50 protein-coding genes (1 of these 50 cut by a window edge) are annotated in these 54,592 nt (G+C 59.7%); 24 read left to right on the top strand and 26 right to left on the bottom strand.

The genetic code is table 11. From position 1 onward, the window contains the following. Nucleotides 1–136: 136 nt before the first annotated feature. Nucleotides 137–787, bottom strand: coding sequence for a DUF480 domain-containing protein (locus HBO23_RS15200; protein ID WP_017134565.1), 651 nt, complete (start codon nt 785–787; stop codon nt 137–139). A gap of 117 nt (nt 788–904) precedes the next feature. On the opposite strand from HBO23_RS15200, the gene HBO23_RS15195 reads away from it, so the two are divergent. Beyond that, nucleotides 905–1,414: a DUF1993 domain-containing protein gene (locus HBO23_RS15195; protein WP_017134564.1), complete on the top strand. Its 510-nt coding sequence runs from the start codon at nt 905–907 to the stop codon at nt 1,412–1,414. 68 nt (nt 1,415–1,482) lie between these two features. On the opposite strand, the gene sstT is transcribed toward HBO23_RS15195, so the two are convergent. After that, entirely contained in the window at nt 1,483–2,703 is a 1,221-nt protein-coding gene (gene sstT, locus HBO23_RS15190; protein ID WP_017134563.1) for a serine/threonine transporter SstT, read from the bottom strand. Between the two features lie 242 nt (nt 2,704–2,945). Between sstT and HBO23_RS15185 the strand changes: the two genes are divergently transcribed. After that, nucleotides 2,946–4,103 (top strand): MFS transporter, encoded by a 1,158-nt coding sequence (locus HBO23_RS15185; RefSeq protein ID WP_017134562.1) that lies wholly within the window; start codon nt 2,946–2,948, stop codon nt 4,101–4,103. A gap of 126 nt (nt 4,104–4,229) precedes the next feature. Here HBO23_RS15185 and nhaR read toward each other — a convergent pair whose 3' ends face one another. Beyond that, the gene (gene nhaR / locus HBO23_RS15180; protein WP_017134561.1) at nt 4,230–5,132 is read right to left on the bottom strand and encodes a transcriptional activator NhaR; all 903 of its coding nucleotides are present in this window, start codon (nt 5,130–5,132) and stop codon (nt 4,230–4,232) included. A 134-nt stretch (nt 5,133–5,266) separates the two neighbouring features. Between nhaR and HBO23_RS15175 the strand changes: the two genes are divergently transcribed. The 4 genes from HBO23_RS15175 to mnmH all read left to right on the top strand — a co-directional run bounded on the left by HBO23_RS15175 (nt 5,267) and on the right by mnmH (nt 8,527). Then, entirely contained in the window at nt 5,267–5,518 is a 252-nt protein-coding gene (locus HBO23_RS15175) for a hypothetical protein (protein WP_017134560.1), read from the top strand. A gap of 28 nt (nt 5,519–5,546) precedes the next feature. After that, entirely contained in the window at nt 5,547–6,296 is a 750-nt protein-coding gene (locus HBO23_RS15170; RefSeq protein ID WP_017134559.1) for a TerC family protein, read from the top strand. Between the two features lie 93 nt (nt 6,297–6,389). Beyond that, nucleotides 6,390–7,424 carry a selenide, water dikinase SelD gene (gene selD / locus HBO23_RS15165; RefSeq protein WP_170038759.1) on the top strand — a complete coding sequence of 345 codons (1,035 nt, stop codon included), beginning with the start codon at nt 6,390–6,392 and terminating at the stop codon, nt 7,422–7,424. Next, complete coding sequence (gene mnmH / locus HBO23_RS15160) at nt 7,424–8,527, top strand: tRNA 2-selenouridine(34) synthase MnmH (protein ID WP_099550056.1); 1,104 nt, start codon at nt 7,424–7,426, stop codon at nt 8,525–8,527. The genes selD and mnmH overlap by 1 nt, the downstream gene beginning before the upstream one ends. 118 nt (nt 8,528–8,645) lie before the next feature. On the opposite strand, the gene HBO23_RS15155 is transcribed toward mnmH, so the two are convergent. Then, nucleotides 8,646–9,701 (bottom strand): permease, encoded by a 1,056-nt coding sequence (locus HBO23_RS15155; protein ID WP_170038757.1) that lies wholly within the window; start codon nt 9,699–9,701, stop codon nt 8,646–8,648. 199 nt (nt 9,702–9,900) lie between these two features. After that, the gene (locus HBO23_RS15150) at nt 9,901–10,602 is read right to left on the bottom strand and encodes a histidine phosphatase family protein (RefSeq protein WP_170038755.1); all 702 of its coding nucleotides are present in this window, start codon (nt 10,600–10,602) and stop codon (nt 9,901–9,903) included. Nucleotides 10,603–10,854: 252 nt separating this feature from the next. On the opposite strand from HBO23_RS15150, the gene HBO23_RS15145 reads away from it, so the two are divergent. From HBO23_RS15145 to hemB, 3 genes are all read left to right on the top strand, one after another. Next, on the top strand, nt 10,855–11,553 hold the full coding sequence (locus HBO23_RS15145) for a glutathione S-transferase N-terminal domain-containing protein (protein WP_017137779.1): 699 nt from the start codon (nt 10,855–10,857) through the stop codon (nt 11,551–11,553). Between the two features lie 3 nt (nt 11,554–11,556). Further along, nucleotides 11,557–12,399 carry a PhzF family phenazine biosynthesis protein gene (locus HBO23_RS15140; protein WP_099550053.1) on the top strand — a complete coding sequence of 281 codons (843 nt, stop codon included), beginning with the start codon at nt 11,557–11,559 and terminating at the stop codon, nt 12,397–12,399. 115 nt (nt 12,400–12,514) lie between these two features. Further along, nucleotides 12,515–13,489, top strand: a complete 975-nt coding sequence (hemB, locus tag HBO23_RS15135; protein WP_069786976.1) for a porphobilinogen synthase — start codon at nt 12,515–12,517, stop codon at nt 13,487–13,489. Between the two features lie 75 nt (nt 13,490–13,564). Here hemB and HBO23_RS15130 read toward each other — a convergent pair whose 3' ends face one another. The 3 genes from HBO23_RS15130 to HBO23_RS15120 all read right to left on the bottom strand — a co-directional run bounded on the left by HBO23_RS15130 (nt 13,565) and on the right by HBO23_RS15120 (nt 19,518). Beyond that, the gene (locus tag HBO23_RS15130) at nt 13,565–13,978 is read right to left on the bottom strand and encodes a hypothetical protein (RefSeq protein ID WP_170038753.1); all 414 of its coding nucleotides are present in this window, start codon (nt 13,976–13,978) and stop codon (nt 13,565–13,567) included. Between the two features lies 1 nt (nt 13,979). After that, nucleotides 13,980–18,719 (bottom strand): RHS repeat-associated core domain-containing protein, encoded by a 4,740-nt coding sequence (locus tag HBO23_RS15125; RefSeq protein ID WP_170038779.1) that lies wholly within the window; start codon nt 18,717–18,719, stop codon nt 13,980–13,982. Nucleotides 18,720–18,903: 184 nt separating this feature from the next. Further along, nucleotides 18,904–19,518: a LysE family translocator gene (locus HBO23_RS15120; RefSeq protein WP_017134642.1), complete on the bottom strand. Its 615-nt coding sequence runs from the start codon at nt 19,516–19,518 to the stop codon at nt 18,904–18,906. 145 nt (nt 19,519–19,663) lie between these two features. Here HBO23_RS15120 and HBO23_RS15115 point away from each other — a divergent pair, with 145 nt between their 5' ends. Together HBO23_RS15115 and HBO23_RS15110 are read left to right on the top strand one after the other, a co-directional pair. After that, entirely contained in the window at nt 19,664–20,749 is a 1,086-nt protein-coding gene (locus HBO23_RS15115; protein ID WP_017134643.1) for a DUF1615 domain-containing protein, read from the top strand. A 90-nt stretch (nt 20,750–20,839) separates the two neighbouring features. Then, nucleotides 20,840–21,265 carry a PaaI family thioesterase gene (locus HBO23_RS15110; protein ID WP_099547658.1) on the top strand — a complete coding sequence of 142 codons (426 nt, stop codon included), beginning with the start codon at nt 20,840–20,842 and terminating at the stop codon, nt 21,263–21,265. A 244-nt stretch (nt 21,266–21,509) separates the two neighbouring features. Here HBO23_RS15110 and HBO23_RS15105 read toward each other — a convergent pair whose 3' ends face one another. From HBO23_RS15105 to HBO23_RS15095, 3 genes are read right to left on the bottom strand one after another with little or no spacing between them, the layout of a single operon-like run. Next, nucleotides 21,510–22,691 (bottom strand): acetyl-CoA C-acetyltransferase, encoded by a 1,182-nt coding sequence (locus HBO23_RS15105; RefSeq protein WP_017135010.1) that lies wholly within the window; start codon nt 22,689–22,691, stop codon nt 21,510–21,512. A gap of 11 nt (nt 22,692–22,702) precedes the next feature. After that, the gene (locus HBO23_RS15100) at nt 22,703–23,362 is read right to left on the bottom strand and encodes a CoA transferase subunit B (protein ID WP_017135011.1); all 660 of its coding nucleotides are present in this window, start codon (nt 23,360–23,362) and stop codon (nt 22,703–22,705) included. A 31-nt stretch (nt 23,363–23,393) separates the two neighbouring features. Next, nucleotides 23,394–24,092, bottom strand: coding sequence for a CoA transferase subunit A (locus HBO23_RS15095; RefSeq protein ID WP_170038751.1), 699 nt, complete (start codon nt 24,090–24,092; stop codon nt 23,394–23,396). A 133-nt stretch (nt 24,093–24,225) separates the two neighbouring features. Here HBO23_RS15095 and HBO23_RS15090 point away from each other — a divergent pair, with 133 nt between their 5' ends. Next, on the top strand, nt 24,226–25,128 hold the full coding sequence (locus HBO23_RS15090; RefSeq protein WP_017135013.1) for a LysR family transcriptional regulator: 903 nt from the start codon (nt 24,226–24,228) through the stop codon (nt 25,126–25,128). Nucleotides 25,129–25,250: 122 nt separating this feature from the next. Here HBO23_RS15090 and HBO23_RS15085 read toward each other — a convergent pair whose 3' ends face one another. The 6 genes from HBO23_RS15085 to HBO23_RS15060 all read right to left on the bottom strand — a co-directional run bounded on the left by HBO23_RS15085 (nt 25,251) and on the right by HBO23_RS15060 (nt 33,118). Then, a complete protein-coding gene (locus HBO23_RS15085; RefSeq protein WP_017135014.1) occupies nt 25,251–25,580 on the bottom strand; it encodes a hypothetical protein in 330 nt (109 codons plus the stop codon). A 605-nt stretch (nt 25,581–26,185) separates the two neighbouring features. Then, entirely contained in the window at nt 26,186–27,031 is an 846-nt protein-coding gene (locus HBO23_RS15080; protein WP_170038749.1) for an NAD-dependent protein deacetylase, read from the bottom strand. Nucleotides 27,032–27,039: 8 nt separating this feature from the next. Continuing rightward, nucleotides 27,040–27,480, bottom strand: a complete 441-nt coding sequence (locus HBO23_RS15075) for a CBS domain-containing protein (RefSeq protein WP_017135016.1) — start codon at nt 27,478–27,480, stop codon at nt 27,040–27,042. 132 nt (nt 27,481–27,612) lie between these two features. Continuing rightward, nucleotides 27,613–29,562: a DNA topoisomerase III gene (locus HBO23_RS15070; protein ID WP_170038747.1), complete on the bottom strand. Its 1,950-nt coding sequence runs from the start codon at nt 29,560–29,562 to the stop codon at nt 27,613–27,615. A 221-nt stretch (nt 29,563–29,783) separates the two neighbouring features. Further along, on the bottom strand, nt 29,784–31,406 hold the full coding sequence (locus HBO23_RS15065) for an MFS transporter (RefSeq protein WP_017135018.1): 1,623 nt from the start codon (nt 31,404–31,406) through the stop codon (nt 29,784–29,786). A gap of 65 nt (nt 31,407–31,471) precedes the next feature. Beyond that, nucleotides 31,472–33,118 (bottom strand): GMC family oxidoreductase N-terminal domain-containing protein, encoded by a 1,647-nt coding sequence (locus HBO23_RS15060; RefSeq protein WP_170038745.1) that lies wholly within the window; start codon nt 33,116–33,118, stop codon nt 31,472–31,474. A gap of 215 nt (nt 33,119–33,333) precedes the next feature. Here HBO23_RS15060 and HBO23_RS15055 point away from each other — a divergent pair, with 215 nt between their 5' ends. Beyond that, entirely contained in the window at nt 33,334–34,227 is an 894-nt protein-coding gene (locus HBO23_RS15055; RefSeq protein ID WP_017135020.1) for a LysR family transcriptional regulator, read from the top strand. A gap of 134 nt (nt 34,228–34,361) precedes the next feature. Here the strand turns inward: HBO23_RS15055 and HBO23_RS15050 are convergent, their stop codons facing one another. The 4 genes from HBO23_RS15050 to HBO23_RS15035 form a co-directional block, all read right to left on the bottom strand. After that, the gene (locus HBO23_RS15050) at nt 34,362–36,221 is read right to left on the bottom strand and encodes a DUF3857 domain-containing transglutaminase family protein (RefSeq protein WP_170038777.1); all 1,860 of its coding nucleotides are present in this window, start codon (nt 36,219–36,221) and stop codon (nt 34,362–34,364) included. Between the two features lie 174 nt (nt 36,222–36,395). After that, a complete protein-coding gene (locus HBO23_RS15045; protein WP_170038743.1) occupies nt 36,396–37,496 on the bottom strand; it encodes a DNA alkylation repair protein in 1,101 nt (366 codons plus the stop codon). Between the two features lie 14 nt (nt 37,497–37,510). Continuing rightward, a complete protein-coding gene (locus HBO23_RS15040) occupies nt 37,511–38,857 on the bottom strand; it encodes a glutamine synthetase family protein (RefSeq protein WP_170038741.1) in 1,347 nt (448 codons plus the stop codon). Nucleotides 38,858–38,868: 11 nt separating this feature from the next. Further along, the gene (locus HBO23_RS15035; protein ID WP_017135024.1) at nt 38,869–39,426 is read right to left on the bottom strand and encodes an XRE family transcriptional regulator; all 558 of its coding nucleotides are present in this window, start codon (nt 39,424–39,426) and stop codon (nt 38,869–38,871) included. A gap of 636 nt (nt 39,427–40,062) precedes the next feature. On the opposite strand from HBO23_RS15035, the gene HBO23_RS15030 reads away from it, so the two are divergent. Continuing rightward, a complete protein-coding gene (locus tag HBO23_RS15030; protein WP_099547842.1) occupies nt 40,063–40,521 on the top strand; it encodes a transposase in 459 nt (152 codons plus the stop codon). A gap of 119 nt (nt 40,522–40,640) precedes the next feature. Further along, entirely contained in the window at nt 40,641–40,949 is a 309-nt protein-coding gene (locus HBO23_RS15025; RefSeq protein WP_017138987.1) for an RcnB family protein, read from the top strand. 119 nt (nt 40,950–41,068) lie between these two features. Here the strand turns inward: HBO23_RS15025 and HBO23_RS15020 are convergent, their stop codons facing one another. The 3 genes from HBO23_RS15020 to HBO23_RS15010 form a co-directional block, all read right to left on the bottom strand. Next, complete coding sequence (locus tag HBO23_RS15020) at nt 41,069–41,341, bottom strand: DUF1652 domain-containing protein (RefSeq protein WP_017138988.1); 273 nt, start codon at nt 41,339–41,341, stop codon at nt 41,069–41,071. Nucleotides 41,342–41,355: 14 nt separating this feature from the next. Continuing rightward, nucleotides 41,356–41,607 carry a CsbD family protein gene (locus tag HBO23_RS15015; protein WP_064451786.1) on the bottom strand — a complete coding sequence of 84 codons (252 nt, stop codon included), beginning with the start codon at nt 41,605–41,607 and terminating at the stop codon, nt 41,356–41,358. A gap of 132 nt (nt 41,608–41,739) precedes the next feature. After that, nucleotides 41,740–43,236 (bottom strand): helix-turn-helix transcriptional regulator, encoded by a 1,497-nt coding sequence (locus HBO23_RS15010; RefSeq protein WP_017138990.1) that lies wholly within the window; start codon nt 43,234–43,236, stop codon nt 41,740–41,742. A 171-nt stretch (nt 43,237–43,407) separates the two neighbouring features. Between HBO23_RS15010 and HBO23_RS15005 the strand changes: the two genes are divergently transcribed. Next, a complete protein-coding gene (locus tag HBO23_RS15005; RefSeq protein WP_017138991.1) occupies nt 43,408–44,376 on the top strand; it encodes a hypothetical protein in 969 nt (322 codons plus the stop codon). A gap of 123 nt (nt 44,377–44,499) precedes the next feature. Beyond that, nucleotides 44,500–45,120 carry a hypothetical protein gene (locus HBO23_RS15000; RefSeq protein ID WP_017138992.1) on the top strand — a complete coding sequence of 207 codons (621 nt, stop codon included), beginning with the start codon at nt 44,500–44,502 and terminating at the stop codon, nt 45,118–45,120. A 173-nt stretch (nt 45,121–45,293) separates the two neighbouring features. Here HBO23_RS15000 and HBO23_RS14995 read toward each other — a convergent pair whose 3' ends face one another. Continuing rightward, nucleotides 45,294–45,539 (bottom strand): DUF3077 domain-containing protein, encoded by a 246-nt coding sequence (locus HBO23_RS14995; RefSeq protein WP_017138993.1) that lies wholly within the window; start codon nt 45,537–45,539, stop codon nt 45,294–45,296. Nucleotides 45,540–46,090: 551 nt separating this feature from the next. On the opposite strand from HBO23_RS14995, the gene HBO23_RS14990 reads away from it, so the two are divergent. The 6 genes from HBO23_RS14990 to HBO23_RS14965 all read left to right on the top strand — a co-directional run bounded on the left by HBO23_RS14990 (nt 46,091) and on the right by HBO23_RS14965 (nt 53,417). Further along, nucleotides 46,091–46,435 (top strand): FKBP-type peptidyl-prolyl cis-trans isomerase, encoded by a 345-nt coding sequence (locus tag HBO23_RS14990; protein ID WP_170038739.1) that lies wholly within the window; start codon nt 46,091–46,093, stop codon nt 46,433–46,435. A 13-nt stretch (nt 46,436–46,448) separates the two neighbouring features. Further along, nucleotides 46,449–47,030, top strand: coding sequence for a GNAT family N-acetyltransferase (locus tag HBO23_RS14985; RefSeq protein ID WP_017138995.1), 582 nt, complete (start codon nt 46,449–46,451; stop codon nt 47,028–47,030). Nucleotides 47,031–47,603: 573 nt separating this feature from the next. Beyond that, complete coding sequence (locus HBO23_RS14980) at nt 47,604–48,320, top strand: MgtC/SapB family protein (RefSeq protein WP_099547668.1); 717 nt, start codon at nt 47,604–47,606, stop codon at nt 48,318–48,320. A 262-nt stretch (nt 48,321–48,582) separates the two neighbouring features. Continuing rightward, a complete protein-coding gene (locus tag HBO23_RS14975; protein WP_026013841.1) occupies nt 48,583–49,227 on the top strand; it encodes a response regulator transcription factor in 645 nt (214 codons plus the stop codon). 6 nt (nt 49,228–49,233) lie between these two features. Beyond that, nucleotides 49,234–52,860: a transporter substrate-binding domain-containing protein gene (locus tag HBO23_RS14970; RefSeq protein ID WP_169987079.1), complete on the top strand. Its 3,627-nt coding sequence runs from the start codon at nt 49,234–49,236 to the stop codon at nt 52,858–52,860. Nucleotides 52,861–52,994: 134 nt separating this feature from the next. After that, on the top strand, nt 52,995–53,417 hold the full coding sequence (locus HBO23_RS14965; protein ID WP_017138999.1) for a hypothetical protein: 423 nt from the start codon (nt 52,995–52,997) through the stop codon (nt 53,415–53,417). Here the strand turns inward: HBO23_RS14965 and dkgB are convergent. Continuing rightward, nucleotides 53,414–54,232, bottom strand: coding sequence for a 2,5-didehydrogluconate reductase DkgB (gene dkgB / locus HBO23_RS14960; RefSeq protein ID WP_017139000.1), 819 nt, complete (start codon nt 54,230–54,232; stop codon nt 53,414–53,416). The genes HBO23_RS14965 and dkgB overlap by 4 nt on opposite strands. A 275-nt stretch (nt 54,233–54,507) precedes the next feature. Here dkgB and HBO23_RS14955 point away from each other — a divergent pair, with 275 nt between their 5' ends. Continuing rightward, nucleotides 54,508–54,592, top strand: partial view of a carboxymuconolactone decarboxylase family protein gene (locus HBO23_RS14955; protein WP_058420656.1) — the 5' end (the start) only. 311 nt of this gene lie beyond the right edge of the window; 85 of the gene's 396 nt are visible here — the first part of the coding sequence; the start codon lies at nt 54,508–54,510; its stop codon lies off the right edge, out of view.

Raw genomic sequence — 54,592 nt, 5'->3', positions numbered from 1 at the left:
GGCAAGAGCGCGAAAGTCGCGCTCATCGCCTGCATGCGGATACTGCTGATCAGACTAAATGCCATGCTGCGAGACGGTACAGAATGGCGCTGACGGACGGTGGGTTAAGACAGTTGCTCCCACATTTTTAATCGAGTTAAGCCTGTTCCAGTTGGGCCAAACGCTCTTCCAGCGCTGCAATCCTGGCTTCAAGTTCTTCGATTCGCTCCACCGAAACCCCACCCGCCGAGCGCTCCACCGGGCTCCCGCGTGCCGCGATGATCGCCTCAATATCCGCCGGATCCCCCAACGCATGGGTATAACGATCTTCCCGTTGCCCTGCCTGGCGCGGCACCAATACTGCCAGCCCGCGCGCAATCAGGCGTTCAAGCTGGTGCACGACCTGTTCGGCATCTTCAAAGTCATGCATGCGCCCGCTGCGGGTCAGCAGTTCGTTGACGGTCTGCGGCCCGCGCAGAAACAGCAGCCCGATCAGGATTACCTGGGCCGGCACCAGCTCCAGTGCCTTGTCCACCCGATGCTCCCAGCGGTCGGCGCGGCTGCCCATCACCAGGCGGGTAAAGCCTTGGCCCTCGAGCACCCGCAGGCTCTGGCCGACCTGGCCCTGGCTCAAGTTGGTCACCGGTTCCCGGCTGGTCTTCTGGTTGCAGGCCAACACCAGCGCATTGAGTGTGAGCGGGTAGGTCTCCGGGTTGGTCGCCTGTTTTTCGATCAGGCAGCCCAGGATGCGGATTTCCGTGCTGTTCAGGCGCGGCTCAGGGGTGTCGGTGTCGTGCTCGGCGGTCATCGCGCTTTCCCTATGCAGTGAAGCTCACTAGCCTAATCCTGAAAAAATAAAAGACAAGCCGCAGGCATGGCTATAATCGCCGCTGGTTCCAAACCCTGCCATCACCGTGAGACTGTCATGACTATTTCCCTGTACGCCGCCTCCATCCCGGTCTTCAAGCAAATGCTCAACGCGCTGAGCGACGTGCTGAACAAAGCCGAAGCCCACGCCACCGCCAAGAACATCGAACCCAATGCCTTGCTGCAAGCGCGTCTGTTCCCGGACATGTTCCCGCTGGTGCGCCAGGTGCAGATCGCCGTCGACTTCGCCAAGGGCGTTTCCGCGCGCCTGGCCGAGATCGAAGTGCCGAAGTACGAAGACAGCGAAGTGACCTTCGCCGATCTGCAAGCACTGATCGCCAAGGTGCTGGCATTTGTCGACACCATCAAGCCTGAGCAAATCGACGGCAAGGAAGGCATCGAGATCATCACCCGTCCAGGCACACCGAAAGAGAAGCGCTTCAGCGGTCAGTCTTACCTACTGACCTATGGCCTGCCGCAGTTCTTCTTCCACGTCACCACCGCTTACGCTTTGCTGCGTCACAACGGTGTGGAAGTGGGCAAGCGCGATTACATGGGCGCTTTCTAAGCATCCAGATACAAAAAAGCCCGGGATCGTTGCTGTCGAACGCCCCGGGCTTTTTTACGCCTGGATAGTTAAGCCGTTTGCTCTTCCTTGCCCAGGCAGGCGGCTGCCGTGAACAGCACATCGGTGGACGAGTTGAGCGCGGTTTCCGCCGAGTCCTGCAGCACACCGATGATGAAGCCTACGGCCACCACCTGCATGGCGATCTCGCTGGGAATGCCGAACAGGCTGCACGCCAGGGGAATCAGCAGCAACGAGCCACCGGCCACACCCGACGCGCCGCAGGCACATACCGCCGCGACCACGCTGAGCAGCACGGCGGTTGGCAGGTCCACGGCAATACCGAGCGTGTGCACGGCGGCCAGGGTCAACACGGTGATGGTAATCGCCGCGCCGGCCATATTGATGGTGGCGCCCAGCGGGATCGACACCGAGTAAGTGTCTTCATGCAGGCCCAGGCGTTTGCTCAGCGCCAGGTTCACCGGAATATTCGCCGCCGAACTGCGCGTGAAGAACGCGGTGATGCCGCTTTCGCGCAAGCACATCAGCACCAGCGGATAAGGGTTGCGGCGCAGTTTCCAGAACACGATGGCGGGGTTGATCACCAGCGCGACAAACAGCATGCAGCCGATCAGCACCACCAGCAGGTGGGCATAGCCGAGCAGGGCGCCGAAACCGGAGGTGGCCAGGGTCGAGGCCACCAGGCCGAAGATACCCAGCGGCGCAAAGCGGATGACGACGCGCACGATCAGGGTGACGCCATTGGACAGGTCATCGAGCACCGTGCGAGTGGTAACACCTGCATGGCGAATCGCGATGCCCATGCCGATGGCCCAGGCCAGGATGCCGATAAAGTTGGCATTCATCAGCGCGCTCACCGGGTTATCCACCACGCTCAGCAGCAGGCTTTGCAGCACTTCGCCGATACCGCCGGGGGCGCTGACGGTGGCGTCATGGGTAGCCAGCACCAAAGGCGACGGGAACAGCATGCTGGCAACCACTGCGACGACGGCAGCGGCAAAGGTGCCGAGCAGGTACAGGAACAGGATTGGCTTGATATGGGTTTCCTGGCCATGTTTATGGTTGGCGATAGACGCCATGACCAAGACAAACACCAGAATCGGCGCAACGGCCTTCAGCGCGGTGACAAACACCTTACCGATAAAACCAGTGGCTCGCGCAGCCTCGGGCAACAGCAAGGCCAGTAAGATACCGGCCACCAGGCCGATGACAATTTGGGTGACCAGGCTGACGCGCATCAGTCGTTGCAGCAGGGAAGGGGCAGCAGTCATAAACAGTTGTCTCTAGTTTTTTTAGTAGGACGCAGCATTGCAGGCACATAGCGACGTAGGAAGCAGGCCCAAAGTCTAACATGCTGTAGGAAGCGTCCCGTTTCGGTGCGGCATTCCGTCACCCTCAACTGTAGGGTTTGGCCAGGCCAAGGCCTATTCTGTTAAGATTGCGGCCTCTCATCTTTCCTCTCCCTCAGCGAGCCCTTCGGGCTGTCGTTGATGTCGTCGTTTCTGGAGTTTTCATGTTGTTCCCTATCCTGCTGCTGTCGGCCGCCGGTTTTACCGTGCTGACCACAGAATTCATCATTGTCGGGCTGCTGCCGTCGATCGCCCGCGACCTGAACGTCAGCGTGTCCCAGGCCGGGCTGCTGGTGACGTTGTTCGCGTTTACCGTGGCGGCATTCGGGCCGTTCCTGACCGCATACTTCGCGCGGTTCCAGCGCAAGCGCCTGTTTATCTGCATCCTGATCATGTTTGCGCTGGCTAATACCGTGGCGGCATTGGCGCCGAACATCTGGGTCATGGCCTTGGCGCGCTTGATTCCGGCGTTGGGGTTGCCAGTGTTTTGGGCCTTGGCGAGTGAAACAGCGGTGGATATCGTCGGGCCGGAGTTTGCCGGCCGGGCCATTGAAAAGATCGGTTTCGGGATTGTCTGCGCCACGGTGTTCGGCATTCCGGTTGGCACCTTGATCTCCGATATGTTCGGCTGGCGCACAGCGTTTGCGATTCTCGCCGTGGTGGCGTTGGCCAAGGCCTTGCTGCTGTTTATCTACCTGCCGGTGACCACACCCAAGAACGATCAGGTGAGCCTGCGCTCGCAGTTCAAGCTCCTGCGCAACCCGTTGATGCAGGGCCATATCCTGCTGTCGATCCTGGTCTTCAGCGGCATGTTTACCGCTTACACCTACCTGGCAGACATCCTTGAGCGCCTGGCCGGCTTCGACGGCACGCTGGTGGGCTGGTGCCTGATGGGTTTTGGCGCAGTGGGCCTGATCGGCAACGCCCTCGGCGGGCGTGCGGTGGATCGTCACCCGCTGATTGCGTCCATGGTGTTTTGCGGGTTCATGATCGCCGGCATGGTCGCGGTGGTCCCGGCGATTCACTCCACCCTCGGCCTGGCAGCGGCGATGGCAGTGTGGGGCGTGACCCAAGCGGCGATGTTTCTGGTCAGCCATGTGCGCCTGATGAAAGCCGCGCCCCACGCCCCGGCGTTTGCGGCGTCGCTGAATATCGCTGGCGCCAACTTGGGTATTGGCCTGGGGGCAATGGTGGGTGGGCATGTGATCGACACCCTTGGCCTTGCCAGCCTGGGGTTTGCGGCGTCCGGATTTATCCTCGTATCGATCCTGCTGGCGCTGTGGTTGATGACCGCCGAGCAGCCGATGGCGTCCAGCGCCTGAGTCAGCCTGGCTGGGACGGGATCAGGCTTATGTGGGAGCCGGGCTTGCCCGCGATGCAGGCACCTCGGTGTATCAGTAAGACCGAGGTGATGCTATCGCAGGCAAGCCAGCTCCCACACCTTGCCGTCAGGGCAGGGCGGTAAACAGCTCGCGCCGCGCCCCTTCGGTAATCGCCACGATGCCGGGGTGCTTGATCTTGCGTTCCACCGAGATCGCGTAGAACGACTCGGTGACCGCATCGGTCTGGCCGATCAGCGCCACGCCATATTGGCGCACCACCTCATCGGCGATCACGCTGGGGGCGATAAATATCCCGCTGCCCGACTGCCCAAACGCCTGCATCAACGCGCTGTCGTCGAACTCGCCGATGATCTTCGGCTGGATCTGCTGCTCGGCAAACCAGCGCTGCAAGCGGCTGCGCACCACCGTCTCCGCACCCGGAATCAATAACGGCGCGCCCTGCAGGCAGTGTGGGAAATCGCCGCCGTATTGGTCCGCCAATGCCTGGGTGGCGAAAAAGCTGATGCCGCACTCCCCGAGTTTCTGACTGTAGCCTTTGATGTCCAGATGCGTGGGCATAGGGCTGTCGGAGATCACCAGGTCCAGGCGCTGGATCGCCAGGTCGGCCAATAACCGTTCGAGTTTGTCTTCGCGGCAGGTGATGCGCATCGGCTCGCTCAACTCCATGGTCGGCGCGATCAGCCGATAAACGATGGATTTTGGCACCACATCCGCGACCCCGACCCGAAACAGGATCTGCTGTTCGTCGGGTGCTGCGCGCAACATGGCTTCCAGCTCGTTACCGGTCTGGAACATCTGCTCGGCATAGGGCAAGGCCCGTCGCCCGGCTTCGGTGAGTTCCAATTGGCGACCGACACGCTGAAACAGGGCGATACCAAAGGTCTGCTCCAGCAGGCTGATCTGGCCGCTGATGGTCTGCGGCGTGAGGTTCAGTTGCTCACAGGCGCGCACAATGCTGCCGGTCTTGGCCACCACCCAGAAGTAATGCAATTGTCGATAATTGAGCATGGCGGTCTACACTTCGTAAAAACCGAAGTATACGTGAGAAAAATACGAATTTTACTGAACTGTTCAGCTGCATAGAATGCCTCGCTATCGAGGGGCCACTATTTGGACCCAATGGTTCTAACGAGGAAAACATGATGAAACTCAATTCCCTGGGCGCGGCGTCCGTCCTTGCGCTTTCATTGGTGATGATCAGCGGCTGTGATCAAGTCGAAAAGAGCGCGCAGCAGGTGCTGGGCAAAGCCACCGAATCGGCCAAACAAGCCATCGATGACACCCACAAGGCCGCCGAGCAGGCATTGAGTGAAGCGACCCAAGGTTTGATCAAACCTGAAAAAGACGCTGAGCAGGCCGAAAAAGAATCTGAAACCCAGCGTAAAGAAGCTTAATTTCCCAGCACAACGTCAGGACTGACCTATGGACTACCTTTTACAACTGGCCGCCAGCCCGACCGCCTGGGTTGCACTGGCCACCTTGATCGTCATGGAAATCGTGCTGGGCATCGACAACCTGATATTCATCTCGATCCTCACCAACAAGCTGCCCGAAAAACACCGGGCCAAAGCGCGGCGTATCGGCATCAGCATGGCGTTGATCCTGCGTCTGGGTCTGTTGAGTACCATCGCGTTTATCGTGCAGCTGACCGCGCCGGTGTTTGAAATCTTCGGCCAGGCGTTTTCCTGGAAGGACATGATCCTGATCGCCGGCGGCCTGTTCCTGGTGTGGAAGGCCACCACCGAGATCCATCACAGCATGGACCCGGAGCCCGAGGAGAAAGCCAGCGTCAGCAACACCGTGGCCATCGGCTTTGCCGCCGCGATTGGGCAGATCCTGTTGCTCGACCTGGTGTTCTCCATCGACAGCATCATTACCGCCGTGGGCATGACCGAGCACTTGCCGATCATGATCATCGCCGTGGTGGTCTCGGTGATCGTGATGCTGGTGGCGGCCGAGCCGTTGGCCAAGTTCATCAACGACAACCCGACCGTGGTGATGCTGGCCCTGGGCTTCTTGATCATGATCGGCATGACGCTGATCGCCGAAGGTTTCGGCGCCCATGTGCCAAAAGGCTATGTGTATGCGGCCATGGCGTTCTCGGCGGTGATCGAATGCCTGAACATTGCCCGGCGTAACCGTCACAAACGCTTGCTCGCAGCCCGCCCGTAAGCGCTGAAGCAAAAAGCCGGCTGTGCTCACAAGAGCCCAGCCGGCTTTTTGCTGTCTGTTAGAATCGGCCCACTTGATACCTTGAGGTCCACCATGAACGAGCCGATTCGCCTCACCCAGTACAGCCACGGCGCGGGTTGCGGCTGCAAGATTTCGCCCCAGGTGCTGGAAGTGATCCTCGCCGGCAGCGGCGCACAGAACCTCGACCCCAACCTGTGGGTGGGCAACGCCTCGCGTGACGATGCGGCGGTGTACGCCATCGACGACGAACGCGGCGTGGTCTCCACCACCGACTTTTTCATGCCGATTGTCGATGATCCGTTCGACTTCGGCCGTATTGCCGCCACCAACGCGATCAGCGATATCTACGCCATGGGCGGCGACCCGCTGATGGCCATTGCGATTCTGGGCTGGCCAGTAAATGTGCTGGCGCCGGAAGTAGCCCGCGAAGTGATCCGTGGCGGCCGCTCGGTGTGCGACACCGCCGGTATTCCGCTGGCCGGCGGGCACTCTATCGACGCGCCGGAGCCGATCTTCGGCCTGGCCGTGACCGGCATCGTGCAAAAGCGCCATATGAAGCGCAACGACACCGCCACCGCGGGTTGCAAGCTGTACCTGACCAAACCGCTGGGCATCGGCATCCTTACCACCGCCGAGAAGAAGGGCAAATTGCGCGAGGCGGACATCGGCCTGGCCCGTGACTGGATGTGCACGCTCAACAAGCCTGGCAGCCGTTTTGGCAAGTTGGCCGGCGTAACGGCCATGACCGATGTCACCGGTTTCGGCCTGTTGGGTCATCTGGTGGAAATGGCCGACGGCAGTGGTCTCACCGCCCGAATCGAATATGCCAAAGTCCCACGCCTGGCCGGAATCGAGGACTACTTGGACCAAGGCTGCATGCCCGGTGGCACCTTGCGTAATTTCGACAGCTATTCAAGCAAGCTGGGGCGTCTGCAGGAACTGCACAAGCGCGTGCTGTGCGACCCACAGACCAGCGGCGGCCTGCTGATCGCCGTTACCCCGGAGGGCGACGCCGAGTTTCACTCTGTGGCCGCAGAACTGGGCCTGAGCCTTGAGCCAATCGGCGCACTGGTTGAGCGACAGACCCACGCGGTAGAGGTGTTTTGATGGCAACTGACATCACCAACTACCGCGACATCTTCCTCAACGACCGGCCGATGATGGATACCCGCGCGCCGATCGAGTTCACCAAGGGGGCGTTTCCCGGCGTGGTCAACCTGCCGCTGATGACCGACGACGAACGCCAGCGGGTCGGCACCTGCTACAAACAGCAGGGCCAGCAAGCGGCCATCGTGCTGGGGCATGAGTTGGTGTCCGGGGCAATCAAGGCCGAGCGCATCGAGCATTGGGCGCAATTCGCCCAGGCCAACCCCGACGGCTACCTGTACTGCTTTCGCGGCGGGCTGCGGTCGCAGATCGTGCAGCAATGGTTGAAGACCGAAGCGGGTATCGAGTATCCCCGCGTCGGCGGTGGTTACAAGGCCATGCGCACCTTTCTGCTGGAAACCCTGGAGCAAGCGACGGCCGAGTGTGATTTCGTCTTGCTCGGCGGCATGACCGGGACCGGCAAGACCGAGGTGTTGAGCCAGTTGCGCAATGCCTTGGACCTTGAAGGGCACGCCAACCATCGCGGCTCCAGCTTCGGCAAGCGCGCCACGGCGCAACCGTCCAACATCGACTTTGAGAACCGCCTGGCGGTGGACCTGCTGAAGAAACGCACGGGCGGTATCGAACAGTTTGTGGTCGAGGACGAAAGCCGCATGATCGGCAGCTGTGCACTGCCGTTGCCGTTGCATAAGGGCATGCAGACCTTCCCGATGGTGTGGCTGCAAGACAGTGTTGAAGGCCGCGTCGAACGGATTCTGCGCGATTACGTGGTTGATCTTTGCGCCGAATTTATCGCGGTGTTTGGCGAAAGCGGGCAGGCGTTGTTTGCCGAGCGCTTGACCCAGAGCCTGGCCAACATCCACAAGCGCCTGGGTGGCGAACGCTTCCAGCGCTTGCAGGCCATTTTGCAAGATGCCCTGGCAGAGCAGGCGCGCAGCGGTGCTGTGGATTTACACCGGGTGTGGATCGAAGGCCTGTTGCGCGAGTATTACGACCCGATGTATGCGTTCCAGCGTGAAAGCAAAGGCGCGCGAATCGAGTTTGCAGGGGAGCAGGGCGCGGTGGTGGCGTACTTGCGCGAGCGGGGTGCCAGGCGGGGGTGATGCGGTGGGTTTGAGGACCTCATCGCAGGCAAGCCAGCTCCCACATTTGACTGCATTCACAGATCAACATGTGGGAGCTGGCTTGCCTGCGATTAGGCCCTAAGCCCCACAACAAAGCCTAAAGAATCACCGCCCCGATCAGCCCACACACCACCCCCACCAGCATGGTCAGCCCGGCCACCGTCACCAGCACCCGCGCGTCGAAGTCCTTGCGCAGCATCAACAGCGACGGCAGGCTCACGCTGGGCAAGGTCATCAGCAACGCCACGGCCGGGCCGGTGCCCATGCCCAATGTCATCATGGTTTGTACGATAGGAATCTCGGCTGCCGTAGGAATGACGAACAGCGTGCCGACGATGGCCAGCGGTACCAGCCACACCAGGCTATTGGCCATGGCCCCGTCGACATGGGGAAACAGCCACACCCGCGCGGCGCCCAGAATCAGCACGGCGACGATATAGATCGGGATCGTGCTCCAGAACAGCTGCCACAGGGTCCGCAGCCACCGGCTCAAAAATGGCTGCGACTCGGTCTGACTCGCGTCAGCCACTGCGTCCAGTGCCGCTTCCGGCACATGGTCGGGACGGGCAATGCGTTGTGCGACCAGCGACACGCCCACCACCAGCACAATCCCCGCCACCAGGCGTAACGCGGTAAAGCCCCAACCCAGCACAAAGCCCATGAACACTAAGGTTGCCGGGTTCAGCACCGGGTTGGCGATCCAGAAGGCCAGCGCCGCGCCCACCGACACCTGCTGACGGCGCATGCCCGCTGCCACCGGGGCCGCGCAGCAACTGCACATCATCCCCGGCAAGGCGAACAGCCCGCCACGCAGGGTCGAACCCAGCCCGGCGCGGCCAAACAGGCGCAATAGCCAGTCGCGGGGGATCAACACTTGCAGCAGTGACCCCAGAATCACCGCCAATACGGCAGCTTTCCAGATCGCCAGGAAATACACCTGAGCATAGGCCAGTGCCGCGGCCAAGGGTGAGCTTTGCTGATCGTTGAGAATCGAGGCGCCGATGCTGTGGTTATCCGCAGCGACAAAGGCCTTGAGGTAGTAGGGCGACCACTTCACGTAATAGAGGCCGATGCAGGCCACCAATATGAACAGCGCTGGTTTCCACCAGAACGACCAGCCCCGGTTGGGCTGGGTGGAGATGAGGTTGGGCATGGTGCAGGTCCGCAGATGATTCAATAGCGGGGCATCATACGCGCCTACTACCGATCGTTCCCACGCTCCTGCGTGGGAATGCAGGCTGAGACGCTCTGCGTCGCGACGCTGGCCCCAGCACCTGAACCTCGCCCAGGGTGAAAGTTGAGCGTTACGGAGTGAATTCCTACGCGGGAGCGTGGGCTCTATCTGCAGGGCTTCAGATATCCGCGCTCACTTGGGTTGCATCCGGGCATGTCTGCTGGCCGTTATCCAGGCCTTGCTTGTAGTTGCGGCTCAGCAGCGAAGCCTTGCCGTTGTGCCAGGTCAGTGTCAGTACATAGAGCGTGTCGTAATCGCCGCCCGACCAATCGTCCGTGATGGTGTGTTTTTCACCCGAGGCTTCACTGGCCACCCGGTTGATCAGCTCCGGCAAATAACCGTGTGACCAGGCGGTGTAGATGATGGAATTGTGGTACTTGTCTTCCACCAGCTCATCGGCGAGGTCGTGGGTGTCATTGGCGGAGAACTTGATGTTCACCGGCAGGCCAAGCTTGATGGCGCTGGGGCTGATGGTCATCAGGGGCCGAATGTAGCTGTAGGAATTATCGTGCTCGCCTTCCTCGACATTGCGCGTCGGGTCGGGCGCAAACACGTAGTTGGCCTTGCCGAATTTTTCCGGCAGCACGGTGGCCAGGTTCATCGCGCGGTTCAAACCCTGGCAATTGAGCTGGCCGAGGCCGCCGACGGGTTTTTCGCCGTGGCGCAGGAACACCAGGGTTTGCACACCGTCCACCGGCGCGGCGCGGCTGATTCGCGACTCCAGGGTCAGGCCGATGGCGCCGCCCACCAGCAATAGCGGCAACATGATGTAGGCATAACGTTTAAGACGTTGCGCAAGGCACAGAGGCTTGATTGTCATTGTAGGTTCGAGTCTTCAGTGCAGCGATTAAGGCGGGCAAGCCTGGCCCCAGCGACGCATCCAGCGTGCTGCGGTTTAACCTGTGATTGTTACGGGGTGTCTTCCTTTCACCGTCATGGCGCAGTTAAGAGTATGAATCGGCTCTTTGGTTCGCCTGCGCGCACCATAGCGCGGCTATGTTGCGCAATGATGACCCATGCAGGACGGCGTGCAGGTGGCTATCATGGGGACTTTGAGCCTGGGGACTTCCCGATGAACGCACTTGCCGCTTTCCCGATCAACAGCAAATGGCCCGCCCAGCACCCGGAGCGCTTGCAGCTGTATTCGCTGCCCACGCCCAATGGGGTCAAAGTGTCGATCATGCTGGAGGAACTGGGCCTGCCTTATGAAGCGCATAAGGTCAGTTTCGAGACCCAGGACCAGTTGTCACCGGAGTTCATGTCCCTGAACCCCAACAATAAAATCCCGGCGATCATCGACCCCAATGGCCCGAGCGGTCAGCCGCTGGCGTTGTTCGAGTCCGGGGCGATCCTGATTTACCTGGCGGAAAAAACCAGCCAGTTGCTCTCCGAAGACCCGGCCACCCGTTACGAAACCCTGCAGTGGCTGATGTTCCAGATGGCCGGTATCGGCCCGATGTTTGGTCAGGTCGGGTTCTTCAACAAGTTTGCCGGCAAAGCATACGAAGACAAACGCCCACGTGATCGCTACGCCGCCGAATCTCGGCGTTTGCTCGGCGTGCTGGAAAAACACTTGCTGGGCCGCACCTGGATCATGGGTGATGAATACAGCATCGCCGACATTGCCACCTTCCCATGGATCCGCAACTTGATCGGTTTCTACGAGTCCGGCGACTTGGTTGGCATCGCTGATTTCCCTAATGTGTTGCGTGCACTGGACGGTTTTGTCGCCCGCCCGGCGGTGATTCGTGGCCTGAGTATTCCGAGCTAAGACATGCCGACTTTCGATTTCAAGCAACTGGATGTGTTCAGCCGGGTTTCGCTCAAGGGCAACCCCTTGGCGGTCGTGCTCGGCGCCGATAGCCTCACGGACCAGCAAATGGCCGACTTCGCCAACTGGACCAACCTCAGCGAGACCACGTTTTTGCTGACGCCGCGTGACCCTCGGGCGGATTATCGGGTAAGAATTTTTACCACGCTTAAAGAGCTGCCGTTCGCCGGGCACCCGACCCTGGGCAGTTGCCATGCGTGGCTGCAGGCAGGCGGCGTGCCCAAGGGTGAGGAGATTATCCAGGAGTGCGAAATCGGCCTGGTGCGTGTCCGTCGCCAAGGCGATGAACTGGCGTTTATTGCACCACCGTTGTTGCGCACAGGGCCGGTGGAAGCGCCCCTGCTGGAGCGCGTGCGCCTGGGGTTGGGCCTGGCACCTGAGGCCATTGTGCGCAGCCAGTGGGTGGATAACGGCGCGGACTGGCTGGCGGTGATGCTGGCCGACCGCGAGCAGGTGTTGGCCTTGCAGCCCGATTACGCGCAATTGCACGGCCTGGCCATTGGCGTCATCGCGCCCTGTGACCCGGCGCGTGACGAGGTGGACACCCACTTTGAAGTGCGCGCTTTTATCGCCGGTGACGGCGCCCAGGAAGACCCGGCCACCGGCAGTTTGAATGCCGGTGTTGCCCAATGGTTGCTGGCCGAAGGCCTCGCGCCCGAGCGGTATGTGGTCAGCCAGGGCACCGCGATTGGGCGTGCCGGGCGAATTCACGTGGAGCGCCAAGGTGATGAAATCTGGGTGGGCGGCGCAGTGGCGGCGTGCATCGAAGGGCGAGTCCAGCTCTAGATCAATATATTGTTACGGCCCACGCAATACACTATTGGCCCCTGGGCGTTTGTGCTGCGGGGGCCAAGGGGCATAAGCTTTTGCCCCAACTATTCTGCCGCTATCCAGGAAAGCCATGACCAGCCAGTTCCCCCAAGCCCGTCCTCGCCGCCTGCGCCGCTCCCCGGAGCTGCGTGGCCTGTTCCAGGAAACCGAATTCACCCTCAACGACCTGGTACTGCCGATTTTTGTCGAAGAAGAAATCGACGACTTTGTGCCGATTACCAGCATGCCGGGCGTGGTGCGTATTCCTGAGAAAAAACTGGCCGGTGAAATCGAGCGTTATGCCCGTGCCGGGATCAAGTCGGTGATGACCTTCGGTGTGTCCCACCACCTGGACGCCAACGGCAGCGACACCTGGAAAGAGCGCGGCCTGGTCTCGCGCATGTCCTCGATCATCAAGGACGCCGTGCCGGACATGATCGTGATGTCTGACACCTGCTTCTGCGAATACACCGACCACGGCCACTGCGGCGTGATGCACGGTGCCCACGTCGACAACGACGCGACCCTGGTCAACCTCGGCAAACAAGCCGTGGCCGCCGCCCGCGCCGGTGCCGATGTCATCGCACCGTCGGCCGCCATGGACGGCCAGGTCCAGGCCATTCGCCGTGCCTTGGACGACGCGGGCTTCACCCATATCCCGATCATGGCCTACTCCACCAAATTTGCCTCGGCCCTCTACGGCCCATTCCGCGAAGCCGGCGGCAGCGCCCTCAAGGGCGACCGCAAAAGCTACCAGATGAACCCAATGAACCGCCGCGAAGCCGTACGCGAATCCCTGCTCGACGAACAGGAAGGCGCCGATGCGCTGATGGTCAAACCGGCTGGCGCCTACCTCGACATCATCCGCGACATTCGCGAAGCCTCGCGCTTGCCGGTGGCGGCGTATCAGGTGAGTGGCGAATACGCGATGATCAAGTTTGGCGCCCAAGCGGGGGCGATTGATGAGGCGCGGGTGGTGCGCGAGACGTTGGGGTCGATCAAGCGGGCTGGCGCGGATTTGATTTTTACGTATTTTGCGATGGATTTGGCGTTGGCTGGGATTTGAATTTGGGTTGTGGGCCTGTGGCGAGTGAGGTTGCTCGTCACAGGTGCAGTGCTCTGTGATGTTTTGCGATCACGCTCAGTTGAATTTTTCATAGTCTTGGGCACCCAATGATGCCAGCCATTTTTTAAAGAAGTCGATTTGTTCTTTTGGGTCGTTCGTTAGATTCTCTTCTTCATAATCAAAGATGCGGACGATATCTTCATTGGTAGCTTGCTTGCCTAAATTCATTTCATAGGCAACTAGCCCAGCGCTCATTTGAGATGCCATTCGTGAAGGCATTACATTTATCTTTGCGCCTTTGCATAGAAAGGTTATATGGGGGAATTCTGCTCGAATTTTAGCCAGACAAGCATACATATCCCTTCCTTCATAAGTTTTCTGAAAGCTTTCAGCCTCTGAAAACGTCATCGTAAGTTTTCCAGGGTCATATTTTACTGTCACTTCTGCTTTTTGTTCGTTGATGATCACCTGTATTTTTTGCGTTTTCATGTTATTTCCTATTTGGGTTTGGAATTGAGTAGCCTACGTAGCTTCCATCGGCTTTTACTGGTGTAGCGCCTAGAATGTCCTCTGAATTTATAATGTGATGGATGGCAAATTCTTTTTCTTTTGGATAAGGCGTTTGCTTTCCTAGCTCCAAATTTATATCGTGGCCTTCAATGCTTTTGAGTGTATATAAGTAGCCTTTTTTAGTGCCGTAACTTGTAGCGAACATAATTCCTACCGCTCGCGAAGGTGAAGTACTTATGAAGTTGCTTGCAGGGTCATCACTGTCGACAGCGTGCAAGTATAGGTCCTCACTGTCTCCTTTGCTCTTAAACCCATTTTTGAATACCTCGTCAGGTGATGCTTTATCTCCGCGATAAAGATAGTCTTCATTTTGCTGCGGAGTGGGCGTTCCGGGTTCTATCTTCTTTATAGATGCTTGTTCAGCGGGATCATCAATGCTTAGTGACGGTTTGCAGCCGCTGTTTTCAGGGCACGTGTTCAAACCTAACGGATCCACCCAACCAGTAGGATTGAGCACATACCGGTACGCGTTAATCCCACCCGCCAGCTTCACCGGATCCGGCGTCAGGTAACGACCAATATCTGGATTGTAGTAGCGATGGCGGTTGTAGTGCAGCCCGCTTTCCGCGTCGAAATATTGGCCCTGGAAGCGCAGCGGGTTATCGATTTTTCCGACGTCGAGGCGGGCGATTTCCCCGTAGGCGCGGTAGTGCGCGGACCAGACGATTTCGCCTTCGGGATTTGTCAGTTCCTGCGGCGTGCCGAGGTGGTCGAGTTGGTAGTGGAAGGGCTTGGTGTCTTCTGGGCCAAAACCTTCCAGTAGTGCTAGCGGCCGAAAACTGTCTGGCTCGTAGAGGTAACTGCGATGGCAGTCCGCGTGGTGTTCGGCTACCAGCTTGTCGCCTTGCCAGAAAAACTCCGTGGTTATGTCGTTAACGGTTTTGCTGATCCGCCGTCCAAACGGGTCATAGCGATAGCTGGCGGTTTGCCCATTGGGTTGGGTAATACCAATCAACCGATGCTGGCAGTCGTAGCGGTACTCGGTGACGAGCTTATGACCCTTGCCACGCCGCTGGCGGATCAAATTACCGAAGGCGTCGTAGTCATATTGATGATCGCCCTGGATCATCAACCGATTCCCCGCCACGATGTCCGGGCCTGGGCGGTCTTGCATGAGCAGGTTGCCAGCCGGGTCGTGGCCGAAGCGTTCCTGTACGTCTTGCGAGTGGTCGGCGCGGGTCAGGCGGGCGAGGGGGTCGTAGTGGTAGTGGTGTTCGCCTTTGCGGGTGTCGAGCAGGCGGGTGAGGTTGCCGGTTTTGTCGTAGTCGTATTGGCGTTGGTATAGCGTGTGTTGCTGTTGGCTGACGGCGTGGGCGTGCAGGCGGTTTTGGTCGTCGTAGTGGTAGTGACTGAGGAGCTGGCCCTGCTGGCGTTGGTGTTCGCGGCCGGTTTTGAACAGGTGGGAGGTGAGGGTTTCGCCATTCAGCTCGACGGTGGAAAGGTGGCCGCCTTTGTCGTGGTTGAAGGTGAGGCGGTTATTGTCTGGCAGGCGCAGTTTGTGCAGTTGGCCGCAGGCGTCATAGCCGTAGCGCAAGGTGCCCCAGCCTTGGTGTTCGGCGGTGAGGCGGTTTTGTGGATCGTACTCGTAGGCCAGCGCCCAGTGGCCGTCGTCGACGCTTAGGAGGTTGCCTTGGCGGTCGTAGGCATAGTCGACAACATTGCCGTCCGGCAGGGTTTTTCTTACGAGGCGCCCGGCGTGGTCTCGCTTGTAACGGGTAACGAGCTGACTGCCGTCGTCGCCGTGTTCGGTTTTTTCCGCCAGGTTGCCGTTGAGGTCATACACGTAAGCCGTGCGCTGGCCGTCAAAGCCGATTTCCTGCTGGATCAGGCCATTGGGGTGGTAATCGAGTTGGTAGGTTTCGCCTGCCTCGTTTTCGATCGAGGTCAGCAGCAGGCGCGCATTGTCGTAGCGATACTTGACGTGGGTGCCATCGGCGTTGATTCGGCGGCTGATCAGGTGCAGGCCGTCGGCGTATTCGTAACGGGTGACGTGGCCGAGTTCGTCGTGTTCGGCGGTAATTTTTCCGTAGGCGTTGTAGCTGTATTCGCGCGTCGCGCCGCCTGGAAGGGTCAGTTTTCGCAGGCGCCCGGCAGCGTCCCGTTGGTACTGTGTGAGCTTGCCGTGCTCATCTTCCCGCGTGATCTGACGACCAAGATCGTCATAGCGATAACGCTTGATACCCCCATTGGGCAGCAGCTCCTCAAGCAGCTGCCCGCGCTCATTCCAGACCAGCCGATGGCAACTGTTATCGGGAAACCAAACCCCCGTCAGTTGCCCATATTTGTTGTAGCTATAGTCCGTGATATTGCCGTCAGGATCCGTCTTACGCGTGACGTCGCCCTGATCATTGCGCTCATATTTCCAGACGGCGAGACCACGCCTTACGACCCGTACGAACCCGTTGTCATGCTCGTAGGACGTCGGCTCGTCATCCCCCGGAAACATCGCCACCAAGCGTCCGGCGTCGTCGTACTGATACGCCGTCACCGCCCCAAGCGGGTCCTGCTCGACTGTCAGCCGGCCCTTATCGTCATAAGACTTGAAGTGTTCAGCACCGTCCGGATCAATGCGCTGCACCAGTCGCGCACGGTCATCGTGGACATACACTTCCCGGCTGCCATCAGCGTTATGCACCGTGACACGGCCGTCATCGCCCCAGGCATACCGCGTATCCATCTGCGAGAAGCTGGCCCAGTGCCGAACACACCGCGCCGCCTTGCCAGCCCGTTCCCATTCCCAAAAGAAGCTCGCCCCACCGGCCAACCCACGCTCAAGAATGACGTGCTGCTCGTCGTACCGATAAACCTCGCTTTCGCCTACAGCATTGGTCGCAGAAACCAGTCGGCCAAGGTCGTCATAGGCGTAGGAAACAATGCTCTGTTCGGTGACCCATTCAAACGGCTCATGCCCCTTGGCGCGATGAACCTGATAGTCCACCGCCACAATGCGGCCCAATTCATAACGCAAAAACAGCGAGCGACCTACACCGTTATCCAGCCGTTCAACCCGCCCCAAACGATCGCGGAAAACCCGCAACCGGTTGTCATACGCATCGCTGATGGCGGTCAGCACACCCTCTTGAAAGTGGTAGAACCGCGACGCCTGGGCCAGCACCAGTTCATCGGGCAGGTCACCCAAAAAGATCGCCGCTTCAGCCAAGCTATTGGTAATCGCCGGTCGAGCAGCGGAGGGCAGCACAAACTCAGTACGGCGGTTCTCATGATCCGTCCACACCACCGAATCACCGGAAACAGAAAGCCGCTGCGCCAGCGAATGGCTCCAGCCAAACCCCAACCCGCAATCGACTTCCACCGCACTGGTGCGATACACCCGCGTCCACTCAAACGGCAAAATCCCGTCCAACGTGCCATCGGTGAGGGTCAGCAATTCCTCGCCGGTGACCATCGAAACGGGGCAACCGTGGGTGACGGTTTTGTCCGCAGGGGCCGCCGCATCGCCGTTCAGGTTCTTGCCCGAAGCCGGCACATCATCCACAGGTTCCTGGCGCACCAACGCGGTCTGCTGCGTCTTGCCGCGCACCGCCGGCACCGGGTTGGCAACCAACTGATCCCCAGCCTTCAGCGGCGCAACCGGCACGGTCTTGATCGGCGTCGGGGCACTGCTCAGCAACAAGGGTTTAACCGCCGCTACATGTGGCTCCAACGTCGGCCCCACATGCTGTTTTGCCAGCAACTCGAGCAAACTCCGCGCCCGTCCGGACTTGATGTGCCCGAGGACTTGAGTGCCCAGGCGTACTGCCACGCCCATGCCCGCCGTCGCCCGAATCAACAGCAAGTTGATCAACACCTCGCCGGTGATTTCGCCCATCAGCTCCTGCATGTCTTGCGGCGGCAGCAGGCGCATCCAGCTGACCATCGCCGACACGTAAATGAACAACAGCGGCTCATCGCTGAGTACCAGCAGGCCGTTGGCGATCGCGTCATTGCTGAGTGTCAGCAGCTCATCAAGCTCGGCCTGGGAGATGTACTTGAGCAACTTTTCGCTGTTGGGTTTGATGTCCGCCAACATGTCAAACAACTGCGTCAAGTTGTCCCAAAGGGTGTAGAGCGCCGTGCCCATGCCATTGAGAGCCGCTTTCTCCAGCATCCTGCGTTGATCAAGCGGTTTGGCGTCGGTATAAATTCTCCACTGCGCTTGGAAGGTGTCGTTCCACGCTTTACGCAGGCGCTCTTCCAACCCCGCAATCACTGTCTGATAAGACGCGTACAGTGCCTTGACGTGATCTTTGGAAACATCGGGATAAAAACTGATTCGGTACGATTGATTACGATCACACTCGGTGATTTCGAGAATGCCGCTGGGGCCGATGGTGTGGTGGATCGGCTCGCCCAATGGGCCGCCGTTGGGATCGACGCGTTGCAGCACCACCGGCGTATTGCCGATAGGCACGAAGCGCTTGCTTTGGAACATATGCACCAGGGTCAATGTGCCATTGGCCTGGCACGTGGCAACGGTGCTGCTGGGAATGATGGAGCGGTTGATCGGGGCGACCAGCGCCACCTCATCCCCGACCTTGAACACCTGCTCGACATCCAGCGCCGAGAAGCTCCAGAAGCTCGACGCCCATTCGTCAAAGGTATTCAGGCATTCGCGAAAATCACGGAAGACGCTTTCAACGTCGACCGTCTTCACGTCCATTGGGGTCAGGGCCAGCCTGCCAATGGCCGGGTTCAAGCGCTAGCCCCTTTGGCCTGGGCTCTAACTAACAAAACCATCTGCAATCCCTCGCACTGTGTGATCAGGCGAAGGACTTTGCAGCGGTTTTCAGGAAGGATCTGTAGAGCTTATCCGGGTGTTGGGTAGGAGGTTTCGCTAGTTCTTGTCAGCGCTGCGCAAACGCCAGGTTCAACCCCAACCCCGCAAAGGCTGCGGCAAAACTGCGGCGCAACCAATTCTGTACCCGTGGTGACTCGATCACGGCACGGCGAAACACATTGGCCAGCAGGCCGTACACCACAAACACCGCAAACGTCATCGCCATGAAAACGCCACTTAGTACCAGCATCTGCACAGCGGGCGCCGTGCTGCCGGGGGTGACGAATTGCGGCAGGAAGGCCAGGAAGAAAATCGTCAGCTTGGGGTTCAGGATATTCAGCAGAAAGCCGCGCAGCATCAGGCTGCGTGCAGTCGCGACCGCTGGTGTGTCGCTCATGGCGAAGGCCGAGCGGTCACGCCAGGTGGCATAGGCCAGATACAAAAGGTAGGCCGCCCCAGCGAATTTCAACGCCTCAAAGGCCAGGGCGCTGGTATGCAGCAGGGCGGAAAGGCCCAATATCGATGCGAGCAAGTGGGGAATGATCCCGGCAGTACAGCCCAACGCGGCGAACAGGCTGGCACGCTTGCCGGCAGTGAGGCCGGTGGACACGGTAAAGATCACCCCAGTGCCGGGGATCAGCACGACGATCAGGCAGGTGACGAAGAAGTTCAGGCTGAGCATGGCATTCAAACTCCTTGTACGAATGGTCGATGACCGATCCTGTCACGTTCAGTGATAACTGGCGAGTGCAACAGGTCGGCGAACCCCGGTTAGACTTACCTGTCGATATCCGCACAACCGGCCCGTCGTTATTCAAGGAAACCCCATGTATTCAAGCCGCCTGATCCTGTGCCTCACCACCTTGCTGGTGCTGGCCGGCTGCTCCACTCCACGCGGCCCGCAGCAGCCTGAGCGCAGCGAGGCCGAGGTGAAGGCGCAGATTGTGCGGCTGTTACCGGCCACGGTGGCGGACCGCAACGGCTGGGCCAAAGACATCTACACCGCCTTCGACACCCAGAAAATCTACCCCAGCAGCGAAAATATCTGCGCCGTGCTGGCGGTGACCGAGCAAGAGTCCACCTATCAGGTAGACCCGCCGGTGCCGAACATGGGCAAGATCGCCCAGGATGAAATCCTGCGCCGCGCCGGCAAGGTCCATGTGCCGGCCTTTGTGGTGCGTACCACGCTGCAACTGCGTTCGCCGACCGGCAAGACTTACGCCGAGCGCCTGAATGCCGCGCGCACAGAGAAGGACTTGAGCGGCATTTTTGACGATTTCATCAACATGGTGCCACTGGGTAATACCTTGTTCGGCGGCTTTAACCCGGTGCACACCGCCGGCCCCATGCAGGTCAGCATCGATTTTGCGCAGCAACACGCCCGCGATTATCCCTACACCGTGGATGGCACAATTCGTCGCGAAGTCTTCACCCGTCGTGGCGGCATGTACTTCGGTATCACGCATCTTCTCGGTTACCCGGTGAGCTACGACCAGCCGCTGTACCGCTTTGCCGATTTCAACGCGGGGTGGTATGCCAGCCGCAATGCCGCGTTCCAGGCTGCTGTCAGCCGAGTCAGCGGCACCGAACTGGCGCTGGATGGGGACCTGATTCGTTATGGCTCACTGCTGCCCGGCACCACCGAGTTGGCGGTGCGTTCCCTGGGCGCGAAGCTGGATATGCGCAACCCCAGCATCCGCAGCCAGCTGGAAAAGGGCGAGCAGCTCGACTTCGAAGAAACCACCCTCTACAAACGCGTATTTGCCCTGGCCGACAAGGCTGCCGGCAAGTCGGTGCCGCGCGCGATTTTGCCGGGCATCGTGCTCAAGAGTCCGAAGATCACCCGCAACCTCACCACCGCGTGGTTTGCCAAGCGTGTGGATGAGCGCTATCAGCGTTGCATGAAGCGTTAGCTGATTGTTGATCATTGGCTAGGCTGATCTTGATGGTGAACTTGGGGAGGCTGGGGTACACCTCGTGTTTTGGCCAAGGAAGAGCTCGCCATGATCACTTACACCGTGCCCGAAGGCTTTGTCTCGCTGCCACGCAGCAGCCCGTTGCTCGACCTGTTAGGTCCGGCGTATTGCCGGGGTGAAGGGTTGCAACTGGAAATCGGCCTGCGTGCCGACAACCGCCACGCCAATGGGCGCGGCACGGTGCACGGTGGGGTGTTGGCAACGCTGGCGGATGTCGGCATGGGCTATGCGATGGCGTTTTCCAGCGAACCGCCGTTACCGCTGATAACCGCTAGCATGACCCTGGACTACCTGGGTGCCGTGCAGGTGGGGGAGTGGATTGTGGTGCGGCTGGAGCACCACAAGCGTGGCCGGCAGATGGCGTTTGCCACCGTGAGCCTGCAAGTGGGGGACAAGGTGGTGGCACGGGCGAATGCGGTGTTTGCGGTACCTCACTCTGACGATGAAGATTAAATGTGGGAGCTGGCTTGCCTGCGATAGCGGTGTATCAGGTAACAACTGCTTGGCTGACACACCGCTATCGCAGGCAAGCCAGCTCCCACATGAGTATCGTGTTTTTTCAGGAAAACCGGGCAAAGAAAAGGCCCGATTTTTCGTGGAATCGAGCCTTTTCTCATGTTGCTCTTGTCGACAGGGGCTGCTGCGCAGCCCAACGGGAGCAAGCTCCCTCGCCACAATTAGCCTGTTGCTCTTTAGATCAACTGCGCTCGAGGGCCAGGGCTACACCTTGGCCGCCGCCGATGCACAAGGTGGCCAGGCCTTTCTTGGCGTCGCGCTTGATCATTTCATGCAGCAGGGTCACCAGCACGCGGCAGCCTGAGGCGCCGATCGGGTGGCCGATGGCGATGGCGCCGCCATTGACGTTGACCTTGTTCGCATCCCACTCCAGCTCTTTGCCCACCGCCAGAGATTGCGCGGCGAAGGCTTCGTTGGCTTCGATCAGGTCCAGGTCACCCAGGCTCCAACCGGCTTTGTCCAGGCAGCGGCGGGTAGCCGAGACCGGGCCGATGCCCATGATCGCAGGGTCCACGCCGGCGTTGGCGTAGCTGGCGATACGCGCCAGCACCGGCAGGCCGAGAGCCTTGGCTTTTTCGGCGCTCATCAACAAGACAGCGGCGGCGCCGTCATTGAGGCTGGAGGCGTTGCCGGCGGTGACGCTACCCTCTTTCTTGAACGCGGGCTTGAGCTTGGCCAGCGACTCGGCTGTGGTGCCGGCGCGCGGTTGCTCATCCACGGCGAAGGACAACGGATCACCCTTGCGCTGTGGAATCAGGATCGGAGTGATCTCATCGACAAACCGGCCGGCTTCGATAGCGGCGGCGGCTTTCTGCTGGGAGGCGGCGGCGAAGGCGTCCTGGGCTTCACGGCTGATGCCGTACTTGTCCACCAGGTTCTCGGCGGTGATGCCCATGTGGTAGTCGTTGAACGCATCCCACAGGCCGTCAGTGATCATGCTGTCGAGCATCTTGGCGTGGCCCATGCGCAAACCGGTGCGCGCAGCGGGTAATACGTACGGCGCCAGGCTCATGTTCTCCATGCCGCCGGCGATGATCACCTCAGCGTCACCACAACGGATGGCTTGGGCACCCAGGTGCAGGGCTTTGAGGCCCGAGCCGCAGACCTTGTTCAGGGTCAAAGCCGGCACCGCATGGGGCAGACCCGCCAGAATAGAGGCCTGGCGCGCCGGGTTCTGGCCGCTGCCTGCGGTCAGTACCTGGCCGAGGATCACTTCATCGACCTGAGCCGGGTCCAGACCGGTCTGCTCCAGCAGGCGACGGATCACGGCCGCGCCCAACTCCGGTGCCGGAATGCTGGCCAGCGCTCCTTGAAAGCTGCCCACGGCGGTGCGGGTGGCAGCAACAATCACGACGTCTTGCATGAAATCTGTCCTCACTGGAAGTGCATTTCTGGAACGTGGTCCGGGACGATCAGTTTACCGGCGGTCTTGCTCACAATCTCTTCAACGCTGACGCCAGGTGCGCGTTCCTTGAGGACAAAAGCGCCATTTTCGATTTCCAGGTACGCAAGGTCTGTCAGCACGCGCTTGATGCACTTGGCGCCGGTCAGCGGCAGGCTGCATTGGCTGAGCAGTTTGGACTCCCCGTCCTTGGACGCGTGGGTCATGATCACGATGATGTTTTCTGCACCGGCCACCAGGTCCATGGCGCCGCCCATGCCCTTGACCAGCTTGCCGGGGATCATCCACGACGCGATGTTGCCTTGCACGTCCACTTCAAATGCGCCGAGCACGGTGAGGTCGACATGCCCGCCGCGAATCATTGCGAAGGACTCGGCAGAGGAGAAGATCGAGGCGCCGATGCGTGCGGTCACAGTTTGTTTGCCGGCGTTGATCATGTCGGCATCGATGGTTTCTTCGGTCGGAAACGGGCCCATGCCGAGCAGGCCGTTTTCCGATTGCAGCATCACTTCCATGCCTTCGGGGATGTAGTTGGCCACCAGGGTCGGGATGCCGATGCCGAGGTTGACGTAGAAACCGTCCTGCATTTCGCGGGCGACGCGTTGAGCCATTTGTTCGCGGGTAAGAGCCATGTGTTGTCTCCTTATTATTTGGGCTGGCGGATTATTTGCGGACGGTGCGCTGTTCGATGCGCTTCTCGAAGGTGCCGCAAATGACTCGGTCGACGTAAATCCCTGGGGTGTGGATATGCGCCGGGTCCAGCTCGCCCGGTTCGACGATTTCTTCAACTTCGACCACGGTGATCTTGCCCGCAGTAGCCGCCAGCGGGTTGAAGTTCTGCGCGGTATGGCGGTAGATGACGTTGCCGAAGTGGTCGGCTTTCCAGCCTTTGACAATGGCGAAGTCGCCGGTGATGGACTCTTCCATCAAGAACGGGCGACCGTTGAACTCGCGGGTCTCCTTGCCTTCGGCCACCGGAGTGCCGACGCCGGTGGCGGTGAAGAAGGCCGGGATGCCGGCGCCGCCTGCGCGCATTTTTTCGGCCAGGGTGCCTTGGGGCGTGAGCACCACTTCGATTTCGCCGCTGAGCAGTTGCTTCTCGAACAGCGCGTTTTCACCGACGTAGGAGGCGATTACCTTGCTGATCTGCTTTTCTTCCAGCAGTACGCCCAGGCCAAACCCGTCAACGCCGCAGTTGTTGGAAACCACGGTCAGGTCGCGGGTGCCTTTGCGCTTGATCTCGGCGATGAGGTTTTCTGGAATGCCGCACAGGCCAAAACCACCGGAGAGCACGGTCATGCCGTCTTCCAGGCCTGCCAGTGCTTCTTCATAGGACGCCACGCGTTTATCGAAACCTGCCATATGCACCTCTTTTATTGTTTGTGGGCCAGCCAATGAACTGAGTGTTGCGCCGACGGATTGATTTGTTAAGTTGTTTTTTAAGGTTGATTGATTTAGAAAACAGCATAGTCCAATCGCCGCCCGGAGCAGCCTCATGACCGTCAAACAGATGCGCGCCTTTCTCGCCGTGGCCCAAAGCCTGAGTTTTGCCGCCGCCTGCGAGCGCCTGCACCTTTCCCAATCGGCGCTGAGCCTGACCATCAAGGGCTTGGAGGAGGGCCTGGGCGGCCGCCTGTTCAGCCGCAATACCCGCAACGTCGCACTGACGCCTGAAGGTGAATCGCTGCTGCCGTTGGCGCGCCGGTTGATTGCCGACTGGGACAATGCCGAAGACGAACTGCGTCAGCGTTTCACCCTGCAGCGTGGCCGCGTCACCGTGGCGGCGATGCCTTCGTTTGCGGGCAACCTGCTGCCACCGATTCTTAAGATATTCCGCGCACGTTACCCGCAGGTGAATGTGACGGTGCATGACCTGATCAATGAACAGGTGCTGGAAATGGTCCGCGATCGCCAAGTGGAGCTGGGCGTGGCGTTCGAGCCATCCGAAGGTTCGTCCCTGGCATTCACGCCTTTATACCTGGACCGGTTTATTGCGGTGGTGCCCGGTGATTCGCCCTTGGCGCAATGTACCGAAGTCGACTGGAAAACCCTGTTGGAACACCCGTTCATCACCCTGCAACGGCCCTCGACGGTGCGCGTGATGCTGGAGGAGCACCTTGGGGCCTTGCAGATGAAATTGCCGGTGGCGTTGGAAAGTCATCAATTGGCCACGGTCGGCAAGATGGTTGCCAGTGGCCTGGGTGTCAGCGCCGTGCCTGCGCTATGCGCGCGCCAGATGGAGGAGGCGGGCGCCCATTGCATCACCTTGAGCGACCCGGTGATCGAGCGGCCGATCGGCGTGCTCACCAAACCTGGGCATGAGTTGTCGGCGGCGGCGCAGGTGTTGTTTGATATTTTTCGCGACGAAGCGGCGAAGGGACGTTTCCCGACGTTTTGAGCGTGCCACAAAACAAATGTGGGAGCTGGCTTGCCTGCGATAGCCAGTTAACATTCAACAAAAGTGTTGGCAGTTAAACCGTTATCGCCGGCAAGCCAGCTCCCACAGTGGGCAAGTTTTACTTAGTAGTAGCGGTCGATCACTTTAACTTGCGAGTTATCCTTGAAAGATGCCCAGGCATTGTTAAGTGTGTCGAATACTTGCTCAATGAAGTTTCGATCGGCCGCCGCTTTCTTGCCGACATAACCCTGGCCGCGGCGGTACATCTTCAGGCGCGCCGCAAGTTCACGGTGAGTGCGGTCAAACTCGGCTTCTTCGGTGTGGGGCGCCAGGCAGTCAATTTTGACTTCGCCCGACTTGCCAACCCACAGGATATGGTCGTCGAGTTTGTCTTTTTGCGCTGCGAACATCTCAGCCAATTCATCGATAGTTGGTTGGTTGTTCAGATTCATGTGTAAGCCCCTTGACCAGTTGGCGATCTATCAGTTGGTTCGTTAAAACTGCTTAGTTGTCTCCGGTTGCGAAAACCGGGCGTCAGTAACGGTCTGCCGAATACGGGCAGGGTCTTGAACCTGATGCATGTAGTCTTGCTGATGAGCGGCTACGTGATGGTTTCATCACGAAGACAAGCAGCGTTTGAGCTCCTTGTACCGATCCTTGCGGGCCGGTCAGCTTCATCAATCTGCCTTGTGGGCAGTGCACATCCGGAAAAAACAGCTCGGCGGTCAGACGAGCTTGTTCAAAACGCGTGTTACCAACGCTCCCGATCCGGGAGACGTCTCGATAATGCAAGGACAAAAAGGTTACGTCAACGATTATGTAGTGATTATTTTTAGTCACTACATAAATTGCTGTGGGGACGGGAGAATGCGGGAAAACGTGACTTGGGCGTCATTTTTTGTGCGGTGGGTCGTGGTGGGCAGATAGCCAATCCAACGCGCAATCCCTGTGGGAGCTGGCTTGCCTGCGATCGCGGTGTGTCAGCCAAAGACTTGTTAACTGATACACCGCTATCACAGGCAAGCCAGCTCCCACAGTTGGATTTTCGGTGGTTTTGCTAACTCAGTCGTTCGGCGAGCAGGGGCAACAACCGCTCGCATGACGCCTGGATTTTCACCTGCAACAGCTCATCCCCACGGGTCTTGCCCAGGTTGATGGCAATTACCGGCTTGCCTTGCTCCACCATCGCCTTGCACAGGCGAAACGCCGAATAGGCCATTAGCGAAGAACCCACCACCAGCAGCCCGTCTGCATGCCCCACGGCGGCCATGGCCCTGGCTGCCGTAGCCGGTGCCACGTTCTCGCCAAAAAACACAACGTCTGGCTTCAAGCGCTCGCCATTGCAATGGGGGCAGCGAGGAACCTGGAAGCGTTCTTCAAAGGTCGGATCGAGCAGGGTGTCACCGTCGGGCGCCTGCACCGCGTGGACCTGCACCAGGTAAGGATTGTCGATTTCCATTTGCCGCTGAATCACATCGCGGGTACTGCGCTGCTGGCAGTCCAGGCACAGCACACGATGCAGGCTGCCATGCAGTTCGATCACATCATGGCTGCCGGCCTGATCATGCAGGGTGTCGACGTTTTGCGTGATTAGCCCGCTGATACGGCCACGCTGCTGCAGCGTGGCCAGCGCCAGATGAGCCTGGTTCGGCTGCGCAATACGCACCCGTGGCCAACCCAGCATGGCGCGTGCCCAATAGCGGCGACGCGCTTGCGCGGTGGCGAGGAATTCCTGGTACATCATCGGCGCCTTGCCACGGCGCACGCCTTCGCTGTCGCGATAATCCGGGATGCCCGATGACGTGCTGATACCTGCACCGGTCAAGACCAAAAAGCGTCGTTCAGCCATGGCCCGGTACAGGGTGTCGAGGTGATTTTCTTGATGGTCCAGCGTATCGAGCATGGGTTCCCCTATTCGCCGCGGATGTACTGCTCCAGCTGTTTGATCAAGTCGGTCTGTTCGGCAATGGCCTCTTTTACCAAGTCACCGATGGACAGCAGGCCCTTCAGTTCGCCGTCTTCGACCACTGGGAGGTGGCGCAAGTGACTGTCGGTCATGATGTTCATGCATTCTTCGACACTTTTATGGGTATCCACGGTGATGACCGGTGAACTCATCACCTCATGGACCTTTGTGGTAACCGAAGAGAGTCCCTTGAGGATGAGTTTGCGGGCGTAATCACGTTCGCTGATGATTCCGACAACCGCGCCGTCTTTGACCACCGGCAAGGCCCCGACGTTTTTCTCTGACATCCGCACCAGCGCCTCAAAGACCGTGTGGTCCCATTGAATGGTATGGACGTCCTGGTTCTTCTGGTCCTTGGCTTTGAGCAGTTGTGCAACGGTTTTCATGGCGGCCACTCCGGTGTTGTTATTAGGAAGTCAGCGAGTCCCTTACAGAATCCTAGACGGGCTACAGCGCCGCAAGGCCCAAAGCGGCGTTAAACCCGTCGAAAAACGTCATTCGCCGGATTATTTCGCTATTCAGCCGGCACTGTTCGGCTTTTTCGCCCGCTTTGGAGCGCCTGTCGTCTTGCGCGGTGCAGCCTTGCGCTTGTTTTTCCACGGCGTAGCACCTCGGCCTGCCGGGCTGGCTGGGCCGGTGATGGTCATGCGCATGCCATTGCAGCGTGCCACTTGTTTGCTCATCCAGGCCGCCTGCTTGGCAACGAATTCTTCCAGGCTCATTTCACCGCTTTGCACCATGTCCAGCGCCTGCTCCCAGATCGCGGTGGTGCCTGGGTCGGCAATCGCCCGAGGCACCGCGTCGATCAGGCTGAACGCCGCCGGAGTGGCTGACAGTGCCTTGCCGTTTTTGACCAGATAACCCCGGTCGAGCAAACCCTGGATAATCCCCGCGCGGGTGGCTTCGGTGCCGATGCCGGTGGTGTCCTTGAGCTTTTGCTTGAGCAGCGGGTCTTCCACCAGTTTGGCGACGTTTTTCATCGCTTTGATCAGGTCGCCCTCGGTGAAGGGCTTGGGCGGCTGGGTCCACAGGTCTTTGAGGTTGACCTTGGCCACCGCGTAATCCTGGCCTTGCACCAAGGTCGGTAAGGCCTGCGGTGCAGTAGCTTCACGGCCTTTGGCAGGCGCCAGCGCCTCGGGCAGGGCGCGTTTCCAGCCCGGCTCGATGATGACTTTACCTACCGCGCGCAAGGCTTGGCCGGCGCAGTCGAAATCCGCCTGGGTGCGATCGTATTCATGGTTGGGCAGGAACTGCGCCAGGTAACGCGCGCGAATCAGCGTGTAGACCGCACGGTGTTTGCCGGCCAGTTGCGCGACGTCCTTACCGGCACCCGTAGGAATAATGCCATGGTGCGCGCTGACCTTGGCGTCGTTCCAGGCCCGCGAGCGGCGTTGCGGGTCGATATGCGGCATCAACTCATTCACCGCCGCATCCGCGCGGGCCAGCGCGGCCAAGATCTTCGGCGCATCACTGTGTTGGCTGAGCGGCAGGTAGCCGCAATCACTGCGAGGGTAGGTGATGACTTTGTGGGTTTCGTAAAGGGACTGCGCGATGTCCAGGGTTTCCTGGGCGCCGAGGCCGAGCTTCTTGGAACAGATTTCCTGCAACGTGCCGAGGTCGAAGGGCAGGGGCGCCACCTCGCGCACGCGTTCGGTACGCAGTTTGACCAACCTGGCGCTGGCGGCGTTGGTCATCGCATCGGCAGCATCGCGAGCCAGTTGCGGGTTAAGACAGCGGCCTTGATCGTCGCAGGCATCCTCAGCGGCCCGCCATTGAGCCGTAAAGGTCATGCGCTCATGCCGCAAGTCGACATCAATGGCCCAGTAAGCCACCGGCACAAAGTCGGCGATGCTGCGGTCGCGGTCCACCACCAGGCGCAAGGTCGGGGTTTGCACGCGGCCCACCGGCAATACGCCTTGATACCCGGATTGACGCCCGAGCAAGGTAAACAAGCGACTCATGTTCATGCCGATCAACCAGTCGGCGCGTGAGCGGCCGAGGGCCGAGTGATACAGGCTGAAGGTTTCGGCGCCGGGTTTGAGGGCGGCGAGGGCTTTGCGAATGGAGGCGTCATCCAGCGCCGACAGCCACAAACGCTGGATCGGCCCGCGATAGCGGCAATGCTCCACCAGCTCCCGGGCGATCATCTCGCCTTCGCGGTCGGCGTCGGTGGCGATCACCAGTTCCTGGGCTTCCCCGAGCAAACGCTTGACGGCCTTGAACTGGCTGGCGGTCTTGGGCTTGACCAGCATCTTCCATTTTTCCGGCACGATTGGCAGGTCGGCCAGCACCCAGCGCTTGTATTTGGCGTCGTAGGCGTCGGGTGGGGCGGTTTCCAACAGGTGACCGATGCACCAGGTGACTGTGACCCCGTTACCCAGCCAGCACCCGTCGCCACGCCGACTGGCGCCGAGCACGGCCGCGATATCCTTGGCCTGGGAGGGTTTTTCACAGAGGTACAGCCGCATGGTCATCACATCAGATTGGGTCGATGCCTTGCAGGATGCTCAGTCAAAGGCAATTGAGCAACTGTTATCTGTATGGATGTACAGCAATTTGTGTGGTCAGCAGTCAGAAAAATGTGGGCACTAGCCTGCCTGCGATACGGACAACTCGGCACATCTGACACTCCGAGGTGATGCAATCGCAGGCAAGCCAGCTCCCACAGGGGGCTTCAGCGTTTTGAAGATCAGTTGTTATTGATATCCACGTTCTTGGTTTCTTTCAGGCAGAACAACCCCACAATCAAGCTCACGCCGGTCACCACCACCGGGTACCACAAGCCGTAGAAGATATCGCCGGTGTACACCACCAAGGCAAACGACACGGTTGGCAGGAACCCGCCAAACCAGCCGTTACCGATGTGGTAGGGCAGCGACATCGAGGTGTAGCGGATGCGCGTCGGGAACAGTTCCACCATCAGCGCTGCCAAAGGGCCGTAGCACATGGCGGCGATCAGGATCAGCACCACGATCAGCACCACCACCATCACTTTGTTGACCTGGGCCACATCCGCCGAAGTCGGGTAGCCGGCCAGGGTTACCGCGCCGCGCAGGGCCGCTTCATCGTAACCATCGATACGCACATCACCCACGCTCACCTGTACCGGGCTGCCGGCTGGCGCGGCGGCGCTGCTGTATGGCAGACCTTGCTTGACCAGAAAGGTCTTGACCTTGTCACACGGGCTGTCAAAACGCGCCTTGCCCACCGGGTCGAACTGGAAGGTGCAGGTGGCCGGGTCGGCCAATACGGTAATCGGCGCCTGGTGGCTGGCCTGGTCCATCGCCGGGTTGGTGTAATGCGCCAGCCCTTTGAAGATCGGAAAGTACAGTGCGGTGGCCAACAGCAAGCCGAGCATCAGCACCGGTTTGCGCCCAACCTTGTCCGACAGCCAGCCAAACAGGATGAAGAACGGCGCGCCGATCACTACGCTGATAATCAACAGCATATTGGCCAGGGCCGGGTCCATCTTCAGGAACTGCGTGAGGAAGAACAGCACATAGAACTGCGCCGCATAGAAGGTCACTGCCTGCCCGCCGTTGATACTGAACAGCGCAATCAGCACCACCTTGAGGTTTTCCCATTTACCGAAGGATTCGCGGATCGGCGACTTGCTGGCCTTGCCTTCCTCTTTCATCTTCAGGAATGCCGGCGACTCATGCAGGCTCATGCGGATCCAGGTGGAAATGCCCAGCAGCACAATCGAGAACAGGAACGGGATGCGCCAGCCCCACACCTCGAACTGGTCGCCGGTGAAGTAACGGCAAGCCAGTACCACCAGCAGCGAGAGCAGCAAGCCAAGGGTGGCCGTGGATTGAATCCAGCTGGTGTGCAGGCCGCGTTTGCCGGCCGGTGCGTGCTCGGCCACATAGGTGGCTGCGCCGCCATATTCACCGCCCAACGCCAGGCCTTGCAGCATGCGCAGCACGATCAGAATGATCGGCGCCGCAATGCCGATGCTGGCATAGGTCGGCAATAGCCCGACACAGAAGGTCGCGACACCCATCAGGATGATGGTGACCAAAAACGTGTACTTGCGCCCGATCATGTCGCCCAGGCGGCCGAACACCAACGCGCCGAACGGCCGCACCACAAAGCCTGCGGCAAAGGCCATCAAGGCGAAGATGAACGCCGTGGTGTCGTTGACCCCGGCAAAAAATTGCTTGCTGATCACCGCCGCCAGGGCGCCGTAGAGGAAAAAGTCGTACCACTCGAACACCGTCCCTAAAGACGAGGCGAAGATGACTTTCCTTGATTCGCTGCCGGTGCTCGCCTTGACGGCCGAGCCCAGGGGTTGAGCATGTTCTGACATCGGGTATCCCTCACAGTGATTATTTATTGTTGTTCCACTGTCGGCGCCGGGTGCGGCGCCGCTATTCAGATTGCATGAACCGTTTCTCTCTGCGGGGCGAGACTCCTTGTGTTCGGCGAAAGCATCAGCTGCGCTGCCTTTTCCGCAATCATCAGTGTAGGTGAGCAGGTGTTGCCGGATGTAATGCGTGGCATCACCGAGGCATCGGCAATACGCAGGCCCGGCACGCCATGTACGCGCAGTTGCGCATCGACCACTGCATCTTGGTCATCGCCCATGCGGCAAGTGCCCACCGGGTGGAAAATCGTCGTGCCGATACGCGCGGCGGCTTCATGCAGTTGTTCTTCGGTTTGCAGCGCGTCGCCCGGCAGGTATTCCACCGGCTTGAACTGGCTCAAGGCCGGTGCGGCGACGATGCGGCGGGTCAGGCGGATCGCGTCGGCGGCCACGCGCAAATCTTCGGGATGGCTGAGGTAGTTGGGCCGTATCAGGGGTGCATCCGCCGGGTTGGCGGAGCGAATATCAATGCGGCCACGGCTTTGCGGGCGCAGGTCGCACACCGACGCGGTGAATGCCGGGAAGGCATGCAACGGCTCGCCAAAACGCTCCAGTGACAGCGGCTGCACATGGTATTCAAGATTGGCCGACGTCTGTTCCGGGCCGGAGCGGGCGAAGGCGCCGAGCTGGCTGGGCGCCATCGACAATGGGCCGCTGCGGTCATACAGGTAGCGCAGGCCCATGCCCATTTTGCCCAACAGGGTGCCGGCGATCTGGTTCAAGGTGCGTGCGTTTTCCAGCTTGTAGATCAGCCGCAGTTGCAGGTGATCCTGCAGGTTGCCACCGACACCCGGCAGTTCATGCAGTACGTTGATGCCCAATGGCTTGAGCACAGTGGACGGGCCAATCCCTGAGCGTTGCAGGATGCCCGGCGAGCCGACAGAACCGGCGCACAGGACGATTTCCTTGCGTGCCTTCCAGCTCAGTTGTTGCCCATGTTGACGCCCGACCACGGCCGAAGCACGACCGTTTTCCAGCACTACACGGTCGACTTCCACTTCGGTCAGCACGGTGAGGTTGGGGCGCTGGCGGATCGGCTTGAGAAACGCCTTTGCCGCGTTCCAGCGCACCCCGGCCTTTTGGTTGACCTGGAAGTAGCCGCAACCTTCATTGTCGCCCTGGTTGAAATCGCTGATCGGCGCGATACCACTCTGCGCCGCCGCATCGCGAAAGGCATCGAGGATCGGCCAGTGCAGTCGCTGTTGCTCCACGCGCCATTCACCGCCGTCGCTGTGAAATTCCGAGCCGCCGGCAAAATGGTTTTCGCTCTGTTTGAACAGTGGTAGCACGTCTTTCCAGGCCCAGCCGGGGTTGCCTGCGGCGGCCCAGCCGTCGTAATCCTGGGCTTGGCCGCGCATATAGATCATGCCGTTGATGGACGAGCAGCCGCCCAGCACTTTGCCGCGTGGGTAACTCAGTGCACGGCCTTGCAGGCCTTCCTGGGCTTCGGTCTTGAAGCACCAGTCGGTGCGCGGGTTGCCGATGCAGAACAAGTAACCGACGGGGATGTGGATCCAGGGGTAGTTGTCGCGGCCACCCGCTTCGAGCAGCAGCACGCGGTGGGCGGGGTTGGCGGACAATCGATTAGCCAGCAGGCAGCCTGCGGGGCCGGCGCCTACGACAATGTAATCGTATTCAGCAGTTGCAATGGGCATCTGAGGTCTCGCTTGTTTTTCTTATTGGGCCCATCCTAGTTGTTAGTTTTCGTCTTAAAAATGTTAGTTTTTACCCAGCTGCTGTGCGTTTTTAAACAGCGGCACTTAAACCTCGAAGCAACGTTATGCCTGTGGCGAGCGAGCTTGCCACAGTAAGCGCCAGCCACAGGTGCCGGGCCAGGCATTAGAAGGTACATTTGTCCAAGGGAGGCGACATGTTCGACTGGAATGACCTGCGGTTTTTTCTTGAGTTGCAACGCAGCGGCCGCCTGCTCACCGCTGCACAGCGGCTGAAAACCACGCACGCTACCGTGGCCCGGCATATCGAGGCCATCGAGAAAAGCCTCGGCACCGCGCTGTTCGTGCAGCATGCCCAGGGTTACGAACTGACGCCTTCCGGTGAAGCCCTGCTCAAGCACGCCGAGGCCATGGAAAACGTCGCGTTGCTGGCCGAAGACGAACTCACCCATTCCGCTGCGCCGCTGGGCAAGATCCGCCTTGGCGTGGCTGAGGGGTTGGGCGTGATGTTCCTCGCCAGCCGCATGGGCGGGCTGTTCGAGCGTTATCCAGGGCTGGAAGTGGAACTGGTGGCGGTGCCGCGCTTTGTGAGCATTCTCAACCGCGAAGCGGAAATCAGCATCCACCTCGAACGCCCCAGCGTTGACCAACTCGTCACGCGCAAACTCACCGACTACCGCCTGGCGCTCTACGCCAGCCGGGCTTATCTTGAGCGCAACCCGCCGATTGAAAAACGTGAAGACCTCGCCGCCCATGCATGGATCGATTACGTGGATGACCTGCTGTTCAGCCAGGAACTCAAGTTCCTCAGCAGCTTTTGCCGCAACCCGAAAGTGGTGTTCCACAGCACCAGCGTGATTGCTCAACACCAGGCGGCGCGTTCGGGATTGGGCATTGCGGTGCTGCCGTGCTTTATGGCTGCTGGCGACCCGGACCTGGTGCCTTTGCTGCCGGCAGAAAGCATCCAGCGCAGCTACTGGATCAGCTCGCGCCGGGAGCTGCACAAGTCAGTGCGGTTGCGGGTGTTGTGGGATTATGTGGTGGAGTTGTGTGCGCGGGAGCAAAGCTTGCTGTTAGGCGAAACCCACTGATGAAACCGGATAAAAAATGTGGGAGCTGGCTTGCCTGCGATGAGTCCCTGTCAGTCAACTTATTTGTTGAATGACACACTGCAATCGCAGGCAAGCCAGCTCCCACATTGGGTTTGTGTTGTGTCAGTGAGGGGTTAGAGCTTCACCACCTGATGCACCTGTTCAGCACACGCCCGCGCCTCGTCAATCATCTTGCCAAACGCTTCACTGGCGACTTCTGCATGGGGCAGCCAGCGTATCTTTTGGCTCAGGCGATAGTGATACTGCAGGCCGTCATCCGTGCGCTTGCCATCCAGATCCAGGTCATACCAGGGCGAGCGCACCTGGCAGCCGGGGATGGCTTTTTCCATCTGCCCACCGGTCAGCGTGAAACGGTAGTCGTAGGTTTCGGGGTTGCCCAGGTAAAGGTCGGCTTGTTGATCATGGCGACGGTAGTTGATGAAACCATCCCAACGGCCTTTGAGTGACTCGTCGGTGTAAACGTAGTCGTTCGCGAGCTTTTCCAGCGCGCGCTGGTCGTTCATGCTGGCGTTGACGGTGTAGCCGTCGTGCACCACGAAGGCGGTGGGGTGGCGGGTGATTTTGCAGTCGCTGATTTCGTTGCCAAAGTTGCCGCAGATGTTCTGGTCGGTGGCGGTGGTGCCTTGCTGGCGGTCGGCGACGCTCATTTGCATCAGCGGCAGGCGGCTGAAGGTGATGGTGGCCTGGGTGGCGCCATTGCCTTGTTTGTCGAAGTGCACTTTTTTGTCCAGGCGCAGGGTAGTTTCCGGGCGTTCCAGCGGGATCTGTTCTTCGCGTACCTGGCCCTGAGCATCATTGACCAGTACCCAGCGGTCCTGGATGTCGGGCAGGGTCTGGCCGGGGGCGAACACCGGGTTGGTCGGGTCGAGCCACCAGACCTGGCCATCGACTTCGGCACGCACGATGGCGTGGTTCGCTGCATTGGTGCCGGGGATCAACAATGAGAACGCCACGTCGCCACGGCTGACCCAGGCGGTTTCGGCCTTGATGCCGCTGGCCTTGAGCATGGCGGTCAGCAGGATCGCCAGGTCTTTGCAGTCGCCATAACCATGCTGCTCGATTTCCGCCAGGTTGAACGGCACATAACCGCGCTCGGTGGCGCGCCAGTCGCCCAGGTAGCGGTAGTGATCGTTGATGTGCTGCATCAGCGCTTCGACCTGTTGTGCCGGCGCCAGGTTGCGTGCGGCAGCTACGGCTGCGGCCGCTTGCGCCGGCAGGTTGGCGCCGAGGATCTGGTTGTAACGCTGGGCGAAATCACCGAAATACGCCTGGCGCTCCAGGGCGCTGCCCACTTCCAGGCGCGGGATGCGTTGCAGCGCGGCGCTGGAGGATTCGTTGATGTAATTGAGATAGGTCGGTTTTTTTTGCACCACGTCCAGGGTTTTGCCGTTGGCAGATGCCGTTACTTTGAAACCGTCGAACAACTCACTGCGCCACTGGATCGGGCGCTCGGCGGTAAAGCGCGCCTTGACGTGGTCGCGCCGGAATGCGCTGGGGCCAAACATGATTGCGTAGTGAAACTGGGTCACCAACGGTTTGGCGGCGCGACGTTCGCGCACGGTGTAGCGAATTTGCGTGCCTACGCGCAGGTTTGGGAAGGCCAGCGAGGTTTGCTTGTAGCGGCTGAAGCCCTGGTCCGGGTTGGGCGCGGTGCGCGTGTCGATTTGCGCGGCGTCCAGCGCGACCGGCTTGGCGCCTGGTTGGGTGGATTGCGCGCTGATCACTTCAAAGGTGTCGCCTTCGGAGTAATCGAAGTCGATGCGCGAGAGCATTTCGCGGCCGTTGGGCTTGAGGATGGTGTAGTGCTGGGTGGTGGTGCAGTCGGTGCTGGCGTCGCGGTTGAAGTGGCAGTGCAGCTCGGTGTCGCTGGCCAGCGGGGCTTCGGTCATGGGTTGCAGGGCGGCACTGACACCGTGGGAAACCAGCCCCAGGCTCAGGGCAAGCAAGGGTCTTTGAAACGAAAAACGATACAAACGATACAAACGGTACAAACGGTACATGGGCGCCTCGGGTGACACAGTGGAACAACTACCCGATGGGTAGTGAGAAGGCGCCGGATGATAATGGATCGCAACAACAAAAGCCAGGATTGTCTGACAATTAATGTGTCTGAAAGGCCCGTTCTAGAGCCTTTTGGTTGATTTTTGTCAGGGTTTTAGCAGTTCAAATTCGGCACTGGCGAGCTTTTCGCCGTTCACCAGCACATGCACCCAGTGCTTGCCTGCGTAATGCTTGCGCGTGGTCAACTCACGAATATGTTGTTCGCGGCGGATGCTCTGATGTTCGCCCGCGCCCAGGGTAAATGCCTTGAGCTTGAACACTTTGGCCGCGCTATGGCCGGCACTTTTTACGTAGTCGATGGCGTAGTCGACCACCAGCTTCTGCGCGGCGGTGGCGGTGGATTCCAGACTGAACGACAGGTTGATCCGCTCGCCCAGGTTGATCACCGCCGGTGTGACCTTCAGGTGGTGAATGTTGACCTCGGCCCTGGCGCCGGCACCCATGATCGTGAGTGCGCGGGGATTGCCTTGCTTGATCAGGCTGCGCAAGGCGTGCCGGGCGATCCAGGCGGTGTGCGGGTTGTCCAGGTTCCAGCCTTCGATCAGGCTGAGCACCCATTCCGGGTGGTCCTTGGTGATGTCGTTGAGGTGGTTGGCCACCGACTTGCGCACATACAGGCTGCTGTCGGCCTTGAGGTTATCCAGGATCGAGGCGCACAGCTGCGGGTTGGCCTGCACCGCCGCCAAGCGAAAGGACCAGGGCAGGCGAGGGCGCGAGCCTTCACTGGCAAGGCGCCGCACATGTTCGTTGGCGTCCAGCGACCACTGCTGCATCACGGCCAGGGTACGCTCGAAGTCGTTCAACAAGAATGGGCGAATGGCGAACTCGGCCGAGCCAAACACGGTGAAGTATTTGAGCGCGGCCATGGAGCGCTTAAAGTCACTTTGCCCGTAACTGGCCACGTAGTGCGGCAGAAACAGGCACACAAATGAACTGTTCAGTCGCGGAGCCAGCGCATGCAGCAGCTTGAGGGTGTGCGCGTAATCCAGTGGGATTACCGCATGCAGGCTCTCACTGACCCGCGCCATGCGCTGCATTACCGACAACTCGGCCAGCCCGGCTTTGGCGTGCTTTAGAAACCCTTTTGCATCAAAGGCCGGGTACACCGCTGTCATTTCACTGGCGATGTGTTGCAGGCGTTCGACGTTGAAGATTTCCTTGAGGGCCGGGGCGCTTTGGTCGGTCATCGGTGATTCCATGGCTAGAGAAACCAGCGGTATTCCCGCGCGTTGATCTCTTGTTGAAAGGCCAAGTGGTCCTGGCGTTTGTTTTCGCAGTACACGTCGATAAATTCGGCGCCCAGCTTATCGCGCAATACCGCTTGATGCTGCATGGCGCGTACGGCATCGAGCATTTCCAGGGGGAAGTCAGCGCCGCTGTTACGGTCCTCATTCAGCGGGGCGATGGGTTCTTGCCTGGCTTCAAGGCCATGCTCCAACCCTGCCAGGATCGCTGCCAGCACCAGGTAGGGGTTGGCATCGGCACTGGCCAGGCGGTGTTCGATGCGCAGGTTGCGCGGGTCGGAATCGGGAATACGCACGCACGCGTCGCGGTCTTCAAAGCCCCAGTTGGCACGCGTTGCCGCGTTCACGGTGCCACCCAAGCGGCGGAAGGCGTTGTGGTTGGGCGAGAAAATCGGCATGCAGTGCGGCAACAATTCCAGGCAACCGGCCACCGCGTGGCGCAGCGGTTGCTGCTGGTGCGCCGCGAGTAAATTATTGCCCGCGCCGTCATACAGGCTGACATGCACATGCATGCCGCTGCCGGGAAATTGCAGGTAAGGCTTGGCCATAAAGCTGGCGCGGTAGCCATGCTTGAGTGCCACGCCACGCGTGCTGCGGCAGAACAGCGCGGCCCAGTCGGCGGCGCGCAGGCCGTCGTCGCAGTGGCCGAAGTTGATCTCGAACTGGCCAGGGCCGAGTTCGGCGGTGATCACCGTGATGTCGATGCCTTGGGCCTGGGCGGTTTGCGCCATGTCGTCGAGCACTTCGCTGAAGCGCGACAACCGCTCGATGTGCAGGTTGGGCTGGTCGTCAGCGTCATCACTCAGCGGGTCGCGGGCAAATTGCGGCAGGCCGTCGTCGAGTTTTTTATCGAACAGGTAAAACTCCAGCTCAAACGCCACCACCGGGTGAATCCCCTTGTGCTGCAGGCGCTCCAGCACCTTGGCCAGGACTTCACGTGGTTCAAACTCGATGGGCGCTTCAGTGCCATCCGAGGTGATCAGCATCTGCCCCAGCGGTTGCGCTTCCCAGCTCACCGGCTTGAGCGTGCCCGGCACCAGGCGGCGATTGGCATCCGGGTCGCCGTCGTGGAAGCAATAGTCACCAATTTTGAACAGCCCGCCCTGGGCGCCCAGCAGCACGGCATTTTGCGGCAGCTTCAACGGGCTGCCGGCGGCGACTTTTTCGAGCATCTCCACCGGGTAGCGCTTGCCGTAGAAATGCCCGGGAATGTCCAGGGCGATCAGGTCGACGTAACGCACCTCGGGGTGGTTCTGGCGAAAGGTCCGTACTTCGGCCAGCAACGTGGAGGGTTGGCTTTTCACGGGTGTTGCTCCTAGTTGTAAACCCACAATACGCGGGCGGGCAGATCAGTCAGGTTGGCGTAGCGGCAATGGGCAAAACTGGCCAGGTGGAAGCTGTCGCCTTGGCCGAGGGTGACCGAATCGGCTTCACCTTCCACCCACAGCGTCAGCTCGCCCTCCAGTACAAAACCGGCCTGTTCGGCGCGATCGCTCATGGTGTGCTCGCCACTGTTGGCGCCGGGCGCCAACAGGCTGTCGAGCATCGAAAAGGCGCCGTGCATGCTTGGCGAAACCAGAATGTCGGTGATGCCATTGGCGTAATACACCGTGCGCCGCTCGTTGGGGCGTGTGACCCAGTCGACGGCCTTGGGTTTGGGCAGGCTGTAGAAGTAGGTGGTGGGCACATCCAGGGCGTGGCTGATGGCAGTCAGGTCGGCCACAGTAGGGCGTGACAGGCCGCGTTCGACCTGAGACAAAAAGCCCACCGAACGCTCGATTTTTTGCGCGAGTTGGGCGAGCGTGAGTTTCTTGTGCTTGCGCAGATCGTGGATGAGCACAGCCAGGGCGTCGAGTTCTTGTTGTTGGTTCATGAAATTTATGTCGAGAAATTTCATGAAAAATTACACGGATTATTTCACGGTGGCAATGGGTGTGGCATAGCTTTTGTGGCGAGGGAGCAAGCTCCCTCGCCACAGTGGGGGGCGTGACATAGTGGGAAACTGAATGGTCCGAGCCAGTTGCGGAGGGTGTTTTATCAGCGCACACCTGCTGCCTAAGCTTTTGTGGCGAGGGAGCTTGCTCCCGCTGGGCAGCGAAGCGGCCCCAATCGACCCACCGCGTTGGTTCAGGCGGTACTCGGCCAGCCTTTTTGGGGCTGCTGCGCAGCCCAGCGGGAGCAAGCTCCCTCGCCACAGTGGGGGGCGTGACATAGTGGGAAACTGAATGGTCCAGGCCAGTGGTGGAGGGTGTTTTATCAGCGCACACCTGCTGCCTAAGCTTTTGTGGCGAGGGAGCTTGCTCCCGCTGGGTCGCGAAGCGGCCCCAATCGATCCACAGCGTTGGTTCAGGTGTTACTCGGCCAGCCTTTTTGGGGCTGCTGCGCAGCCCAGCGGGAGCAAGCTCCCTCGCCACAGTGGGGGGGACATATTGGGAAACTGAATTGAACGGAGGTATTGCTGTGGCTTGCTAGGGTGAATGGATCATTCATTCAATCGCAGAGCAAAGGATTGCTTCAGAAACCCAATTCTCACCTATTGCGACGTGGCCGTTATTCAGAGGCGGGTCGGGCTTACTTGGTAACTGCTGTGGTCTATCAGCGCCGCCCGGTGTTTGCCAATTTTCGCTTGGGGCGGTTGTTGGTGGCAGAGTTCAAACAGGCTCATGACCTTGAGATGGTTAACTCTTTGGCTTGGGTCATCATGCCAGACCATTTCCATTGGCTATTTGAACTCAGAGCCGCATCGTTGCCGCAAGTGATGAAAAGGGTGAAGTCGCGCAGCACATTGACCATCAATCGAGCCTGTCATGCACGGGGCGCGTTCTGGCAGTGCGGGTACCATGATCGCGCAGCGCGCGCTGAGGAGGATCTTATAAAGATCGCACGCTACATAATTGGCAACCCATTGCGCGCTGGGTTGGCTGAACATATCGGCGATTATCCGCTCTGGGACGCAGCCTGGTTATAGACCCGGCGCCCTTGTGGCGACGGAGCAAGCTCCCTTGCCACAGGAAGGGTGCAAACTTGAATGATTCCATGCGCCTGCGGTCGGAACCTGGGTACGCATCATTCATTGAAGGAGCACCCATGAAGTCCAAGACCCTAGCCGCTTGCCTGCTGCTCACCGCTGGCCTGTCCACCGTCAGCTTTGTCGTGCAGGCCGGTGATACACCCCAGGAAACCGTGCAGCCTTCCAGCATCAATACGCGGGATCTGAAAGAAGGTGATCGCGCCCCGGATATCCTGATGCGCAAGGAATCGGCGGTCAGCGACTGGAAAAAACGCGGCCTCAAGCAGCCTGAGGCAGACAGCCAATGGGCGCGGGTGGGTGATAAGTTTGTGCTGCTCAAAACCACCAACGGCACCATTCTTGAGATCACCCCCGTCAAGCGGTGATCGGTCTGTTTTCCTCGCTCTTGCGTTAAGGTAACCGGCCACACCGGTCGTGTTACCTCACCCATCACTTCGGCCTCGGCGTCACCCAGGTCGACCTGGATATCAGCCTGCCTTCATTTTCATTGGGCCGTCGTTGAAGGCAGATCATCCAGTGTGAGCTTGCCGACGTTGTTGCTTTGCAGTTCGTAGCGCAACTCTTCAACCATCTTGGCCACTTCTTGCGCGGTTTGCAGCCGGTTGGTGCTGATGCCTGTCACCACCAGATCAACACGGCCGGTTTCGGCGTCGTAGACCTTGAGGGTCAGGGACGCGTCCCGGCACAGGGTGAACTCGCAGGTCAGCGGTGACAAACCTTCTTCGATGCAGTTGCGCAGTTGAGAGAGGGTAAACATGGGCCTCGGCCTCCTCAACGACGACGCAGCAACAGGCCCACAAGCAGGCCGATACCGGCGACGACAGCCACGGTAGCCAGGGGTTTGTTTTTGGCAAAATCACTGACAGTGTCCAGCGCGTCGCCGTACGTTTGCTGCAGTTGACCTGCGGCCTGACGCGCCACACCTTCAGCCTGCAATTGTTCATCGCCGGTGAGGTCGCCGATAAAACCCTGGGCCTTGCCGGCAACCTTCTCTACGGCGCCTTTGACTTGTTCGCTTTTCATCGTGCTTTCCTTGGAAGAGATCAAACCATTACGGCACGGGACCAAAGGCCCTGTGCCCACCCTTCAAGGTTAAGCAGCGTACGCCAGCGCAATAAGGCGAATTTGCACTGGTCGCACTAGTGCATTTGCACTCTATGGTTTGCTTTTGACGCGCAGTTCGCCGGCAAACAAGCCGCGCTCCCTGGCCCATACAATGGCCGCGCTGCGGCTGTGCACACCGAGTTTGGAGTACACCGTGGCCACATGATTACGCACCGTGTTGGGCGCAAGCTTCAGGCGCGAGGCAATTTCCTTGTCGGCCAGGCCTTCGCAGATCAAACCCAGCACATCACGCTCACGGGCGGTAAGGTCGGTGAAGGCTACGTTCGGCAGGTTGGGGCTGTTGACGCTCTTGGCGTTGGCCAGTTTCTCGATCAGGGTCTGGCTGAACCAGGAGGCGTCTTGCATCACCTCCTCAATGGCCGCCACCAGCTCCAGCTCCGAGCGTTTGCGTTCGGTGATGTTCATCAGCACCAACAGGTAGCAGGGCACGTCCTCGATAATCACTGTGTCGGCGGAGACCACGCAGTCGATCACCTCGTTGCCTTTCTTGCGCACCTTGAGGTCCTGGCCTTCGAGGTTGCCGGCTTTTTCCAGGGTGGCGAACAACTGCGCTCCAGCAGGGGCGCTGTCGATGAAGTTGATGTCCTCAACGTTCTTGCCGATCAGCTCTTCGCTGATGTAACCGGTGATGTTCATGAACGCTTCGTTGATGTCCACCACTTGCCGGTTGGCGGCGTTGCACACCAGGGTCGGCACCGGCGTGAGGCGAAAGGATTTGGCGAACCGTTCTTCGCTCTGGCGCAGGGCGATTTCTGCCTTGCGCCTTGGCTCCAGGTCGGTAAAGGAAAACAGCATGCAGTCTTCCTCGTTCATGTCCAACGGCTGGCCGGCGACGATCACCAGTTTGCTGCCGCCTTCGGGCAGGCGCAGTTCAGCCTGCATCTGCGGGATGGTCGCACCTTCGCTCAGCCGCTGAATGGCCAGGTCCTTGCGATCGGCGTGTTCCAGTACATCCAGTTCATAGACGGATTTGCCGATGACCTGATCGCGGTTGTAACCGGTCATCTCCAGGAAACCCTGGTTAACCTTGATGTAGCGCAGGTCGCTGAGACGGCAGATCACCGCGGGTGCCGGGTTGGCGTTGAAGGTTTTTTCGAAGCGCTGCTCGGCGCTGGCCCACTCGGTGGCGTCGCTGAGGATCAGCACCAGCAGTTCCGGTTCACCGTGGGCGTCCGTCAGCACCAGGCTGCGCAAGCGATGCACCCAACTGCGGTCCTCGTCGTCAACGGGGGTGACTTCCACCACCACATCGCTGAATTCTTCACCGGCTGCGATTCGGCTGAGCGGGTAGCTGTCCAGCGGCAAAGGATGGTTGTTGCGATAGCGCAAGGCAAAGCGCTTGGCGTATTGCTCGGTATTGGCGCCGAGCTGCTCGACCTCACTGACCCCGTGCATGGCCAGCGCGGCTTCGTTGGCCCACAGAATGGTCTGGTCGACTTCGGCCAGGATCACACCGTCCGATAACCCGGAGATGATCTGCTGCAATTGGCGGCGGTTGGTTTCTTTGGCAAGAACGTCCTGGGTCATGGTCTCTCCGGGGATGGGCGCATGAAGGGTACGACACCCAGGCATCAGGATAGTGCACACAACGTGCCCGTTGCGGGGTGCGAATGCACCAGATGCTCTGGTGCATTTGAGCGGGGACGACCGGCAGCGGTCTCGCCAGACTGATACGGTCAACCACTCAAAGGATTAATCATGACAACTGTCTATGAAACCAACCGTTCACCGTTTCGCGTGTCCTGGAGCTCTGTGCTGGCCGGTAGTGCAATTGCCCTGGTGACCTACCTGGTACTCAGCGTGCTCGGCACGGCCATCGGCGCCAGTGCCGTCAACCCGATGGAAGCGGGCAACCCCCTGAGCGGCTTCGGCACCGGCGCCGGGATCTGGCTGTTTGTCTCAACCCTGGTGGCTGTCGGCCTCGGCGCCTTTGTGGCCGGGCGCACTGCACCGGACCGTGGCGGCTTGCACGGCGTATTGACCTGGACCTTCACCACCTTGCTCACCACCTGGCTGCTGGCTGGCCTGGCCGCCAGCGTGGTCGGCACCGCCGGTAACGTAGTAGGCAAAGGCTTGTCCGCCGCCGGCAGTGGTATCGCCGCTGCTGCGCCTGGGATCGGCAACAGCATCAAGCAGCAGTTGAACGAGCAGGGTATCCAACTGGACTGGAACAGCCTGCAAGGCCAACTCGACACCTTGCTCAAGCAAAGCGGCAAGCCTGAGCTGGACCCTGCCAACGTCGAGCAGAAAACCGACCAGGCCGCCGCCGACGGCAAGCAATCGGCCAAGGACGCCGCGACCAACCCTGCCCAGGCCGGTGATGAGTTGAAGCAGTGGTTCGAACGCGTCAAAGCCTCCGGCGAGCCTGCGTTGAATGCTGCGGACAAAGACGCGCTGGTCAACATCGTGGCCGCCCGTACCGGCAAGAGCAAAGCCGAAGCCACGCAGATCGTCGACAACTATGCCCAGGCTTATCAGCAAGCCATGCAGAAGGTCGATGAGCTGAAACAGCAAGCCGAACAGAAAGCCCGTGAAGCCGGTGAAGTAGCGGCTAAGCAGCTGTCCCGCGCTGCATGGAGCACCTTGGCCATGTTGCTGCTGGGTGCAGCCTTGAGCTTCTTTGTGGGTCGTACCGCGCTGACCACGCGTCGCGTGCCGTTGGCTTAAGCTGAGCATGTGCGGCATGGATGCCGCCTGTGGAAGCTGGTTATGGAGTGAACTCGCTACCCCCTGCGCTCGAATGAATGCGTAAAATACCGGCTTTTTACGTGTATCACGCAAAGGTGCCCCTTGAGCGCAGGCAAAGCTGTCGGACTGTTATTACTCACCTCCCTCTTGGCGGCGTGCGGTACTTCGCCGCCACGCACGCCAAACGACATCTGCGGCATCTTCCGTGAAAAAGATGACTGGTACGACGCCGCCAAGGTCACGCAAAAGCGCTGGGGCGTGCCGATCCAGGTGCCGTTCGCGATCATGTATCAAGAGTCGGGCTTTCGTCAGGATGCCAAGACTCCGCGCAAGTACCTGCTATGGATCATCCCCTGGGGGCGCGTGTCCACCGCCGAAGGCTATTCCCAGGCCAAGGATGAAGTGTGGAACGACTACCGCAAGAGCACCGGCCGCAGCGGTGCGAGCCGTCAGGATTTCGATGACTCCATCGACTTTGTGGGTTGGTACATGGACAAGACCTACACCATCAACGGCGTGTACAAATACGACGCCTACGGCCAATACCTGAACTACCACGAAGGCTGGGGCGGCTATCGCCAGCGTACCTATGCGGCCAAAGCCTGGCTGCCGCCGGTGGCGAGCAAGGTGCAGGCGCGCTCGCAGATGTACGCGGCGCAATATGCGCGCTGTAAGGATGATTTGGGCCGGGGTTTCTGGAGCCGGTTCTGGCATTGGTTGTAATGAACGCTCGGCTGATCGCTCCCACGCTCCACGTGGTAATGCATCCAGAGACGCTCCGCGCCCGGCTGCCAGCGTAAGGCTCAAGCCTTGCACAAGGGTGACGCGGAGCGTCACAGACGGCATTCCCACGCAGAGCGTGGGAACGATCAGAGGTCACTTGCCACAAGAGTTACTCAGTGTGGCTGCATGCACTCCAATGATCGGTCGACCATCACACTGGCCATGTCCACCAAGTGCAATACCGAGATCACCAAGGCGCGTGTATCACCGGCCAGATGATCACTCGCCGTCTGCGCCGCGACAGCTGCGCAACGGAGTACGCTGCTGGCATGTGCCAGGGCGTCTTCAAAGCTAAGATCTTGGGTGGTGGTGAAGAAGTGCGGTTCTGATGCGGGTGGTGCAGGGACTAATTTGTCCATGGTTTCAACTCCTAACCAAAGCTGGAATGTCACCACCATCGCTACCAAACGACTTTAGGGTGGTGACCGTGCGCAGATTGGTAGACCGGTGATTAGGACCCGGTGCACCCGAAGGTGCCCTACGCACGGCCGCCATAACGCAGGGCCGAAAAAAAGCGCCTTGCAGAAGGGGGCGCTTAGCGCCTAATCACTCGTGGTCTACCAAACCCCGAATCACTGAATTGCAGTGACCGACGCAGACTAGCCATGTAAGTTGAGCGGCGCAAGCGCTCGGGATTCTCTCGGAAACGTCCTGCAAATTAAAGGGAAATATCGCTAATTCCGCCTTTTTGATCGTTCCCACGCTCCGCGTGGTAATGCATCCAGAGACGCTCCGCGTCCGGCTGCCAGCGTAAGGCTCAAGCCTTGCACAAGGGTGACGCGGAGCGTCACAGGCGGCATTCCCACGCAAAGCGCGGGAACGATCGGCATAAGGGTGTGGCGAGGGCGCACTTGCCAAGCTCATTTTATTCTGGGAAAACCCCAGTCTTAACTCATCCAACGAGAGCCCCATGAGCAACGATGAACTCCAGATCACCGACACCCGCCTGGGCACCGGCAAAGCCGTGGTCAAGGGGGCGCTGATCACCACCCAATACACCGGCACCCTCGAAGACGGCACCGTGTTCGATTCGTCCTGGGAGCGCGGCAAGCCGTTCCAGTGCGTGATCGGCACCGGGCGCGTAATCAAGGGCTGGGACCAGGGCTTGATGGGCATGCAGGTGGGTGGCGTGCGCACACTGTTTGTGCCGGCGCACCTGGCCTATGGCGAGCGTTCGATGGGCGCGCATATCACGCCCAACAGCAATCTGTGCTTTGAAATCGAGTTGCTGGAAGTGCTGACGCGCGACGATTGAAGGGGAAGTAAACATGGAGGTTGATTGCGCACTCGAAGGTATTCGAGTGGTTGAACTGCACGACGGCGACGCGGCCGAACTGCAGTGTTTTTTTGACCAGGCACCCGAGTATTTCATCGCGGTCAATGGTGAGCCGGCCACACCGACCGAAGCGCACGAAGAGTTACAGGGTCAGTTGCCGGCAGGTTGGCGTTGCAGCCGGATGTACTGGCTGGGTTATCGCGATACGCAGGACCAACTGGCCGCCGTCGTGAACATCGCGGCCGACTTGCTGGCCGTCGGCGTGTGGCATATCGGTTTGCTGCTGGTGCATACGCGCCTGCATGGCACCGGGTTCGCGCGACAATTGCATGCCGATCTTGAAGCGTGGGCGGTGAGCAACGGTGCCCAGTGGCTGCGGTTGACGGTGGTGGTCGGCAATACCAAGGCCGAGCGCTTCTGGCCCAAGCTTGGGTATGTGCAGGTGCGCACGCGTGAAGGCATCAGGATGGGACGGCAGGTCAACAGGGTGTCTATTCAGGTCAAGCCGCTGGCAGGTGGGCAGATGGACGAGTACTTGAAACGGGTTGAGCGGGATCGGCCCGATATGCCGTAATAGCGGACGTGCACACTCCTTGTGGGAGCTGGCTTGCCTGCGATGACGCAGTGTCGGCAATAAACCTCCAGCAGACAGACCGCCATCGCAGGCAAGCCAGCTCCCACAGTTGATCTTCGGCGTGACCCAAAAAACAGTTGCTGAACTCACCCTGAACAATCCACCTAAACCCCTATGGTAAATTCTCCTACGGTTTACTCCCTCGAAAACGCGGCGTAAACTCCGCGCGTTTTCATCAATAGCGGAGACCCTCAGTGGGTACTTGTTCGAGCGACAGTCGTCGGCCGGTTTCGGTTACTGGCACATACTTGGCAAGGTAACGCGCATTTTTCCTGATGCCGTTGTCTCGCCTCAAAAAGCGAGAAGCGGCATTCCGGCAGCGGCCAGTCCTGGCACCTGCCTGCATCCCTCTCATCGACGCTGACCAGCACCTCAAATCACTTGGGATGCTACGGACGCGCCTGCCTTTTACGGCGGGCGGGCCAAGCTGACTGTGCCTTTAAACGGGGACGGTGCAGTCGGTCGTACCTGCACTAAGGTTTCTGGCATGCGCAGCAGTCATGGAGAATTTTTATGCAGGCAATCAACAACATCAACCTCAACTCGTTGGTCGATACCGTGGTCAGCCTTACCGCGGCGTTTATCCTCGGTGGCTTGATCGGTTTCGAACGCCAGTACCGCCAGCGCACGGCGGGCTTGCGCACTAATGTGCTGGTGGCAGTGGGCGCGGCGATCTTCGTCGACATGGCCAACCGCCTGGGTGGCGCGGAAGGCGCGGTGCGGGTGGTTGCGTACGTGGTCTCGGGCATCGGCTTTTTGGGCGCTGGCGTGATCATGCGTGAAGAAGGCAACGTGCGTGGGCTCAACACTGCTGCGACGTTGTGGGCTTCGGCAGCGGTGGGGGCGTGTGCGGGGGCTGACCTGATCCTCGAAGCACTGCTGGGCACGCTATTTGTGCTGGCGGCCAACACCTTGCTGCGGCCGATCGTCAATAACATCAACCGTCAGCCTTTGGACGTGGTGTCGGCGGAGGTCACCAACATCCTCTATGTCATCGCCCGGCGCAGCCAGCAGCAGGCAGTGATGGTGCTGCTGGAGGCCGAACTGGCGCGGTGCAACTACCCGGCCAGCGACGTCGATGTGCGGCCGTTCGGCAGCGAAGAAGTGGAGATCGAGGCCACCCTGGCCGCGACCTCGGTAGACGGCGACGAACTGGACGCGCTGGTGGCGCGAATTTCCACCTCGACACTGGTGGTGCAAGCGTTCTGGAGCCCGAGTACCACTGACTGACACGCGCTCAACGGCTACTTTTGCGAAGAAAAATCCTACATCTGATTGGGATTGCCCCTTCGGTCAATACGTCATTTCGTTGTTAAGGTTGCGCACTTGCAGCTAGCCGGTGGTCACGGTTTGGCTATACGTGCTCGATGTGACTTCGATAGAAGCGGACCACCTGAGTGACGGCAGTACCGCTGGTCGAAACTGTCATTTCTCACAGGTAGTGGTGTCCCGTGTGATGTGTAAGGGTACTTATTCTTTTCAGGGTAGTGATATGAGCAAAGCGCTAAGTAGTGGGACCGTGTTAGTTGTGGACGATCATCCGTTTATACGGGCAACCGTCAAGCATTTGCTCAAGTGCGAAGGCTTCACTGACATCGAGGAAGCCGGTACGGGGGCGGACGCGCTTCAGAAGGTTAGAGAGAAGCGTCCAGTCTTGATTATTCTCGACCTGGCCATTCCAAAACTGGGTGGGCTGGAGGTGATCAGCCGGGTCAAGGCGCTGGGTGTGCCGTGCAAAATTCTGGTACTGACGTCGTATCTGCCGGAGTTTTTTTCCACGCGGTGCATGCGTGCCGGGGCCATGGGGTTTGTCGCCAAGACCGGAGAGCTGGAGGAGCTGCAAAAAGCCATTAAGGCGGTGATGTCCAACTACAACTGCTTCCCCAGTCTGCCGAGCAGTTCGGTGCGTCGTGATGATTTGCAGACCACCGAGCACGAGTTGGTGCACTCGCTTTCAGACCGCGAGCTGGCAGTGCTGAGGATGTTGGCGTTGGGTTTTACCAACAACAAAATTGCTGCAGATATGCTGCTGAGCCACAAGACCATCAGCACCTACAAGACCCGGCTCAAGGAGAAGCTGCGGATGACGTCTGTGGTGCACATGGCCAAGTTTGCCCAGCGTAATCATCTGATCTGAATCGACATGATCCTTGCCCAGGTCCGACGGTTGATCATGCTGGTGTTGATGAGCCTGCTGCCGTTGCTCGCTGCGGCCCTTGATGAGCCCCACACCTTGCGGTTGCTGGGGCATTCCAGCCTCGACGAGAATGGCCCGCCCGTGGTGCTGGGGGACGCTGACTGGCACTGGCTGCGTGAGCGCCGCACGCTGTGGATGGGGGTTTCCGCGCCCGATTACGGGCCTTTCGAACTGACCAACAATAACGATGAACTGGAAGGCGTCACCGCCGACTATGCCAAGTTGCTTGCCCAGGCGCTCAACGTCAGCGTTGAAGTGCGCCGCTATGACACCCGTGATGAAGTGATTGAGGCGCTCAAGCAGGGCTCTATCGATTTCTTGGGGTCGGCCAACGGGTTTGAAGCGGGGGACCCGCAACTCGTCCTTTCGCGCTCCTATGCCAATGATCAGCCCATCCTGGTCACCCGTACCGGAGACACCCAGTCCCTGAGTGTCGACCTGGCCGGCAAGCGTGTGGCGATGCTTTATCACTATATGCCGCCCGATGTGGTCGAGGCGTTTTACCCCAAGGCCCATGTGGAACTGTTTGCGTCGGTCTTCGAAGCCATCGGCGCCGTGGCTTTTGGCCGTGCCGATGTCTACCTCGGAGACGCCATCACCGCCCACTACCAGATCAACCGCAACCACCTCAACAATGTACAGCTGGCGGACTTTTCCACTTTGGAGTCCAACGCCTTTGCGTTCGCGCTGGCCCGGGACAATATTCGCTTGCTGCGCATCATCAACAGCGCGCTGAGGTCGATTCCGGCTAACCAGCAGCTGGATATTTTGCGCCGTTGGAGTGCTGGCAATCTTGGTGTTCTGGGTACCGAGCGCCTGCGCTTAAGCACCAGCGAGCAACGCTGGCTGGAAAAACACCCACGGGTGAGGGTGGTAGCGTCCGACCAGATGTTGCCGTTGGCATCCTTCACGGCACAAGGGCAATCAGAGGGCTTGAGTGCAGACGTTCTATCCCGGATCAGCTTGCGCACCGGCTTGAAGTTCGATGTGGTCCCGGGCGGCTCAATGCCTCAGCAAATAGAGGCGGTCCGTTCCGGCCGGGCGGACATGATGGCGGTGGTCACGCCCAGCCTCGAAGGCTCTGACCAGGTGCGTTTTACGCGGCCCTACTTGACCAATCCGCTGGTGCTGGTCACCCGTACCGACACGCCTGGCACCATGACACTGGAAAATATGCTGGGTAAACGCCTGGTAATACCCAGCGGCAATGCGCTGCGTGACGTCATCAATCGCGACTATCCCGGTATCCAGTTTGTGGAGGCGAAAAATCCTACGGATGCCATGGCTCTGGTGGCCAATGGCAGCGCCGAGGGTGCCGTCAGTTCACTGATCTATGCGCGTTACCTGATCGCCTTTGAGTACCGCGATCGCTTGCACGTGACCAGCACCGTCGGCTCTGAACCTGTGCGTATGACGTTCGGGGTCAACCGGGGGCAGTTGGAGCTGTACTCGATACTGGACAAGGCGTTGCTGAGCATCCCGCCTCAGGAAATGGATGAACTGATCAGCCAATGGCGCACCGATGTCATCATCGAAGACCATTGGCTACGCCATCGCCGCACGATTATCCAAGGATTCGGCCTGGCGGCGGTATTGCTGCTGATCACCCTGGGATGGGCGATTTACCTGCGCAGCCTGATACGCAAGCGTGCTCAGGCCGAACGCGCGTTAAGTGACCAGATGCGCTTTATGGGCGTGCTGATCGACGGTACGCCCCACCCGATCTACGTGCGTGATCGCCAGGGTCGGCTGATGGCCTGCAACAGTGCCTACCTGGACGTGTTTGGCTTCAAGCTTGAAGCGGTGATCGGCAAGACGGTGATCGAGACCGACACCGGCAACCCGCCGCAGGCCCAGTCATTCCATGAGGACTATCTGCGGTTGATGGAGCGGGGCGAACCGCAGATTCATGATCGGGTGCTCAGGTTGCCTGCGGGCAAGGTGTTGACCATTTACCACTGGATGCTGCCGTACCGTGATGGCGACGAAAATGTCGTGGGCATGATTGCCGGTTGGGTCGATGTGAGCGAGCGCCAGCGGCTGCTGGGCCAGTTGCAGGAAGCCAAGGAGGACGCTGACGCCGCCAACCGTGCCAAGACCACGTTCCTGGCGACCATGAGCCACGAAATTCGCACCCCCATGAACGCGGTGATCGGCATGATCGAGCTGGCGCTGGCCAACGCTGAACAAGGGCGTGCCGACCGTGACGCCCTGGAAGTCGCTTCGGTGGCCTCGCACGGCATGCTGGACCTGATCGGCGACATTTTGGATATTGCCCGAATTGAGTCCGGCCATTTGTCTTTGTCCCTTGAACCGGCCAACCTGCATGAGCTATTGAAGTCGGTGGCGCGGGTATTCGAAGGGTTGGCGCGCGCGAAAGGCCTGGCGCTGCAAGTAGAGCTTGATCCGCAGATGGATTGCGCGGTGTTGATCGACCCGTTGCGATTCAAGCAGGTGGTGTCCAACCTGCTGAGCAATGCCATCAAGTTTACCGACCACGGCCGGGTGCGCTTGGGCGGCCGCTGTGGGTTGGCATCGGACCCCGGCCAATTGAACCTCACCTTGTGGGTAGAAGACACCGGCATAGGCATCAGTGCCGAGGACCAGCAGCGGCTGTTCAACCCGTTTATCCAGGGCAGCAATACCGAGCAGTCGGCGCGCAGCGGCTCGGGCCTGGGGTTGGTGATCAGCCGCACGCTATGCGAAATGATGGCGGGGAAACTGCAGTTGAGCAGTACGCTGGGGCAGGGGACACGGGTGGACGTAGCACTCACGTTGGCCACCACAGCAGCAATAGCGGCCGAGGTTTCGGCTACGCCGGAACCTACCCGTCCCGTGCGTGTTTTGGACATTCTGGTGGTGGATGACTACCCGGCCAATCGCCTGCTGCTGGCCCGGCAGCTGAGCTTTCTGGGGCATCGCATCAGCACCGCCGAAGACGGCGTCCAGGGCTTGGAACGCTGGAAAACCCAGCGGCCGGATGTGGTAATCACCGATTGCAACATGCCCCTCAAGGATGGCTATGCCTTGGCGCGTGAAATCCGTGCGCAAGAGCGTGAGCATGGCTTGCCCGCCTGCCTGCTGCTGGGGTTTACCGCCAATGCCCAGCCGGAAGAAACCGAGCGCTGCCGGCAGGCGGGCATGGATGGTTGCCTGTTCAAGCCTGCCGGGCTTGAGGACTTGCGCTCTGCGCTGAGCGTCTATGCGCTCGGACCTGAGTCACCCGACGCTGGTCCAGGGTTTGATTTAAAGGCTTTGAAGGTCGTCACGGGAGACGATCACGCCGCGCTCAATGAGCTTTTGAGCGCCTTGCTCGACAGTTTGGAGGCAGACCGCGCGATGCTGGCGTTGCTGGCACGTCAGCATAGTTTTAGTGGGCTGCATGACCTCGCACACCGCGTCAAAGGTGGGGCGCGAATGGTCAAGGCCGAGCCATTGATAGCCAGTTGCGAAATGCTGGAGGCGGTGTGTGAGCGACAGGAGCGCAGCACATTAGGCGCGGCTGTTGCAACAATTGACACGGCAATTGCTGATTTGCACCAGCGCATGGGTGACTATTGCAAGCAGGCCTGACTGCAGTTGAGGGGCATTCGGTGAATTTGGGAGAACTCCTACATGAAGGGGGAACATGCCTGATTTTGTCTTCGGTATATGTCTGGAGAATGGGGCACGCTCACTGACGAGCGCTGCCAGCCCAGGGGTTCGCCATGCCGAACAAAGCACTGACCATCCTGATTGCCGATGAACAACACCTGCAACGACTGTACATAGAAAAAATGCTCAATCAGTTGGGTTACCACCGCATTGTGCCGGTGCAAACCTACCAGGAAGTCCAGATACTCACCGCGATCCCTGCCGAGCCCTTCGACGTATTGATCATTAATGCGGGGCTGGCGCTGCAGGCTTGCGGGCCGCAGCCTCAGGTGCGGCATGTGCTGCTCTATGACCATCAGGAACTGGGCGAACCGGCTGATACTCAGCCTGCGGTGCTGGTGCGGTTGCCGGGTGTGCCGGACAGCGTCAACCTCGAACACTTCATGGACATCATCGACCCACCCGCAGCCACGGCGGGCCTGCGGGTGTTGCCATGGCTGCGGGAGTTATCGCGCAAACCGCTGGCCGGGGTTTAGTCCCACTTTGGCGCAATGCCCTTGGGGCTGGTCAATCGGTGGCCACGCTCCAGGGCGGCAATCTGCGCCATGTCGGCAGCGCTCAAGGTCAGGTGCAGGGCCTTGAGATTGCTTTGCAGGTTGGCGCGTTTGGTCGACGACGGGATCACCGCGTAACCCAACTGCATGGCCCAGGCCAGCGTGACCTGCGCCGGTGTGGCTTGATGGCGCTCGGCGATCTGCTGGATCACCGGGTCTTTGAGCACTTCGCCATAGGCCAGGGTCATGTACGAGGTGATCTGGATACCCTGGGCGGTGGCAAAATCCACAACCTTCTGGTTTTGCAGGTAGGGGTGCAACTCGATCTGGTTGGTGGCGATGTTCTCGGCACCCACCGCGGCGATTGCCTGCTTCATCAAGTCAATGGTGAAGTTGGAAATGCCGATCTGGCGTGTCAGTCCCAAGCGCTTGGCTTCCAGCAACTGGCCCATGAATTCGGCGACCGGCACCTGGTCTTCCGGCGATGGCCAGTGGATCAGCGTCAGGTCGAGATAATCGGTTTTGAGTTTGCGCAGGCTTTCGCGCAGGCTCGCAATCAACTGGCCTTCGGCGAAATTGGCGATCCAGATCTTGCTGGTGATAAACAGCTCATCACGCGCTACGCCGCTGTCGGCAATGGCTTGGCCGACATCGGCTTCGTTCTCGTAGATCTGCGCAGTGTCGATGACGCGGTAGCCCAGTTCCAGGCCGGTGCTCACCGAGTCGATCACCACCTGGCCTTGCAGGCGGAAGGTGCCGAGGCCGAAGGCGGGGACGTTTGGGGTTGGGGTAGACATCAGTAACTCCAGAAGGGGTGTGAACAATGGAGTCGAGTATCCGCCCGTCGTTCACTCGGAAAAACCGCCCATTGCGAAAAGGACTCTTAACCACAAGTCACGAATACCCGCGGCCTTGTCAGGGTGAGCAGGCTGTGCCCAGCACGCTGATTCACAACAGCACGGGTTCGCATGACCGCTGGTCAACTTTGTCACCCGATGCTTACCGGCTTCACTTGCCAGCCATGGGTGTGGCGCGGTATTCCAGAATGCTTTATGCCAGCCTTGGAAAGACCATGACCCAACACCTCACCGAATACGCCGACGCCAGCCCTGAAGTGCGTGCGGTTTACGACGACATCATGCAAACACGCAAGGTCG

Origin of the sequence: Pseudomonas sp. WS 5532, from assembly GCF_012985445.1 — a bacterium.
In the GTDB taxonomy this organism is placed as follows: domain Bacteria; phylum Pseudomonadota; class Gammaproteobacteria; order Pseudomonadales; family Pseudomonadaceae; genus Aquipseudomonas; species Aquipseudomonas edaphica.
This window is presented reverse-complemented; position numbering and strand designations above follow the sequence as displayed.

Bases quoted from the DNA above. Each gene is read 5' to 3' on its own strand.
- HBO23_RS15200 (WP_017134565.1), bottom strand. From the start codon at position 787: ATGACCGCCGAGCACGACACCGACACCCCTGAGCCGCGCCTGAACAGC.
- HBO23_RS15195 (WP_017134564.1), top strand. From the start codon at position 905: ATGACTATTTCCCTGTACGCCGCCTCCATCCCGGTCTTCAAGCAAATG.
- sstT (WP_017134563.1), bottom strand. From the start codon at position 2,703: ATGACTGCTGCCCCTTCCCTGCTGCAACGACTGATGCGCGTCAGCCTG.
- HBO23_RS15185 (WP_017134562.1), top strand. From the start codon at position 2,946: ATGTTGTTCCCTATCCTGCTGCTGTCGGCCGCCGGTTTTACCGTGCTG.
- nhaR (WP_017134561.1), bottom strand. From the start codon at position 5,132: ATGCTCAATTATCGACAATTGCATTACTTCTGGGTGGTGGCCAAGACC.
- HBO23_RS15175 (WP_017134560.1), top strand. From the start codon at position 5,267: ATGAAACTCAATTCCCTGGGCGCGGCGTCCGTCCTTGCGCTTTCATTG.
- HBO23_RS15170 (WP_017134559.1), top strand. From the start codon at position 5,547: ATGGACTACCTTTTACAACTGGCCGCCAGCCCGACCGCCTGGGTTGCA.
- selD (WP_170038759.1), top strand. From the start codon at position 6,390: ATGAACGAGCCGATTCGCCTCACCCAGTACAGCCACGGCGCGGGTTGC.
- mnmH (WP_099550056.1), top strand. From the start codon at position 7,424: ATGGCAACTGACATCACCAACTACCGCGACATCTTCCTCAACGACCGG.
- HBO23_RS15155 (WP_170038757.1), bottom strand. From the start codon at position 9,701: ATGCCCAACCTCATCTCCACCCAGCCCAACCGGGGCTGGTCGTTCTGG.
- HBO23_RS15150 (WP_170038755.1), bottom strand. From the start codon at position 10,602: ATGACAATCAAGCCTCTGTGCCTTGCGCAACGTCTTAAACGTTATGCC.
- HBO23_RS15145 (WP_017137779.1), top strand. From the start codon at position 10,855: ATGAACGCACTTGCCGCTTTCCCGATCAACAGCAAATGGCCCGCCCAG.
- HBO23_RS15140 (WP_099550053.1), top strand. From the start codon at position 11,557: ATGCCGACTTTCGATTTCAAGCAACTGGATGTGTTCAGCCGGGTTTCG.
- hemB (WP_069786976.1), top strand. From the start codon at position 12,515: ATGACCAGCCAGTTCCCCCAAGCCCGTCCTCGCCGCCTGCGCCGCTCC.
- HBO23_RS15130 (WP_170038753.1), bottom strand. From the start codon at position 13,978: ATGAAAACGCAAAAAATACAGGTGATCATCAACGAACAAAAAGCAGAA.
- HBO23_RS15125 (WP_170038779.1), bottom strand. From the start codon at position 18,719: ATGGACGTGAAGACGGTCGACGTTGAAAGCGTCTTCCGTGATTTTCGC.
- HBO23_RS15120 (WP_017134642.1), bottom strand. From the start codon at position 19,518: ATGCTCAGCCTGAACTTCTTCGTCACCTGCCTGATCGTCGTGCTGATC.
- HBO23_RS15115 (WP_017134643.1), top strand. From the start codon at position 19,664: ATGTATTCAAGCCGCCTGATCCTGTGCCTCACCACCTTGCTGGTGCTG.
- HBO23_RS15110 (WP_099547658.1), top strand. From the start codon at position 20,840: ATGATCACTTACACCGTGCCCGAAGGCTTTGTCTCGCTGCCACGCAGC.
- HBO23_RS15105 (WP_017135010.1), bottom strand. From the start codon at position 22,691: ATGCAAGACGTCGTGATTGTTGCTGCCACCCGCACCGCCGTGGGCAGC.
- HBO23_RS15100 (WP_017135011.1), bottom strand. From the start codon at position 23,362: ATGGCTCTTACCCGCGAACAAATGGCTCAACGCGTCGCCCGCGAAATG.
- HBO23_RS15095 (WP_170038751.1), bottom strand. From the start codon at position 24,092: ATGGCAGGTTTCGATAAACGCGTGGCGTCCTATGAAGAAGCACTGGCA.
- HBO23_RS15090 (WP_017135013.1), top strand. From the start codon at position 24,226: ATGACCGTCAAACAGATGCGCGCCTTTCTCGCCGTGGCCCAAAGCCTG.
- HBO23_RS15085 (WP_017135014.1), bottom strand. From the start codon at position 25,580: ATGAATCTGAACAACCAACCAACTATCGATGAATTGGCTGAGATGTTC.
- HBO23_RS15080 (WP_170038749.1), bottom strand. From the start codon at position 27,031: ATGCTCGATACGCTGGACCATCAAGAAAATCACCTCGACACCCTGTAC.
- HBO23_RS15075 (WP_017135016.1), bottom strand. From the start codon at position 27,480: ATGAAAACCGTTGCACAACTGCTCAAAGCCAAGGACCAGAAGAACCAG.
- HBO23_RS15070 (WP_170038747.1), bottom strand. From the start codon at position 29,562: ATGCGGCTGTACCTCTGTGAAAAACCCTCCCAGGCCAAGGATATCGCG.
- HBO23_RS15065 (WP_017135018.1), bottom strand. From the start codon at position 31,406: ATGTCAGAACATGCTCAACCCCTGGGCTCGGCCGTCAAGGCGAGCACC.
- HBO23_RS15060 (WP_170038745.1), bottom strand. From the start codon at position 33,118: ATGCCCATTGCAACTGCTGAATACGATTACATTGTCGTAGGCGCCGGC.
- HBO23_RS15055 (WP_017135020.1), top strand. From the start codon at position 33,334: ATGTTCGACTGGAATGACCTGCGGTTTTTTCTTGAGTTGCAACGCAGC.
- HBO23_RS15045 (WP_170038743.1), bottom strand. From the start codon at position 37,496: ATGACCGACCAAAGCGCCCCGGCCCTCAAGGAAATCTTCAACGTCGAA.
- HBO23_RS15035 (WP_017135024.1), bottom strand. From the start codon at position 39,426: ATGAACCAACAACAAGAACTCGACGCCCTGGCTGTGCTCATCCACGAT.
- HBO23_RS15025 (WP_017138987.1), top strand. From the start codon at position 40,641: ATGAAGTCCAAGACCCTAGCCGCTTGCCTGCTGCTCACCGCTGGCCTG.
- HBO23_RS15020 (WP_017138988.1), bottom strand. From the start codon at position 41,341: ATGTTTACCCTCTCTCAACTGCGCAACTGCATCGAAGAAGGTTTGTCA.
- HBO23_RS15015 (WP_064451786.1), bottom strand. From the start codon at position 41,607: ATGAAAAGCGAACAAGTCAAAGGCGCCGTAGAGAAGGTTGCCGGCAAG.
- HBO23_RS15010 (WP_017138990.1), bottom strand. From the start codon at position 43,236: ATGACCCAGGACGTTCTTGCCAAAGAAACCAACCGCCGCCAATTGCAG.
- HBO23_RS15005 (WP_017138991.1), top strand. From the start codon at position 43,408: ATGACAACTGTCTATGAAACCAACCGTTCACCGTTTCGCGTGTCCTGG.
- HBO23_RS14995 (WP_017138993.1), bottom strand. From the start codon at position 45,539: ATGGACAAATTAGTCCCTGCACCACCCGCATCAGAACCGCACTTCTTC.
- HBO23_RS14990 (WP_170038739.1), top strand. From the start codon at position 46,091: ATGAGCAACGATGAACTCCAGATCACCGACACCCGCCTGGGCACCGGC.
- HBO23_RS14985 (WP_017138995.1), top strand. From the start codon at position 46,449: ATGGAGGTTGATTGCGCACTCGAAGGTATTCGAGTGGTTGAACTGCAC.
- HBO23_RS14980 (WP_099547668.1), top strand. From the start codon at position 47,604: ATGCAGGCAATCAACAACATCAACCTCAACTCGTTGGTCGATACCGTG.
- HBO23_RS14975 (WP_026013841.1), top strand. From the start codon at position 48,583: ATGAGCAAAGCGCTAAGTAGTGGGACCGTGTTAGTTGTGGACGATCAT.
- HBO23_RS14970 (WP_169987079.1), top strand. From the start codon at position 49,234: ATGATCCTTGCCCAGGTCCGACGGTTGATCATGCTGGTGTTGATGAGC.
- HBO23_RS14965 (WP_017138999.1), top strand. From the start codon at position 52,995: ATGCCGAACAAAGCACTGACCATCCTGATTGCCGATGAACAACACCTG.
- dkgB (WP_017139000.1), bottom strand. From the start codon at position 54,232: ATGTCTACCCCAACCCCAAACGTCCCCGCCTTCGGCCTCGGCACCTTC.